The following is a 55,362-nucleotide window of genomic DNA, read 5'->3' on the forward strand; positions in this document are numbered from 1 at the left end:
TTCGACGTCCCGTTCCTGGCCGTCCAACGGCAACCGGTCCAGGGCGGAGAGCAGGGCGGCACCGTCGGTGGCGCCGGCCGTGAGTTCCTCGGGTACGTAGAGGACCTCGGTCGCCACCACCGGGGCGTCCGGTGACCGGGGCGCCACGCCCTCGGTCGACTGCCCCCGGGTGCGGCGTACCGCCGGGCCGTGGTCCCAGCCGGGGGCGAACAGTCTGGCCACCTGGCTGGGCCAGGGGCTCCGCTCGCTGCCCTCGATCCGCCAGGAGGCGTCCTGGGGCCCGGGCCACTGGGCCTGCGGGGAGCCGACGTCCACCCGCACCCGGGGCGGGGCGACGGTGGTGCCCACTCCACGGCGGCGTTGCAGTCGGCCCTCCAACTCCAGTTGCTCCAGGGCCTGTCGGAGGGTGGCCCGGGCGACGCCGAACCGGGCGGCGAGTTCCCGCTCGTTGGGGAGGATCTCGCCGACGGTGAACTCCTCGTCCAGTGCCTGGAGGAGAACGGTCTTCAGATGCCAGTACTTGGGCTCCGGGAGGGCAGCCGCCTGTGTCGTCGCCACCTTGCCTCCACGCACACTCGGTGGGTACGGCCATCGCCGTGGGCTTATTTCTCAAACCTTGTTAAGGAATAGCAGTGACCCTAGGACGCCCCACGAAATTGGTCAAGACCAAGGACCGGGATCCAGTGGTGCCCGCACGCCACGGACACGGGTGAGGAAGGAGAGAACGCGGTGGTGGTACGGCTGCCGCCGGCTGGTCGCGGCCCCTACGTCAGGGGGGTCAGGTGCGCCAGCCGTTCCGGGTTCCGCATGATGTAGACGGTGCGTACCAGCCCGTCCTCGACCTCCAGCTGGAACACCGAGTCCGGCCGGCCCTCGGAGAGGATGACCACGCCGGGGGCACCGTTGACCTCCCGTAGCAGGACCGTGGGGTCGGGCAGCGGGTTGGTTCCGACGGCGGCGAGGAACCGGGCGACCTTGTCGGCGGAGTGCAGCACGCGACGCGGCGCCTTGGCCTTGCCCCCGCTGTCCCCGACCAGACGGGCGTCCGGGGCGAGTACGGCCAGCAGCCCCTGGAGGTCACCGTTGACCGTCGCGGCCAGGAAGCGTTCGGTCAGTTCGCGCCGTTCCCCGGGGTCGGCGTCGAAGCGGGGCCGGTGCTCGTCCACGTGGGCGCGCGCCCTGCGGGCGAGCTGCCGTACGGCGGACTCGCTGCGCTCCAGGATCTCGGCGATCTCCGCGTAGGGGTAGGCGAAGGCCTCCCTCAGGACGAACACCGCCCGCTCCAGGGGCGACAGCGACTCCAGGACGACCAGTACGGCCACCGACACCGACTCGGCGAGGGTGATCCGCTCGGCGGTGTCCGGTACCGGCTCCCCCAGCAGGTCGGTCTCCAGGGGGTCCGGGAGCCAGGGGCCGACGTAGGTCTCCCGGCGGTACTGCGCCTGGTCGAGCCGGTCCAGGGCGAGGCGGGTGGTGATCCGCACCAGGTAGGCGGCCGGTTCACGGACCTGGTCACGGTCCACGCCGTGCCAGCGGATCCACGCCTCCTGCACCACGTCCTCGGCGTCCATCACCCGGCCGAGCATCCGGTAGGCGACCCCCTGGAGCATGGGGCGGTGACGCTCGAAGATGTCGGTCGCCCGCTGATCGGAGTCGCTGTGCGCTACCACGTGACCCATCCTCGCACCCGTGTCCGGGAGCGCGAGGCGAGGGTGGGCCCGGGCCCACTCCGCGCCGCCCTCGTGTCGGAGGCCGCCGGGGCTTGCCAGCGGGCGTCACGGCTCTAACGTAACGGGCAGGTGTGGCACGGAACTTCACGGCCGGCATCCGGCGTCTGAGGGTGCGGGTCGTGGTGCGCCGGCCCGCACCCTCCAACGCCCGATGGCCGCACCGTCGTACCGCTCGCACCCACGGAGGTCCTGGATGAGTCACGGCACCCCCCACTCCGAACCGTCGGACGGCGGCGTCCTGCGCCGTACCGTGCTGCGGGGCTCGCTGCTCGGCGGTGCCGCCGTGGCCATGCCGACGCTCTCGGGCGCCGCGCCCGCGCAGGCCCGTGCGGGCCGGCCGGAGGCCCGCTGGGGGGTGCAGGTCGGAGACGTGACCGCCTCCTCCGGGCTGGTGTGGGTGCGCTCGGACCGGACCGCGCGGATGGTGGTGGAGACCTCCGCCACCGAGTCGTTCCGCGACCCCCGCCGCTGGGTCGGGCCGGTGGTGGGCCCGGGTACGGACTTCACCGGGCGTACCGCGCTGCGGGGGCTGCCCTCGGGCGAGCAGGTCCACTACCGGGTGACCCTGCACGACCCGCGCGACCCCCGCCGCTCCTCCCGTCCGGTCGAGGGCACCTTCCGCACCGCCCCCAGTGGGCGGCGCGAGAGCCTGCGGTTCCTGTGGTCCGGTGACCTGGCGGGACAGGGCTGGGGCATCAACCCGGACCGGGGCGGCTACACCATCTTCCGGGAGATGCGCTCCCTGAACCCGGACTTCTTCCTGCACAGCGGGGACACCATCTACGCCGACTCCCCGCTGTCGGCGACCGTGGAGCTGCCGGACGGGTCGACCTGGCGGAACATCACCGTCGAGGAGAAGGCCAAGGTGGCCGAGACCCTGGCCGAGTTCCGGGGCAACTTCCGGTACAACCTGATCGACGACCACCTCCGCGCGTTCAACGCCCAGGTGCCGATCGTGGCCCAGTGGGACGACCACGAGGTGCTCAACAACTGGTACCCGGGCGAGATCCTGGACGACGAGCGGTACACCGAGAAGAACGTCAGCACCCTGGCCGCCCGGGCCCGCAGGGCGTTCAGCGAGTACTTCCCGGTGGACACCCTGCCCCCGGGGGACGAGGACGGGCGGGTGTACCGGGTGGTGCGGCACGGTCCCCTGCTGGACGTGTTCGTGCTGGACATGCGGCAGTACCGCAACCGCAACTCCCCCGGCACCCAGCCCAAGGACCCGCAGGGCATCCTGGGCGAGCGGCAACTGCGCTGGCTCAAGCGGGAGTTGTCCCGTTCCCAGGCGGTGTGGAAGGTGATCGCCTCGGACATGCCGATCGGCCTGGTGGTGCCGGACGGCGACACCGACGTGGAGGCGGTGGCCCAGGGCGACCCCGGTGCCCCGCTGGGCCGGGAACTACAGATCGCCGAGTTGCTGCGGCACATCAAGCACCGCCGGATCACCGGCACCCTGTGGCTGACCACCGACGTGCACTACACCTCGGCCCAGCACTACTCCCCCGAACGGGCCGGCTTCAAGGACTTCGCACCGTTCTGGGAGTTCATCTCCGGGCCGATGATGGCCGGCGGCTTCCCGGCGCTCAAGATGGACGGCACCTTCGGCCCGACCCAGCCCTTCGTCAAGGCGCCCACCGAGGCCAACACCCCGCCCGAGGACGGCAACCAGTACTTCGGTCAGATCGACATCGACGGTGACAGCGGGGAGCTGACCGTACGGCTGCGGGCCGAGGGCGGCGAGGTGCTGTTCACCCGCGTACTGAAGCCGGGCAGGGTGGGTCAGCTGGCCGGCTGACCCCGGCGTAGCCGCTCGTGATGTGAGTTCCCCCCGGGCGCCGTACCGTCGCAGCTATGACCGCACAGCACACGGGCCCCTCCCCCGGCGGGGCGGGCACCGAAGAGGTGGACGTCGTGGTCCTGGGCATGGGGCCCGGGGGCGAGCAGGTCGCCGGTTCGCTGGCCGAGGCCGGCTGGGACGTGGTCGGGGTGGAGGCCGAACTGGTCGGGGGCGAGTGCCCGTACTGGGCGTGCGTGCCCAGCAAGATGATGATCCGGGCCGGCAACGCGCTGGCCGAGGCCCATCGGGTGGGGCAGCTGGCCGGAACGGCGCGGGTGTACTCCGACTGGGAGCCGGTGGCCACCCGTATCCGCGAGGAGGCGACCACCGACTGGGACGACCAGATCGCCGCCGACCGGTTCCGTGGCAAGGGCGGGCGTCTGCTGCGCGGCCGTGGCCGGCTGGTCGGGCCCGGCCGGGTACGGGTGGGCGAGCGGACCCTGGCCGCCCGGCACGGGGTGGTGCTGGCCACCGGTACCGAGCCGGCCGTCCCCCCGGTCCCCGGACTGCGGGACACCCCGTACTGGACCAACCGGCAGGCGGTGTCGGCCACCACTCCCCCCGGTTCCCTGCTGGTCCTGGGCGGAGGGGCGATCGGGGTGGAACTGGCCCAGGCCTTCGCCCGGTTCGGCACCTCCACCACCGTGGTGGAGTCCGCCCCTAGCCTGCTGCCGGCGGAGGAGCCGGAGGTGGGGGCGGTACTGGAGGAGGTGCTCCGGGAGGAGCGGATCGAGGTCCGTACCGGGTCCAGGGCGGTCGGGGTGGAGCATGACGGCAAGGCCTTCGCGCTCACCCTGGACAACGGTGAACGGCTGGTCGCCGACCGGCTGTTGGTGGCCACCGGTCGACGGGCGCGGCTGGCGGACGTCGGCCTGGAGACCGTGGGCCTGGACCCCGAGACCCGGTTGCTGGAGACCGACGGGCGGATGCGCGCCGGGGACGGGCTGTGGGCGGTGGGCGACGTCACCGAGCACGGCGGCTTCACCCACATGGCGCTCTACCAGGCCGACATCGCGGTACGCACCCTGCTGGGCCAGGACGGCCCGCCGGCCGACTACCGGGCCGCGCCCCGGGTGACCTTCTGCGACCCGGAGGTGGGCGCGGTGGGCCTGACCGAGAGGCAGGCCCGGGACCGGGGGCTGGACGTACGTACCGGCAGCGCCGACCTGCCCAGCGTGGCCCGGGGCTGGATCCACCGGACCGGCAACGAGGGGCTGATCAAACTGGTCGCGGACGCCGACCGGGGGCTGCTGGTGGGCGCCACCAGCATGGGCCCGATGGGAGGCGAGGTGCTGTACGGGCTGGCGGTCGCGGTACGGGCCGAGCTGCCCGTCGAACTGCTCCGTGACCTGCCCTTCGCCTATCCGACCTTCCACCGGGGCGTCGAGGACGCGTTGGACGACCTGGTGTCGTCCGGGTGAGCGAACCACTGACCTACCCCGAGACCGGGGCCACCCTCACCGGCGAACTCCCGCCCGGCTACCGCTGGTTGAGGGTACGACTCCCGGTGGGCGAGGGAGATCGGACGCTGCGGGAGGCGGGCCGCGCCGTACTGGAGTGGCGGATGCACCGCGCCATGGGCGTGACCATCGAGGCCGACCGACCACAGGCCGAACCGGGATGTGTGGTGCGGGTCGGGGTGCCCCTGCTGGGCCTGCGCGTCCACGGACGCTGCCAGGTGGTGTGGTGGCTGCGGGAACCGGAACGCGTCGGTTTCGGCTACGGCACCCTGCCCGGCCACCCCGAGCACGGCGAGGAGGCCTTCGTGGTGAGCCGCTCACCGGACGGCCGGGTGTGGCTGACGGTCACCGCGTTCTCCCGGCCCGCCCTGTGGTGGACCCGGTGGGCGGGCCCCCTGGTGCCCCTGTACCAGCGGCTCTACGCCCGACGGTGCGGGCGGGCCCTGCGACGGCTGGTGGGCTGAGCCGGTGCGCCGGTGCGCTTACCCGGCCTTTCCCGCCGCCTCAGGTCACCAGCCGAGGAGGGCACGTGATCACGTGGGCGGGACACGCCCCCGCTGACAACAGCGCCCCGGGCGGGGGCGGTGCGCTGCCGGCCGGGGAAATCCGGTGGCCGCCCGCCCCGCGCCTTCCGTACCTTCGCCGACATGGTCGACGCCTGCTTCGGTGATCCCCACCTCGCCCCCCTCTACGACCCGTTGGACCCGGACCGGGGAGACCTGGACGCCTATCTGCGGCTGGCCCGCGCGTCCGGTGCGGAAAGGGTCCTGGACATCGGCTGCGGCACCGGGGTGTTCGCCCTGCTCCTCGCCGAACGGGACGTCGAGGTCGTGGGCCTCGACCCCGCCCGGGCCTCCCTGGAGGTCGCCCGCGCCAAGCCGGGAGCCGACCGGGTGCGCTGGATCCACGGCGACGCCATCGCCCTGCCGCCGGTGGAGGTCGACCTGGCGACCATGACCGGGAACGTCGCCCAGGCCGTCGTCGACCCGACGGCCTGGCACGAGACGCTACGAGGAGCCCACCGGGCGCTGGCCCCCGGTGGGCTCCTGGTCTTCGAGACCCGTGACCCGGCCCGGCGCGCCTGGGAGGAGTGGAACCGCGCGGCCACCCACCGGGTGACCGAGGTGTCCGGCGTCGGCCCGGTGGAGACCTGGCTGGAACTGGTGGAGGTCGCGGGGCCGTTGGTGACCTTCCGGGGTACCTACGTCTTCCCCTCCGACGGGCGGACGCTCACCTCCGAGTCGACCCTGCGCTTCCGGCAGCGGCGGGAGGTGGAGGAGGACCTTCTCGCCCACGGCTACGTGGTGGAGGAGGTCCGCGAGGCCCCCGACCGGCCCGGGAAGGAGTTCGTCTTCCTGGCACGGCGACCGTGAGCCGGGGAGACGCGCCCCCCGGAGACGCGGGGCACGGGGCCGCGTACGGACAAAGCGGTACCAGCACCCCAAGACGGTTTAACTCCTCCGACACAGGAAGTTCGTGATGGGGCAACGCTGATCGTCGACAGTGGGGCCATGAGCGCGATCCGTACCCGTCACCGTCCGACCGTCGCCCAGACGCTGGGTGCCCTTTCGGTGGTGTTCGGCGCCCTGTCCGGCGCGGCACTGCTGGCCCACCTGTGGTGGCCGGCGCTGCTGTGCGCGGTGGCACTGGCGCTGACGCTGGCGATGGCCAGCTGGCGCCGGGGCATGGCGACGACGGACGAGCCGAACCCGGGAGCGACCGCACCACGGCGGGAGACGCCTCCGGCCGAGCGGCAGCCGGCCGCGGCGGAACCCGTGCTGTGGCGGACGCGCACCACGGTGCGGGACCAGCCGGGCTCGCTGGCGGCGCTGTGCGGGGCGCTGGCCGACCAGCGGATCGACGTACTGTCGCTCCAGACCCACCCGCTCGGTGACCACACGGTCGACGAGTTCGTACTCCGCGCCCCGGCGGCCCTCGGCACCGAGGAGCTTCGCGCCCTGGTACGACGGGCCGGTGGCCGGGACACCTGGCTGGAGCGGGCCGACACCCACGATCTGGTCGACACCCCGGTACGGGTGCTGGAGCTGGCCACCCGCACGGCGGCCGACGGCGCCGAACTGCCCCTGGCGCTACGGCGGTTGCTGGGCCGCTGCACGGTGCGTTCCCTGCCGGACGCGCGGCTGCCCCGGGAGGCGGAACACGGGCAGCTCGGCACCACCGAGCTGCGGCTGCCCGACCCGGCCGGTGGGGTGCTGTTGCTCAGCCGCCCCCAACTCCCGTTCACCCCCACCGAGTTCGCCCGCGCCCGTGGCCTGGTGGAACTCGACGGGCGACTGCGCCAGGCGCGGTCCGCCGCCCCGACCGGTACGCGTCGGGTCACGGACTCCCGGGGGCGGCCACTGACCCTGCGCAGGGCCGACCTCCGGGACCTGGCGGCGGTACGCGCCCTCCACCAGCGGTGCTCCCCCGAGACCCTGCGGCTGCGGTACCACGGGCCGATGGTCGACAGCCAGAGCGCCGACCGGCTGCTGACCCACCTGCTGTCCCCCCGGTTCGGCCGCACCCTCGCCGCCGAGACCCCCGAGGGCCAACTGGTCGCACTGGGGCACCTGTTGTGGGACGGGACCGAGACCGAGGTGGCGCTCCTGGTCGCGGACCACTGGCAGCGTCGGGGAGTGGGCGGTGCCCTCCTGGAACAGTTGGTGGAACTGGCCACCGAGACCGGGTGCGAGACCGTCTACGCGGTCACCCAGGCGTCCAACTCGGGCATGATCGCGACCATGCGGGGGCTGGGCCTGGCCCTGGACTACCAGGTCGAGGAGGGCACCGTGGTGGTCACCGCGCGGCTGTCCCGACTGCCGGCGTCGCGGCCCGTTCCCGTGGACGGCCGCTGAGCGCGGCGTCCAGGTCGGACCACAGGTCCTCCACGTCCTCCAGGCCCACCGACATCCTCAGCAGCCGGTCGCTGATGCCACCGGACCGCCGGTCCCGCTCGTCCACGATGCGGTGGCTGATGGACCCGGGGTGCTGGATCAGGCTGTCCACGCTGCCGAGGCTGACCGCCGGGGTGATCAGCCGTACCGAGGCGATCACCTCGTGGGGGTCGTCCACCACCTCGAAGGCGACCATGGCACCGCCCAGCCGGGGGTAGTGCACCCGCCGGACGCGGGGGTCCTCGCCCAGCCGACGGGCCAGCTCGGCGGCGGTCGCGGACTGCGCCCGTACCCGTACCGGCAGGGTGGACAGGCCGCGCAGCAGCAGGTAGCCGGCCAGCGGGTGCAGTACGCCGCCGGTGGCGAACCGGATCTGGCGCAGTTGCCGGGCGGTGGCCTCGTCGCAGGCGATCACCCCGCCCAGTACGTCGCCGTGTCCCCCGAGGTACTTGGTGGCGCTGTGCAGCACCACCCGGGCACCCGACTCCAGGGGGCGCTGGAGCACCGGGGTGGCGAAGGTGTTGTCGGCCAGCAGCGGAACGGTGCCGCAGGAGTGGGCCAGCGCCCTCAGGTCCAGCTCGGCCAGGGTCGGGTTGGCCGGCGACTCCACCATCACCAGCCCGGTGTCCGGGCGGATGGCCTCCTCGATGCCTGCCGGGTCCACCCAGGTGACCTCGGTGCCCAGCAGTCCGCTGTTCAGCAGATGGTCGCTGCACCCGTACAACGGCCGGACCGCCACCACGTGCCGCAGCCCCGCCGAGGCGCGGACCAGCAGCATCGCGGAGAGGGCGGCCATCCCGCTGGCGAAGGCCACGGCGGCCTCGGCCCCCTCCAGCCGGGCGAGCGCCTCCTCGAAGCGGGCCACGGTCGGGTTGTCCAGCCGTCCGTACACCGGCGGGCCGCTCAACCGGGCGCCGGTGGCGGCGAACTCGTCCAGCCGGGCCGCCTCCGCGCGGCTGTCGGCACTGGGATAGGTGGTGGACAGGTCAAGCGGGGTGGCGTGCACGCCCAGGGCCGCGAGGTCCTCACGGCCGGCGTGGACGGCCTCGGTCGCCAGGGCACGTGGCGGGGTCACCGCCGAGGGTGTGGTCTCCATGACCACGATGCTGAACAGTGCGCGGGCCAAAGGGGAGAAACCCCGTGTTACGTTCGCCGCATGATGGAGACGCCCGCTCTGGATTCGGTGGATCTGGAGATCCTGCGGCTTCTGCAGAACGACGCCCGGATGACGTACCGGGAGCTGGCCACGGCGGTGGGCGTCGCCCCGTCCACCTGTCTGGACCGGGTGGGCCGGCTGCGGAGGTCGGGGATCATCCTGGGCCACCAACTGCGCCTGGACCCGGCCCGGTTGGGGCGGGCGTTGGAGGCGCTGCTGCTGGTGCAGGTGCGCCCCCACCGGCGGGAGCTGATCGGCCCGTTCGTGGAACGTATCCGGGCGCTGCCGGAGTCCCGGGCGCTGTTCCACCTCACCGGCCCGGACGACTACCTGGTCCACGTGGCGGTCGCGGGTACCGCCGACCTCCAGCGGCTGGTGCTGGACGAGTTCACCTCCCGGCGGGAGGTGGCCCGGGTGGAGACCCGGCTGATCTTCCAGGAGTGGTCCTGCGGTCCGTTGTTGCCGCCAGGGTGAAAGCGCGTGACGCGGCGGGGCAACACGGTGGAGGATGACCACATGTCCGACCCCAAGAGCAACGCTCTCCCCCGACAGGTGGCCGACAGCTATGTGGACGAGCTGGTCGAGCAGGATCCCCTGACCGGCACGTACCTCGGTCTGCCGGAGAGCTACGACAAGTTGAGCGACGTGTCTCCCGAAGGGCGTGCCGCCCTCGCGGAGTTGAACCGACGCACCCTCCGCCGGCTGGAGGAGTCCGAACGGCTCCCCGGTGCGGAGGCCACCCAGGAACGCCGCTGTGCGCGGCTGTTGCGGGAGCGGCTCCAGGCGGAACTGGACGTGTTCGACGCGCAGGAGCACCTGCGGGAGGTCAGCAACCTCCACTCCCCCGTGCACTCCATCCGGGACTCCTTCACCCTGCTCCCCACCGACAGCGCCGAGGACTGGGCGGTGATCGCCCGCCGGCTGGACCGGGTGCCCGAGGCCCTGTCCCAGTACCGCGCCAGCCTGGAACTGGGCCTGGCCCGCGACCTGCCGGCCGGCCCCCGGCAGGTGACCACCGTGCTGGGCCAGTTCGACGAGTGGCTGGGGGCGGGAGGGTCCGGCAAGGGCTGGTTCGAGGACTTCGTCCAGCCCGCCGAGTCCGCCGCCCCGGACAGCCCGGCGCTGGCCCAGGACCTGCGCCGGGCTGCGGGTGGCGCCTCCCAGGCGATCGCCGAACTCCGTGACTGGATGCGCGCGGAGTACGCGCCCCGGGTGGCCGACGCCCCGGACCCGGTGGGCCGCGAGCGGTACGCCCGCTTCGCCCGCTACTGGAACGGCACCTCCATGGACCTGGAGGAGGCCTACGCGTACGGCTGGTCGGAGTTCCACCGGCTGATCGCCGAGATGCGCCTGGAGGGCGAGCGCATCCTTCCCGGCGCCGCCAACCCCTGGGAGGTGCTGGCGCACCTGGACACCCACGGCAAGGCGGTCGAGGGCGTCGAGGAGGTGCGGGTCTGGTTGCAGGAACTGATGGACGAGGCCATCAGCTCCCTGGACGGCACCCACTTCGACCTGGCGGACCGGGTCAAGCGGGTGGAGTCGATGATCGCCCCGCCCGGCAGCGCCGCCGCCCCCTACTACACCCAGCCCTCGCTGGACTTCTCCCGCCCGGGCCGCACCTGGCTGCCGACCATGGGCGAGACCCGCTTCCCGATCTACGACCTGGTGACCACCTGGTACCACGAGGGCGTTCCCGGCCATCACCTCCAGCTGGCGCAGTGGACCCACGTCGCCGACCAGCTGTCCCGCTACCAGACCTCCGTCGGCGGCATCAGCGCCAACCTGGAGGGCTGGGCGCTGTACGCCGAGCGACTGATGGACGAGCTGGGCTTCCTCGGCGACCCGGAACTGCGGCTGGGCTACCTGGACGCCCAGATGATGCGCGCGGTCCGGGTCATCGTGGACATCGGGATGCACCTGGAACTGGCCATCCCGGACGGGTCCCCCTTCCACCCCGGTGAGCGGTGGACTCCCCAGCTGGCGCAGCGGTTCTTCGGAATGCACAGCGGCCGGCCGGCGGAGTTCGTGGAGAGCGAGATGGTCCGCTACCTCGGGATGCCCGGGCAGGCCATCGGCTACAAGCTCGGCGAGCGCGCCTGGCTCACCGGCCGGGCCGCCGCGCAGCGGGCGCACGGCGCCGACTTCGACGCCAAGGCCTGGCACATGGCCGCCCTCTCCCAGGGATCGCTGGGGCTGGACGACCTGGTCGAGGAACTGTCGGCGCTGTGACGGTTCCCCTTCTGCTGTGCCCCGTGGATCCGCTCTCCCCTCGGAGGGCGGATCCACGGTTCGCCGTCGAGGCCCGGCTGGCGCGTGAACTCGGTTGGAACGTCGGCCTGTTGGACCACGACGCGTTGCTGGCCGGCGAGGGGCGGCGCGCCCTGCCCCGGCTGCCGGCCGGGGAACACCTCGCCTGGTACCGGGGCTGGATGGTTCCCGCGCCCCGTTACCAGGAGCTGTCCGCCCTGCTGGCCGACCGGGGCGTCCGGTTGCACACCGACGGGGAGTGCTACCGCCGGGCCCACGAACTCCCCGGCTGGTACGGCACCTTCCAGGACCTCACCCCGGCCTCGGTGTGGAGCGAGGGCACCGTGCCGGAGGGGGCCGGACTGGCCGCGCTGGCCCGCGAGTTGGGCGCTGGGCCGGGCCTGGTCAAGGACTACGTGAAGTCCCGCAAGCACGAGTGGGACGAGGCCTGCTACCTCCCCGACCTGACCGACCCCGCGCAGGTCGCCCGGGTGGTCGGCCGGTTCGTGGAGCTTCAGGAGGAGTTCCTGACCGGCGGTGTGGTGCTGCGGGCCTTCGAGGAGTTCTCCGCCGAGGTCGGCGAGGCCCGGGTGTGGTGGGTGGCCGGGGAACCGGTGCTGGTCACCGCCCACCCCGACACCCCCGCACTGGAGCCGGCACCCGGACTCGCGCCGGTGCGGTACGCCGTGAAGGCGCTGGGCTGCCCCTTCGTCACCACCGACCTCGCGTGGCGACGCGACGGGGTGTGGCGGGTGGTGGAGGTGGGGGACGGACAGGTCAGCGACCTGCCCCGGGACGAGGACCAGAACCCCTCCCCCGAGGACCTCCGTCCCCTGTTCGAGGCGCTCGCCCAGCACACCCGTTCCCTCGCCCCGGCCGAGGAACGGGACGAGGAGCCGGCCTGAGGGAGGTCGTCCGGCTCACGGGGAGGCGTACGTGTCGGGTTCACCCCGGGGCCCGGCGCACCCGTGGTTTGTCGCCGCAGCGATTACGGTCACCGCTGCGCCGCATCGGGGTTCGCGCCGTGCCCTGTCGGCGTACGCCACCAGAGCGCGGCCACTGGCCTCCCCGGATCGGAACGGCACCCTGGTGGGTGGTGGCGCCGTGTCACGTCACCGTGAACTGCCGGGCACGGGTGCGGAGTTCGTTTGCTGTGGCGGTCCGGGACGTCGTGGGCGACGAGGGCCGGACGGCCACGGTCCCGTGCGGCAGACCGCGGAAACCCGGTATCGGGGACGCGGTCGGCCCCTGGTCGGTCACCCCGGGGGACGGTGGGTACGGAGCATCCGCGTCCCTGAGCTGGGAGATGTCCCCACGCGGCCCCGCTCTGAGCCCGCGTCCCCCTGGCCTTTCCCACCGCCTCAGCCATCCACGGGCGAGCCAAGCCACCCACCCGAGTAGAGCCGCGAGACCGCGAGGTCAGGACAACGCCCTGCCATGGGCCGGAACCCGGAGTGTCCGGTGTCTCTTTGGCGACATGAAGACCCGTGCCATCCCCCGGAGAACCAGCCCCCTGCCGCTCCTGACCAGCGCCCCCCACGATCTCCTCCGAGCGGCAGCCCTACGGGGCGACAACAGCCCGTACCCGACCCCCGCCACAACGCCTCCGCCCCGCCCCGAGCGGGCCCACCAGCCCCCGCGAAGCAGGCACACCGGCCGGCCGTTGACCGTAGGGGCAGGTCCCCTCAGACGGGCCGAGCGTCCAAGGCACCGGACCCCACGGCACCGGGAAGGCCACGAGTTCGGGACAGCGGAACCCACCCGGGGGCGACCGTACAGGCACCGGCCAGCGGCCCGTCCGCACACGGCCCGGCACCGCGTCAGTCCAGGACCAGAGGCGCCGTACTCCAGCGGAACCAGGCGGTGTGCCCCTCTATGTGCAGCAGGAACTCGGGCCGTTGACCGTCCGGGGCGATCAGGGTGACCTCGTCCCGGAGGCGTTGGTACGCCTCCACCCAGACGCCCGTACCGTCCTCCCCCTCCTCCAGCAGGGACAGTTCGGCCTCGAAGAGGGAACGCACCTCCTCGAAGCCCGCGTCCGGGGTGAACCGGCCCACCAGCCAGGGGAAGTCGACCTCCCGCACCTCGATCTCGCCCAGCGGGCGGGTGCCCCGCACCAGCCGCCACACCTCACCGGTCGAACGCATCGCGCCACCTCCTTCTCGCGACATCCAGAAGCGTCGCAGGAGGGTCTGACAGTCGCCGGCCGCCGCCTCACGGCTACGAGGAGCGAACCCCGGACCGCCCCGGGGCCGGCACCGGATCGGTGGCCAGACGGGCGTGCGTCTCCACGTCGTACCGCGCCTCGCCGTAACGCAGCTTGCGGCGTTGCAGCCCCTCGACGGCGTACCCGGCGCGCAGAGCGACCCGGCAGGAAGCGGGGTTGTCCACCCGGTGGCCCAGCTCCAGCCGGTACAAGGCGGCCTCGGTGAAGGCGAGTTCGGACAGCGCGGCACAGGCCCTGCTGGCCACCGCCCGACCACGGGCCTGGCCCCGCGTCCAGTAGGACACCCACCCACAGTCGTGTCGGCGGTCGATGGCGCTGACGGCCACACAGCCCAGGACCTCGTCCTGGGCGTCGGTCACCGCGTAGGAGTAGGCGGTGTCGCTCTCCCACTGGAGGATCCTGCGGGTCAGCCAACCGGCGGCCGAGGCCGCGTCGTTGACCGGCTGGTCGGCCTGCCACTCCATCAGGGGTTCGGCGAAGACCTCCCGCACGGTGTCCCGGTCGGCGGGAGTCCACCGCCGCAGCCTGAGCCCACAGGGAAGTTCCACCCGGGCGGGCATCGACCGCTCCTCCTCTGGCGGTGGTCGTCCCGACGCCCGTGCACCCGACGGGTCGGGGTCAGGCCGGTGTGGGGAAGTCATGATGGCGCACCCTCGATCCGCTGCGTGACTTGGTGACCTCCAGCTGCGCGGGGATGCGCTGGCGGAGGTCCGGTACGTGGCTGACGATGCCCACACTGCGGTCCTGGGACCGCAGTGCGTCCAGGACGTCCAGCACCTCGTCCAGGGTCTGTTCGTCGAGGCTGCCGAAGCCCTCGTCGATGAACAGCGTCTCCAACCGGGCCCCGCCCGCCTCCTCGCACACCACGTCGGCCAGTCCCAGGGCCAGGGCGAGGGCGGCGAAGAAGGTCTCGCCTCCGGACAGGGTGGCGGTGTCCCGCTGCTGGCCGGTCCAGGAGTCGATCACGTGGAGCCCCAGCCCGGACCGGGCCCCGCGCTGGGAACGTTGGTCGGAGTGGACCAGGGTGTACCGGCCGCCCGACATGTGCTGGAGGCGCTGGCTGGCCACCGAGGCCACCTGTTCCAGCCGGGCGGCCAGCACATAGGTCTCCAGTCGCATCCGCCTGGCGTTCTGCGCGGAGGTTCCGGCCGTCAGGCCGGCCAGCCGGGCCACGAGGTCGTACTCCTCCCGCAACGGCCCCAACTCCCGTACGGCGGCGTGGACTTCGCGCCCCAGACGCACCAGCTGGTCCAGGGTGCCGCGTGCGGTCTCCTCCCGTACGGCGGCCTCCCGCACCGCCTCGGTGGCCCGCTCGGTCTCGGCGTGGGCCTCCTCCACACGAGCCGGGGGGCGTTCGCTGGCCTCCACCAGGGTGGGGTCGGCCAGTTCTGCGGTCGCGGCGGCGTGGTGGGCCCGCCACTCCTCGACGGTCCGGGCCAGTTCCGCCTCGGCCTCCGGGTCCAGCAACGCCTCCCGCGCCTCGCCGGGATCGGCGAACCCGGCCTGGAAGGTGGCGTCGGTCAGCTCGGCGTCCGCCGCCTGCGCCCGGCCCCGACTGGCCTCCTCCTCCCGGGCGGCCGTCACCGCGCGGGCGAGCGCGGTCACCTGGCGCTCGGTCTCGGCCACCGCCTTGGCCACGTCCTCGGCGCCGTCCCGAAGGCGGTCCACCTCCTGACGGGTGGTGTCCCGCTCGGCGAGAAGGGTCTGCCGCCGGGACGCCCGCTCGGTGGCCCGGGTGCGGGCCTGGGTGAGCAGGGTGAGGCGGCGACCGTGCTCCCCCTCGGCCTCCTCCAGCTCCCGTCGCAGCGCGGGAACGGTGGACGCCCGCTCGCGAGCCTCGCTCTGGCGGCGTTCCAGGGTGCGACAGGTGGCCTCCAGATCCTCGGGGGGCTCCTCCCCGGCGACCTCCCGCGCGCGGGCCAACGCCTCTGTGAGGGCGTGGAGTTCGCGTTCGGTGGCCTCCCTCTCCGCCTGGGCCCGCTGGTGGACACCGAGCGCCTCCTCCTCGGCGGGGCCGTCCACGTGGTGGGCGGGCGTCGGGGCCGGGCGCGGGTGCTCCGGGGAACCGCAGACCGCGCAGGGCTCCCCGGGACGCAGCGACTCGGCGAGACTGGCGGCCACCCCGGCGAGCCTGCGCTCCCTCAGCTCCAGCCAGTGTTCCCTGGCGTCGGCCTCCCGTTGCCGACGCTCCCACAGCTGCCGTTCCCCGGTCTCCTGTTCCTGGGTCAGTTCCTCCCGTCGCAGGGCGGCGCCGTGCCGGGCGCGCTCCTGGGTGAGTCGGGCGGCGAGCTGCTCGGCCTCGGTGGCGGCCCACTGGGCTTCCTCCAGTCGACCGTGCAGCCGGGCGCGGTGCTCGTCCCAGTCCGCGAGCCAGTCCTCGGCCGCGACCCGGGTGGCCTCGTCGTCGGTGTCCTCCTGGTCCAACCGGTCCAGGTGGGCGCGCAGTTGGTCCAGCTGGCGTTCCGCCCGGTCCGCGGCCTCCAGGGCGGTCAGCCGTGCCCGGGCGTGCTCCTCCCGTTCCACCAGCGTCGCCCAGGGGGCGTCCGCGTCGGGCCCGGACAGGGCCGCCCTGGCCCGGCGCTCGGCCTCGACGGCCCGGCCGTGTTCCTCGCGGGCGGCCTTCCCCATCCGCAGGGCGGGTGCGAGGCGTCGCGCCGCCTGGGCGCGCTCCCAGCGGGCGCGCAACCGCAGTTGGCGTTCCTGGTCGGCGAGGAGCGCGGCGAGCCGTTCCCCGGCCCGGGCGTGGCGGGTCTGGCGCTGGTGGAGGTCGCGCTGCTCCTCCCAGTGGGCCAAGGCGCGGGTGCGCCGCCGCTGGGCGTGGTGGACCGCGGCGGTGCGTACCGCGAGGCGTTCGCGGGCCTCGACCCTGGCGAGGGCGGCCCGCTCCAGCACGGTGTCGGCGAGGCTGGCGTCCGGCTCCGCCTCCGTGGCGGCCCGCTGGTCCGGCAGCCCGGTCGGGGTGTCCGGGGCGGGCCAGTCGGCGCCGAGGTCAGCGGCGGCCTGGCGGACGCGGTGCAGCAGGGCCCGCAGGGTGTCGTCCAGGCCGTGCACCCGTTGGCGGGACTCGGTACGCAGCTCGGCCAGCCGGCGTTCGACCATCCCGAAGCGTCCGGTGTCGAACAGTTTCCCCAGCAGGGTCGCCCGGTCCTCGGCGCTGGCCCGGAGGAAGCGGGCGAACTCGCCCTGGGGCAGCAGCACCACCTGGCAGAACTGGTCGCGGCTCATGCCGAGGAGTTGGCCCAGTTCCTCGCCGACCTCCTGGTGGGACCGGCTCAGGGGCCGCCAGGACTGTTCAGTGGGGTCCCATTCGCTGAGGGTCGTACGGGCCCGGGCCACGGTGACGCCCTCGCCCTTGCGCTTGGGTCGAGGCTGCTCGGGCTGGCGCTCGAGCCGCAGTCGGCGGCCCCGCAGGGTCACCTCCAGGGTGACCTGGGTGAGCAGGTCGGTCGGGGCGTGGTCGCTGCGCAGGGTGCGCTGTCCCTGGCCGCGCCGGGGGCCGGGCACCTCGCCGTACAGCGCGTAGCACACGGCGTCCAGCACCGAGGTCTTGCCGGCGCCGGTGGCTCCGTGCAGCAGGTACAGCCCGGCCGAGGCGAGGCGGTCGAAGTCGACCCGCTGGGTGTCGGCGAACGGTCCGAAGGCGGTGACGGTGAGCTGGTGCAGCCTCAACTGACGGCCTCCGCGTGGTCGTTGTGCACCCGTACGTCCTCCAGGGCACGCCGCAGCAGGACGCGCTCACGCTCGCTGGCGCCCCGCCCGTCCCGGACGTGGGCGACGAAGTCCTCGGCGACCTCCTGGTCGTCCCGGCCGGTGAGCCGGTGGGCGTACCCCCCGGTCTCGGGCAGCTCGGAGCGGTCGGGGTCGAACAGCAGGCTGACCAGGTGGGGGAGCCGGCGACGGAGGCGGGCCATGGGGTCCTCGGGCCGGTGCGGGTCGGTGAGGGTGGCCTCCACCCAGGAGTCCCGGTGGCTCTCCAGCGCGGGGTCGGACAGCAGGTCGTCCATGCGTCCCCGGACCCGGGCCAGCGGGCGCGGCACCGGGCAGTCCAGCCGTCGGGCGTCCACCTCTCCCCCGGCGTCGAGGTCGACCAGCCACATGCTCTTGCGGTGGTCGGTCTCGGAGAAGCTGTACGCCAGGGGGGAACCGGAGTACCGCACCCGGTCGCTGAGCCGCTGGCAGCCGTGCAGGTGGCCGAGGGCGACGTAGTCGACGTCGTCGAAGGTGGACAGCGGCACCGCGCTGACCCCGCCCACGCTGATGTCCCGTTCGCTGTCGCTGCCCTGTCCGCCGACCACGAAGGCGTGGGCGAGCACCACCGAGCGGGTGCCCCGGGGCCGCTCGGCGAGGTCGGCGCGCACCCGGTCCATGGCGGCGCCGAGGACCTCGGTGTGCCGGGCCCGTTCGGCGCCCAACTCCTGGTGGGCGAGGGAGGGTTCGAGGTAGGGCAGGCCGTAGCAGGCGACGGGGCCGTGGGAGTCGCGCAGCACCACGGGGGTGCCGCAGCCCTGGGGGTCGGTGCGCAGGTGGACGCCGGCCCGGTCCAACAGGCCGGCGCCGACGCCGAGTCGGTGCGCGGAGTCGTGGTTGCCGGAGATCATCACCGTGGGTACGCCGAGGTCGGCGAGCTGGTGCAGCGCCCGGTCGAACAGGCGCACCGCCGGTAGCGGGGGGACGGCCCGGTCGTAGACGTCGCCGGCGACCAGCACCGCGTCCACCTGGTGTTCGCGCACCTGAGCCACCAGGTGGTCGAGGAACTCCCCTTGGGCGTCCAGCAGCGGGACCCGGTGGAAGGAGCGGCCCAGGTGCCAGTCGGAGGTGTGCAGCAGGCGCATCAGCGCTCACCGCCCCGGCGTGGTCGGCCTCCGGGGTGGCTCGCGGGCTCGGTGTCCGGGCCGGGACACTGTGGTGGTGACATGATCCGCACTCTAGGCGGCGGGTGTGACAACGGAGTTGGGTTCGGTCGAAAGGGCCGTCCGTCCCGGTCGGGCGGGGGTGTTCACCGGGTTCCGAACCGTTCCTCGCCGAGTTCCCAGCGGGCCTGTCCCGAGGTGGCGTTGGCGAGCCAGTCCTCGAAGGCGTCGATCTCGCCCACGGGCAGGCCGACCTGAATGGCCACCCGGTCCGCGTAGGTGACCTGGAGTACCGAACGTCCGGTGGCCCTGAGGTCGTTCTCCAGCCGGCCGGCCCGCTGGTGGTCCACCGTGACGGTGACCAGCCGCACCCGGTGGTGGGTGAGGGTGCGGGCCCGGTCCAGGGTCTCGCCCACGGCGCCGCCGTAGGCGCGGATCAGGCCTCCGGCGCCCAGCTTGGTGCCGCCGAAGTACCGCACCACCACGGCGGCCACGTAGCGCAGTTCGCGGCGGAGCAGCATGGCCAGCATCGGGTTGCCGGCGGTACCGGAGGGTTCGCCGTCGTCGCTGGCCTTCTGTACGTCGGCGTCGGCGCCCAGGACGTAGGCGTAGCAGTGGTGGCTGGCGGTCGGGTGGGCCGCGCGGAGCCGCTCCAGCAGGGCCAAGGCCTCCGCCTCGGTGGCCACCGGGGCGGTCACGCACAGGAAGCGGGAACGGTTGACCTCGGTCTCGTGCCACTGTTCCCGTTCGAGGGTGAGATAGCTGTCCGGCATCCGGCCAGCCTAAGGCTCCGCCGCGCGGGCCCGGGCCGGGGGAATGCGGGGCCGGTGTGCCCGGTTGTACGGCGCATGAACGCGGATGACAGTGCGGTACGTCGCATCCTGCTGGACTCGGGAGACACCTGGGCGGTGGTCGGGCTGTCCACCAACCGGGAACGGGCCGCCCACGGGGTGGCCGAGGTGCTGCGACGGTTCGGGAAGCGGGTGATCCCGGTCCATCCCCGGGCCGAGGCGGTGGCCGGCGAGCGGGGCTACGCCCGGCTGTCGGACATCCCCGAACCGGTGGACGTGGTGGACGTGTTCGTCCATTCCGAGCTGGCCGGGAAGATCGCCGACGAGGCGGTGGAGATCGGTGCGCGGGCGGTCTGGTTCCAGCTGGGCGTGATCGACCAGGAGGCCTTCCGCCGGGTGCGCGCAGCCGGGATGGAGATGGTCATGGACCGCTGCCCGGCCATCGAGATCCCCCGTCTGTGACCGCACCGAGGACGAGGACGCCGACGGTGGGGTCGCCCCGGCCGGCCCGCCCCGAGGACGCCGCCGAACTCGTACGGCTGCGCCGGCTGATGTTCGCCGCCATGACCGGGCGGGACGAGCCGGGCCCCTGGGAGGCGGACGCCGAACGGCTGGCACGGGAGCGACTGGCGTCCGGCGACCAGGGGTTCGGGGCCTTCGTGGTGGACGGCACGGACCCCGGACCGCGCCGTCTGGCGGCCTGCGCGGTGGGGACGGTCGAGGAACGGCTGCCCGCGCCCGGGCACCCGTCGGGTCGGTTCGGCTTCGTGTTCAACGTGTGCACCGACCCCGGCTACCGGGGGCTCGGGCTGGCCCGTAGCACCACGGTGGCCCTGCTGGAGTGGTTCCGGGAACGCGGGGTGAGCCGGGTGGACCTGCACGCCACACCCGAGGCCGAGGCGCTGTACCGGAAGCTGGGGTTCGGCGAGCACTCGCTGCCGCTCTCCCTGGACGTGCGGAGGTTCCCGGAAGGCTGAACCGGGTGGGCCGTCAGCGGCCCAGTCCCTCCACCAGCCGGGCGCCGGGCAGGTGGGCGAGGGCCTCGCCGGGCAGGATCAGCTTGCCGCGTCGGGCACCGCTTCCCACCAGGACCCAGGGCAGTTCGACCAGCGCGGGTTCCACCAACAGGGGCCAGGACGCGGGGAGTCCGAGCGGGGTGATCCCGCCGTACTCCATGCCGGTCTCGTCCACGGCCAGGTCCATGGGGGCGAACGAGGCCTTGCGGGCGCCCAGTTCACGGCGCACCACGCCGTTGACGTCGACCTTCCGGGCCGAGCCGACGAGGGTGGCGGCGAGGGTACGTTGACCGCCCTGCTTGGCGGCGACGACCACGCAGTTGGCGGAGGTCTCCAGGAGTTCGGCGCCGTAGGTCTCCACGAAGGCGGCGGTGTCGGCCCGGTCCGGGTCGGTGTCGACGTGGACGACCCGCTCCACCGGGGTGGGTGCCGACCACTGGCGGAGGGCGGCGGCCACCGGTGCGGGGAGGTGCTCCAGACGGTCGACGGCCGGGGCCGCCCGCTCGAAGTGTCCGAGGGGTGCGCGCATGGGGCCGAGGGTATCGCCGGCGCGGGCGCGGTTCCGTTCAGCGGGGGGCGGGCACCGAGACGGCCATGGTCAACTCCACCGGTTCGGCGCCGTCGTTGCGGTATCCGTGCGGCACGTCGGAGGCGAAGGTCGCCGAGGTGCCCCGGGGTACCTGGTGCCTGACCCCGTCGACCAGCAGGGTCAGGTCCCCGGAGCGGACGTGGACCAGTTCGGTGGTGCCGGTGGGGTGGGGGTCGGAGTCACTCGCCTCCCCGGGCATCAGCAACCAGTTCCACAGCTCCAGGGGTCCGGGCGCCTCGGTGCCGGCCAGCAGGGTGCTGTGGCTTCCTGCCTCGGTGGACCACAGGCGTACGGCCTGCTCCTCGGGGATCAGCCGCACCTGGGGGCTCTGGTCGTAGTCGAGCAGGGTGGTGATGCTCACGCCGAGGGCGTCCGCGACCTTGACCACGGTGCCGACGCTGGGGTTGGTGCGGGCTTGTTCGATCTGGATCAGCATTCCCCGGCTGACGCCGGCCCGTGCGGCCAGGGCGTCCAGGGTGTATCCCCGTTCCAGTCGCCAGCGCTTGAGGTTCCGCGCCAGGGACTGGGTGAGTGCGTCGAGGTCGGTCACGAGCCGTCCAATATTTTTGACATCAGAGTTCACATTGGAGTACTACGGTGTACTGGACTCCGCGTACACCGTATTGCACCCGAGGTGACTCATGACCGCTGCCCTGGCACTGGCCACCAGCCTGCTGTGGGGACTGGCCGACTTCGGCGGCGGGCTGCTCACCCGACGCCGGTCCGCGCTCACCGTGGTCGTCGTCTCCCAGGCGCTGGCCGCGGTGGTACTGGGCGTGGTGGTCGTCGCCCTCGGCGCCTGGAGCGAGATCGGACCCCAGCTGTGGTTCGCGGTGGCCGCCGGCACCGTCGGCCCGGTCGCCCTGCTCTGCTTCTACCGCGCCCTGGCCATGGGCCCCATGGGCGTGGTCTCCCCCCTGGCCTCGGTGGGCGCGGTGGCGGTCCCGGTCGGCGCCGGCCTCGCCCTGGGCGAACGCCCGGGCTGGGTGCAGGTGCTGGGCATCGCGGTGGCCGTGACCGGGGTGGTGCTGGCCAGCGGCCCCGGGATGCGCGGCGCCCCGGTACACCAGCGCACCATCGTCCTCACCCTGATCTCCGCCTTCGGCTTCGGCGCCGTGATGGCCCTGATCGAGCACGCCTCGACCACCACCGCCGGACTGTTCCTCGCCCTGTTCGTCCAACGCCTGTGCAACGTCGCGGTGGGCGGTGCCGCGCGCTGGGCGGAGACCCGGCGTGCCGCCCCGGAGGAGTCCCCGGAGGAACGCGGCACCCTGGTACGGGCACTGCCCGCCCTGGCCTTCGTGGGACTGGCCGACGTGGCCGCCAACGGCACCTACATGGTCGCCGCCCAGCGGGGCCCGGTGACCGTGGCCGCCGTACTGGCCTCGCTGTATCCGGTGGTGACCGCGCTGGCGGCACGCGGAATGCTGGGGGAACGCCTGCGGGGCCTCCAGACGGCCGGGGCCGGACTGGCCCTGCTGGGCTCGGTGTTGCTGGCCTCGGGCTGAGCGCCGGGAGTTCCGGGCGCCGGCTCAGCCGCCCCGCGACCCCGACGCCGCCTCGGAGGCGGGCGGCTCCGGTTCGGTCCGCCCCGCCGCCAACAGGGCCAGCAACTCCTGGGCGGTCATCCCCTCCGGTATGGGCTCCGGCGCCGGCCCCCGCAGCGGCGGCTCCCAGCCCCGCTCGGGGTGCCAGGTGCGCACCACCCTCGCCGGGGCGCCGGCCACCACCGCGTGGTCGGGCACCTCGCCCCGGACCACCGAACCGGCGGCCACCACCACGTTGCGCCCCAGCCGGGCACCGGGCAGGACCACGGAGCCGGCGCCCAGCCAGCTGCCGGCGCCGATCTCCACCGGCTCCGAGCGGGGCCACTGGCGGCCGACGGGCTGCTCGGGGTCGTCGTAGGAGTGGTTGGTGGAGGTGACGTAGACATAGGGGCCGCAGAAGACGTCGTCGCCCACCGACACCGGGGCGTCGGCGATGACGTGGCTGCCCCGGCCCAGCACCACCCCGTTACCCAGGCGCAGCACGGTGTCCGGCCCGAGGTCCAGGTCGGGCGCCATCCCCGCGGTGAGGGTGACCTCCTGGCCGATCACGCAGTGGTCGCCGATCTCCATCCAGGCGGTGCCGAACAGGGTGCCCTGCGGGAAGGCCAGCCTGGTACCGGTCCCCAGCCGTCGGAAACGGTAGGGGCCGGGGCGTTCGGGGGTCAGTGCCGCCACCTCCCGAACGGTCCGCCACCACCGGTGGACCAGCCGGGAGCCGAGACGGTTCAGGGCAGCGGACAGCTTGGGCACCCGCTCACCGTAGACGGGCCCGGGGCGCCCCTGACCGGCGACCGGATGTGATCTGCGCCCCAGCCCTCGCGTACGGTACGGCGGTCGGCGTCGGCATCGACGGAGACGAGCGAGGACGAGGGGAGCGCACCGGTGGCGGAGCGACAGCAGGTGACCATGTCCGTGGCGGGCCGCAGCCCGAGCCTGGAGGCGGACGTCTTCACGGCGCCCACCTCGGCGGTGCTGGGGGACGTCACCCTCCGGGAGAGGGTCAGCGTCTGGTACGGGGCCGTACTGCGCGGTGACTGCGACTCCATCGAGCTGGGCGCGGGCACCAACATCCAGGACAACTGCACGGTGCACGCCGACCCCGGTACCCCGGTGTCGGTGGGCGAGGGCGTCTCGGTGGGCCACAACGCGGTCCTGCACGGCTGCACCGTGGAGGACGACGTGCTGGTCGGCATGGGGGCCACGGTGCTCAACGGGGCGCACATCGGGGCCGGTTCGCTGATCGCCGCCCAGGCGCTGGTCCCGCAGGGGATGAGGGTGCCGCCCGGCTCCCTGGTGGCCGGCGTCCCGGCGAAGGTGCGCCGGGAGCTGACCGAGGAGGAGCGGGAGGGCATCCGCGCCAACGCGGCGATGTACGTGGAGCTGGCCGCCCAGCACCGGGCCGCGCTGGAGGAGGCGGAGTGACCGCCCGGGGCGGCGGGCCGGCTGGGGCCGCCGCCCCGAGGCAGCGCGGACGACGGGGGTTCAGCCGTGTGGCCGCAGGGTCCACACCACGGTCATCTCGCCGGTCTCGGCGCCGTCCTCCCGGGTGAGCGACACCCGTACCGGGAACTCCGGGCGCCCACCGGCGTCCAGTTCGGCGACCACCTCCGCTACCGGGCGGCCCAGTTCGGCGGTGGCGGTCACCACCCCCTTGGCCAGCTTCTTGTAGCCGATCTCGGCACGTACGGCCAACGGCACGGCGCGCTCCAGCTGTTCGCCGAAGGCGGCCAGCACGATGGCGCCGCTGGCGGACTCGGCGAGGGTGAACATGGCGCCGGCGTGGGGGCCGCCGACATGGTTGTGGTACGCCTCCTGGTCGGGGAGCGTGAAGACCGCGCGCTCGGCGGTGATCTCTCCCGGTTCCAGGTTCAGGGTGCGCACCATCGGGACGGTGGCGGCGAGGAGTTCGCCCACGGAGGAAGTCTTTTCAGCTGACACGCCCCCGACGCTACCACCGAGTAACCGCCAGGAGAACGGTGCTCCCACCCCCTCCCGGCCTCGGTTGAGGCTACGAAGGGCGGACTGCCGTTCCCCCCTCGACAGCGGGCATTTACTCTTGCTTGGCATGTGGCCAGGACAGCAGCAGCCCGGGGACGGGCACTACGGGTACCCGCAGCAACCCGGGGGCCAGCCCCCACAACAACCCCCGCAACCGGGGCAACAGGGCCAGTACCCCGGGCAGCCGGGACAGCCCCAGCAACCCGGCCAGCCAGGTCAGCCGGGGCAGCAGCCGAACCCGTACCAACAGCCCAACCCCTACCAGCAGCCGGGCGGGCAGTACCCACAGCAGCCCCAGCAGCCGGGCCAGGGACCGTACGGACAGCCCGGCCCCAACCCCTACCAGCAGCCGGGCGGGCAGCAGCAACAGAACCCGTACCAGCAGCCCGGCGGGCAGAACCCCTACGGTCAGCCCGGCCAGAACCCGTACCAGCAGGGCCCGTTCGACCCCTCGACGGCCCCCGGCGCCCCGCACCCTCCCGGTGGCGGCGGCAAGTCCAGGAAGCCGCTGGCCATCCTGCTGTCCGTGGCGCTGCTGGCCGTGGTGGCGATCACCGGCGCCTACTTCTACTCCAAGGACGACGGTTCCAAGGACGACGAGGCCAAGCCCAAGAAGAAGGCCTCGGCCAGTCCCTCCCCCTCGGAGGAGGACGACCCCACCGACAACCCGCGTGAGGGTGCCGAGGACCAGAAGGCGGTCGTACCCGGCTGGCAGCCGGTGACCAACCCCAAGTGGTACTCCGTCTTCGACGTGCCCAAGACCAAGGACTGGGAGATCGCCCCGTCGGACACGATCGTGGGCTTCACCGACAAGAAGGGCAAACCCTTCCCCGGCGCCGGCATGTCCGCACCCGCCTACTTCAAGAAGGGCTGGTGCAAGGACAGTCAGACCCGGGTCACCGTCGGGACCAAGGGCGCGCAGGGCTCCAGGAACACCAAGGAGGCCGCCAAGATCGCGGCGGAGAACTTCGCCATCGCCGGCTGGGACGAGGAGCAGAAGGGCAAGCTCGGCAAGACCAAGGTCAGGGCCTTCAAGAACACCCACGGCATCAAGGGGCACGCCGCCCAGGTCACGTTGCGGGACGCCCCCGCCAAGGGCAAGTGCGGTGTGCCGGACGCCAAGGTGACCACCATCTCGTGGATCAACTCCAACGACGACCTGGCCATCTGGGTCTTCATGGCCGACGACAAGGTCAAGAAGAGCGACCAGGTGTCCGACGGCGATCTCAAGAAGATGATGGCCAGCCTGCGTTCGCTGCCCAAGGAGGACTGACGGCGGGCCTCCCCGGCACCGGACGGGGACGGCTCGGATAACCGTTTGTCCCCCGGGTGATCTCCCGGGGAGACTCTGCTCGCCCACCCGCGCCCCCGAGGAAACGGCCCACTCGTGCTACCGAAGCTCTCCCTGGCCCGACGCACCGGAGGTGGGCGCAACTTCAAGCTGTTGACGGCCGCCGCCGTGATCACCGGCCTGGGTAACGCCGGGGCACTGATCGCGGCGGCGTTCGCCGTACTGGAGTCCGGCGGCGGCAGCAGCGAGGTCGGTCTGGTCGCCGCCTGCCGCACCGTCCCGCTGGTGGTCTTCCTGCTGATCGGCGGCGCGGTGGCCGACCGGATTCCCCGGCACCGGGTGATGGTGGTCGCCAACACCGCCAACTTCCTCTCCCAGGGGCTGTTCGCCCTCCTGGTGATCAACGGTGACGCCCGGGTGTGGCAGATGGCGGCGCTCGCGGCCGTCGGCGGCACCTGCCACGCCTTCTTCGCGCCGGCGGCCGAGGGCATGGTGATGGCCACCGTCGACCAGGAGCACTCCAGCACCGCCTTCGCCTGGTTCCGCATGGGCGTCAACGGGGCCCAGATCGGCGGCGCCGCCCTCGGCGGAGCCATGGTGGCGGCCGTCGGCCCCGGATGGGTGCTGGCCGTGGACGCCGGCGCCTTCGCGGTGGCCGCGCTGCTGCGCGCCTTCCTGGACGTGCGGGGCATCCCCGAACGGGCGGCCCGGGAAGGGCTGTGGGCCGACCTCCGGGACGGCTGGCGCGAGGTGGTCGGCCGACCCTGGCTGTGGTCCATCGTGGCCCAGTTCGCCGTGGTCAACGCGGTGGTGGCGGTGGCCGAGGCGGTGTACGGACCCCAGGTCGCCGACGACCACCTGGGGGGCGCCCGCCCCTGGGGCCTGGCCCTGGGCGCCTTCGGGATCGGCACCGTGCTCGGGGGGCTGCTGATGACCCGCTGGCGCCCCAGCCGCTTCCTGCTGGTGGGCGTGCTCGCGGTGTTCCCCCTGGCGCTGCCCTCGGCCGCGCTCGCGGTGCCGGTGGGGGTGCCGGTACTGGTCGCGGTGATGCTGCTGTCCGGGATGACGGTGGAGGTCTTCGGGGTGGCCTGGATGACCGCGCTGCACCAGGAGATCCCCGAGGAGAAGTTCTCCCGGGTCTCCTCCTACGACTGGCTCGGCTCGGTGGCGCTGGTGCCGGTGGCCACCGGGCTGGCCGGCCCGACCGAGCACTGGTTGGGCCGGGAGACCGCGCTGTGGTGTTCGGCCGCCCTGATCGTGGTCCTCACCGCCGCCGTACTGCTGGTCCCCGACGTGCGGAGGCTGCGCCGCCGGGAGCACGGCGGGGCCGCCTCGGGTCAGCCGACGCCGAAGGAGCCGGACGGGGGCAGGGGCGAGACCACCCCGGTGCTCTGACGCACCACGGGTGCCCCCTGGTAGCGGCGGCGCAGTCGGGGGCCGTCCTCCACCCGGGCCGGGAACGGGTCGGTGGCCACCCGGCGGGCCAGTTCGGTCACCGGTAGCGGACCGTCCCCGGCCACGACGACCAGGTTGCCGAAGCGCCGGCCCCGGAGTACCGACGGCTCGGCCACCAGGCACAGCCGCTCGAACACCGTGGCCAGGGTGGCCAGTTGGGACCGCAGGAAGTCGAAGGGAGCGGAGTCGGCGAGGTTGACCGCGTACAGGCCACCGGGGCGCAGGCAACGGGCGACCTCCCGGGCGTGGTCGCGGGTGGTCAGGTGGGCGGGCACCGTGGACCCTCCGAACACGTCGGCGACCACCACGTCGTACTCCCCCTCGGGCGCCCCGGCGACCGCCCGGCCGGCGTCCTCGGCCTCCAGCGTGATCCCCGCGTCCTCGGGCAACGGCAGGTGTGCGCGCACCAGCTCCACCAGCCGGTGGTCGGCGTCCACCACCCGCTGGACGCTGCCGGGGCGGGTGGCGGCGACGTACCGGGCCAGGGTGCAGCCGCCTCCGCCCAGGTGCAGCGCCGACAACGTGCCCCGGGCCGCCGGGGCCAGGTCCATCAGGTGGCCGAGCCTGCGCAGGTACTCGAACTCCAGGTGCTCCGGGTCGTCCAGGTCGACGTAGGACTGTGGGGCCTCGTCCACGGTGAGCAGCCAGGCCCTCGGCCGGTCCACGTCGGGCAGCAGCCGGGCCAGGCCGTGGTCGACCTCGCGTAGTACGGGGTGGGGTTCGGACACCCGCCCATTGTGCTGCCCCTCCCACCGGCGACCTCACGGGGGCCGGGAGAGCAAGTTCACACCCGCCCGACGTCGGCGTGGGGCGGCCCACCCGGAGGCGGCGGGCCGGTCGACGGCCGGCCGGGGCGGGCCCCCGGCGTGACGGCCGTCGCCGCCAACCGGCGACGGTGTCCGCTACGCTCCCCCAGATGTCCGTACCCGCGTCGCCACCCCGGCCCGCCACACAGGTCGCCCAGGCACTGCTCTCGCCCTGGGCGCGGCTGGCCCTGCTGGTGCTGCTGCTGGCCTCGGTGGCCACCGGGATGCTGGTGTACGAGCCGTACCGCTGGCTGTCGGACGGGATGCCCGGGGGTGTGCCCGGGGAGTCGGCCGCCGCCCTGTTCGCCCTGGCCTACGGGGTGTGCGCGGTGGGCCTGGTGCCCCGTCCGGTACTCAACCTGGCGGCCGGAGTGCTGTTCGGCGCCACCGCCGGAACCGTGGCCGCGCTGGGCGGCACCGTTCTGGGGGCGGCGCTGAGTTTCGCCCTGGTACGGCTGTTGGGGCAGGACGCGCTCCGCCCGCTGCTGCGCGGACGGTGGCTGACCCGGATCGACCGCCAGCTGAGCGGCCACGGTTTCCGCTCCATGCTGGTGCTGCGGCTGGTGCCCGGGGTGCCCTTCGCCGCCTCCAACTACGCGGCGGCGGTGTCCCGGATGCCCTGGCTCCCCTTCGTCCTCGCCACCGCCCTGGGTTCCCTGCCCAACACCGCCGCCTACGCGGTCGCCGGCAGCAGCGCGACCGACCCGATGTCACCGGTCTTCCTGGGCGCCTTCGCCTGTGTCGCCCTGCCGGCACTGGCCGTCGCGGTGGTGGCCTGGCGCCGACGGGCACGGTTGCGGTCCGGCCCACCGGACCGGCCGGTGGAGGCCCGCGAGCCGGTCGGGGTGTGAACCGCGCGGAAGGCGGCTTCCGGCCGCGCGGGGCTACGGTGCGGGACAGCGGGGCGAGTGAAGGGGCGACCTTGGGACACAGCGAACGCGACGCGCTCCGTCGTGAGCTGGACGGGCCGCTCCAGACCGAGATCCTCGACCTGGTGGTCAAGGAGGTACGGGACACCGTGCCCACGTACCAGTCGCTGCACTCCTCCCAGATGGCCGAGGTACGCGGCGTGGTGCGCTGGGTCGGACAGCGGCTGATGGACCTGTGGGTGCACGACAGCAGCCTCACCAGCGCGGACCTGGAACGCGCCCGCGCCATCGGACGGGCCCGTGCGGCCGACGGCCGGTCCCTGGAGGCGATCATGCGCGCGTACCGGGTGGGTGCCGCCCGGTTCAACCAACTGCTGGCCGAACGGGCCGGCTCCCGGCTCTCCCCACAGGACGTGTTCGCCCTGCACCGGGTCTGGTTCCAGGAACTGGACGTGCTCACCGAGGCACTGTCCGGGGGCCATATCGACGCCGCGCTACGGCTGGACAGCGACCGTGACCGGGCACGCCGGGGTTTTCTGGACGACCTGTTGGGCGAACGGCAGGCCTCGCCGGCCACCATCACCGACCGGGCGCGGGCACTGGGGCTGACCCTGCCCCGGGCCGGGGTGCTGCTGGTGGCCCACCCACGGCAGCCGGCCACCCCGGGGGCGGCACCCACACCGGTGGCGGAGGGGCGTTCGGCCTCGGTGGCCGTGGGGCTGGAGTTGCTGACCGCGCTGGACGCGGTGGAGTCCCCGGACGGGGACGCGCTGTTGACGACCCGTGCCGGGCAGGCGGTGCTGCTGCTGGACCGGGAGCGGGCACCCCGGCTGGGCCCGCTGCTGGCGCGCCACGACTGGCGCGGCGCCCTGGTGGAGGTGACGGGGGTGGACGCGCTGGCCGCCACCTACCAGTTGGCGCGGGACGCCCTCGGCGCCGCCCCGGACCGTGCCTTCGACGCGCACGGGGTGCTGCACACGGCCTCGGCCGGAGTGGTCGCCCTGCTCAACGGCTGCGCCTCGGCCAGTCCGGCGCAGGTGCGGCGTACGGTGCTGGGCCCGCTGCTGACGCGGGAGCACGCGCATCTGGCGCACACCCTGGCCGCCTACCTGCGGACCGGCTCGGCGACCACGGCCGCCGAGGAGCTGCATCTGCATCCGCAGACCCTGCGCTACCGGATGCGCAGGGTGAGGGAGTTGACCGGCCTGGACCTACGGGACCCCTGGCAGCGGCTGATGGTGGAGGTGGCTCACACCATCCGCCCCTGAAGGGGGCCCTGCCTACGTAGCCACGTAGCCACGTGGCCACGCGCCCTCTTCGGGTGGGTGACCTGGCTCGCCCGTGGGTGGCTGAGGAGGCGGGAAAGCGTGAGCTGACCCGCGGGGCGGTGCGGAGCCGCGTCGGGACATCCCCTGAACGGGGCCGTGCCCGTGGCCCAACGGCCCACGGCTGCCCGGCGGTTGCCCCGCCGGAACGCGGCACACCGGGACCCCTGCCCACCGCGACCGGATACGCCCCCGCCGCCCCCGCCACATCACCCGGCCGGTCGTTGGCGGTGCGGACCGGACAACGTGAAGACGTGGCCCCGACCACGCACCCCGTTCGAGCCGCCGCCTCGACCCACCCCGACGCTGATCAGTCGGCCAAGAGGAACCGGACGAACGTGGACCAACCCACGGCCCAGCACGAAGCCACGCCCCCACCGGAAGGGCACGGCCGGGGCACGGTCACACCCCGCAGACGCCCGTACCACCCCCACCACACCGCCCCGGCCAGCCGTTGGCGGCGCCGGCCGGACACAGGGAAGCGGGGTCCCGACCACGCCGCCCGGCGGCACGTGGATGAACGAACCCCCGGGCCACACGGCGGTGTTGAGGGCGGCGGACTTGTCGTCCCCGGGCGGGATCACCGTGGCGAAGTGCTCCCGGAAGAGGTCCGGGTACTCACGCAGTGCGGTGTCGGTGTCCAGGAACAGGACCCCGTTCGAGCCGCCGCCTCGACCCACCCCACGGCTGGGCAAGCGACGGGAAGGCCCGGGCGAGCATGGACCAACCCGCGCCCCCACCGGATGGGCAGGGTACGGCCCAAGGCACGCCGTCCGGGCGGGCGGACGCCGGTGGGGAGGGGCTCGGGGAGGCGACGTGCCCTCATGGACGGGTGGGGCGGGCCCCGTCATCTTGTCGCTGTAGTCTGCTGGCCGTCCGCGATCGCCGGGGTTCCCAGGCGGTCGGGGACGTGTCTGGGGTGTCCGGGACCTCTCCCACCCACCACGTCTGACGGCCCGGCCGTCAGCATGATCGTCGACAGGACGGATTGACCCTTCATGTCTTGGTTCGAGTCCTTCATCCTCGGCCTGGTGCAGGGGCTGACGGAGTTTCTGCCGATCTCCTCCAGCGCCCACCTGCGGCTGACGGCGGCGTTCGCCGGCTGGAAGGACCCGGGGGCCGCGTTCACCGCTGTCACCCAGATCGGTACCGAGGCGGCGGTGTTGATCTACTTCCGCAAGGACATCGCGCGGATCATCACCGCCTGGTCCCGTTCCCTGGTCGACTCCTCCCGGCGGGGGGACCACGACGCCAAGATGGGGTGGCTGGTGATCGTGGGATCGATCCCGATCGGGGTGCTGGGGCTGGCGTTCAAGGACCAGATCGAGGGCCCGTTCCGCAACCTCCAACTGATCGCGGCCACCCTGATCGTGCTGGGCGTGATCCTGGGGATCGCGGACCGGCTCGCCGCCCGGGACACCCAGGGGGGACGGCACCGCGCGGCCCGGCCGCGCAAGTCGCTGGAGGAACTGAACGTACGGGACGGGCTGTTGTTCGGGCTGGCGCAGGCGATGGCCCTGGTGCCGGGGGTCTCCCGTTCCGGGGCCACCATCAGCGGCGGCCTGTTCATGGGGTACTCCCGGGAGGCGGCGGCCCGTTACTCGTTCCTGCTGGCCATCCCGGCCGTACTGGCCTCCGGGCTGTTCGAGTTGAAGGACATCGGCGAGGGGCACGTCTCCTGGGGGCCGACGATCTTCGCCACCGTGCTGGCGTTCGTGGTGGCCTACGCGGTCATCGCCTGGTTCATGCGCTTCATCACCACCCGCAGCTTCATGCCCTTCGTGATCTACCGCGTGGTGCTGGGCGTGGTGATCCTGGTGCTGGTGTACGCCGGGGTGCTGGACCCGCACGCCGGTGAGTCCGTGGGGTGAGCCGGCCCGGACGGCTGAGGGACCGCCCGCGACCGGTCAGCGTGCCTCCCGCAACCCCTGCTGGCCGGCGCCCCGGCTGAGCACCGCCTCCCGGACCCGGGAGTGCACCTGGGGGAAGCGGTCCTTGGTGGCCCGTACGACCCGGAAGGGTGGGCCGGTGTCGGAGTGGCTGACCAGGTACTCCGCCCGGCGCACGGTCCAGCGCCCGCCCCGCTCCCCGGGTGGGGCGAAGGTGAAGCGGGCCATGGAGCCCTCGTTGCCCCGGTACATCTCGGGGACGAAGCTGGCGACCTGGTCCCCGAGCCCGTAGACCACCCAGGTGCCGTTGACCTTCTCGTACGGCTGGGGCACGTGGTTGTGGGTGCCGACCACCAGGTCCACGTCCGGGCGGCCGTCGGTGCGGGAGGCGGTCAACCGCCGCGCCAGCTCGCGCTGTTGGGCGTCCGGGCGCTGCTGCCACTCGGTGCCCCAGTGCGGGCTGACCACCACCACGTCAGCGCCGGCACGGCGGGCGGCCCGGGCGTCGGCGATCACCCGGTCCGCCTTCAGCTTCCGCACCATCCAGGGCTTGCCCTCGGGGGTGGGAACGCCGTTGGTGCCGTAGGTGTAGGACAGGTGGGCCACCCGGGGCCCGTCCTTGCCGACCTTCACCACCGCGGGGCGGGTGGCCTCCCGCCGGTTCCGTGCGGTCCCGGTGTGGGCCACCCCGGCCCGGTCCAGGGCGTCCAGGGTGCGGCCCACCCCCTTGGGGCCGGCGTCCAGGGAGTGGTTGGAGGCGGTGGAGCAGCTGTCGTAGCCGGTGTCGGCCAGCGCCCCGGCCAGCTGGGGCGGCGACTTGAACATCGGGTAGCCGGTGAAGTGGTCCCCCGGGGCTCCGTAGGGGGTCTCCATGTGGCACAGCGCCACGTCCGCCCGGGAGATCACCGGCTTGACGCCCGAGAACATCGGCCGGAAGTCGTGGCCCCCGTCCCCGCCGTCCCGCCGCGCCTGCTCCATGATCGAGGGGTACGGGATGATGTCGCCGGTGGCCACCAGGGTGAACGGCCGTTGGCTCGTCGCCCGCCCCTGGGTGCGTCCGCCCTCACCCGTACCCTCCCGCCCGGAGTCCGAGGAGTCCTGGGAGCACCCTCCGAGTGCCCCCAGCAGCAGTACGCCCACCACCGTCGTGGTGGTCCACCGTGTGCCGGCCATGCCCTGCCTCCCGTCCACACCGCCCTGGCGTGCCGTTGGTCGCGCCGATCCGTCGGAGGCGTTCCCGGTGGGCGCCGCCCTCGGTCGGGGGCCGGGGCGGACGTGCCCCGCCAGGCCCAGCGGGTCAGCCGGCAGGAGTGGAGGTGACCCACCAGCCGGACGTGAGCGCGGGCGGGACCGGCGGGGCCGTCGTAGGGCGGGTGAACCGCCGCCGCTCTCGGGTGGCCGGTGCGGGGGCGCCGTGGTAGCGGGCGGTGCCCGCGCGTGGGGAGGATGCTGGAGGGGTGACCCCGGTGAACGCCCGACGATGAGCCAGCAGCTGGCGGCGGTGCTCCTCGCGGTGGGCTCCGCGTACCTGTACGCGGTGGGCGCCATCCTCCAAGAACAGGTGGCGGCCACCACGCCCGCCGTGCGCTGGGCGGTGGCCAGGCGCCCCCGCTGGTGGGTGGCCGTCGGGCTCAACGGTTCGGGTGCCGGCCTCCACGTACTCGCCCTGGCGCTGGGTTCCCTCACCGTGGTGCAGCCCCTGGGGGCGCTGACCCTGGTGTTCGTCCTGCCGATGGCCGCGCTGCTGGTGCGCCGACCGGTCAGCCCGGCCGGCTGGCGGGGTTCGCTGCTGGTGTCGGTGGGGCTGGCCGGTCTGCTCGCCCTGACCGACGCCGGTGTCGGGCGGGCTCCCCGGCCGGGCGAGCAACTGCTGGTGGGGGCACTGATGTTGGCCACGGTCGGCCCGCTGCTCCTGCTGGCCCTGTGGGGCCGGGCCCGGGTGTGGCTGCGCAGCGTGTGTCTGGCCGCCACGGCGGGGGTGGCGTACGGGGCGGCCTCGGTGTGGGTGAAGGTGGTGGTCGAGGGTGACCCACTGCCCCTGGCCTGGACGGTACTGGTTCCGGCGGCCCTGGTGGGGCTGCTGGCCGTGCTGGGGCTGGCCGCCTCCCAGACCGCCTACCGTGGCGCGGGGCTGGCCGCGCCCCTGGCCACCGCCACCGTGGTCAACCCGCTGTTCGCCGCCACCGTGGGGGCCTGGCTGCTGGGCGAGGGCTTCCGGTTGGGGCGCTGGGGCGTGCTGCTGGCGCTGCTGTGTGGTGCGGTCACCTCCTGGGGGCTGGTGTACCTGACCCGGGACGTCAGCCGTCGGCGACCGGTCGTCCGGCCGTCCGCCTCGCGGCGCACCCCTCGTCGCACCGCCCAACTGTGAGCCTCCGCCACCCCGCGAGGGCCGGCCGGCCCCTGGGTATCCTGCGGAACTGTCCCGACCGGGGCGGACCGCCGTGGAACCGCGTCGGAGCCCGGCCGGGCCGCACGACGGACCGAACGGCGGGCGCGGGCGATCCTCGCGCCGGACCAGGACCGCCACACCGACCACCACGCTCTGTAAGGGACGGCCCGGATGACTCAGCGCGAGACCCGCAACGCGACCGGCACCAACGGCACCGTGAGCGAGGTGTACGTGGTGGACGCCGTACGCACCCCGGTGGGCCGCTACGGGGGCGCCCTCGCCACCGTGCGCCCGGACGACCTGGCCGCCCACGTGGTGCGGGCCCTGGTGGACCGGGCCGGAGGCCTGGACCCGGAGCGGGTGGACGACGTGCTGATCGGCAACACCAACGGCGCCGGCGAGGAGAACCGCAACGTGGGGCGGATGGCGGTGCTGCTGTCCGGGCTGCCGACCTCGGTACCGGGGGCGACCGTCAACCGGCTGTGCGCCTCCGGGATGGAGGCGGTGGTGCAGGCCAGCCGGGCCCTGGCGCTGGGGGACGCCTCGGTGGTGATCGCCGGCGGCGTGGAGTCGATGAGCCGCGCCCCGTGGGTGACGCCCAAGCCGGAGCGGGCCTACCCGGCGCAGGCGCCGAGCATGTACTCGACCACCCTGGGCTGGCGGATGGTCAACCCGTCGATGCCCCCGGAGTGGACGGTGTCGCTGGGTGAGGGGGCCGAACTGATCGCCGACCGGCACGGCATCGGCCGGGAGGCACAGGACGCCTTCGCCGCCGACAGCCACCGCAAGGCCGCCCGGGCCTGGGCCGAGGGCGCCTACGAGGCCGAGGTGGTGCCCTACCCGGAGGTGGAGCTGCCCCGGGACGAGTCGATCCGGGACGGGTCCACGCCCGAGGCGCTGGCCCGGCTCAAGCCGGCGTTCCGCGAGGAGGGCGGTACGGTCACCGCCGGGAACTCCTCGCCCCTCAACGACGGGGCCGCCGCGCTGCTGCTGATGAACGAGGAGGGGCTGCGCGCCTCGGGCGCCGAGCCCCTGGCCCGTATCCGGGCGAACGCGGTGACCGCGCTGGAACCCCCCATGTACGGGCTGGGGCCGGTGGACGCCGTGGAACGGGTGATGAAGCGGGCCGGCCGTTCCCTGTCCGAGGTCGACGTGGTGGAGCTGAACGAGGCCTTCGCGGCGCAGTCCCTGGGCTGTCTGGCCCACTGGCCGGACCTGGACCCCGCCCGGGTCAACCCCCGGGGCGGTGCCCTGGCCATCGGTCACCCCCTGGGCGCCTCGGGGGCCCGCCTCGTCGGCGCGGTGGCCCACCAACTGGCCGCCCGTGGCGGGGGGTTGGGCCTGGCCACGCTGTGCATCGGGGTGGGCCAGGGCCAGGCGCTGGTGCTGGAACGCTGACCGGCCGTCCGGGCGGCGGCAGGCGCGCCGCCCGGACACCGGAGGGGTGGGCCGGGCTCAGTGGCCCCGGTCGATCCACTCCTGGAGGTGCGGTGCCTCGGCCCCGATGCTGGTGGAGTCCCCGTGGCCGGTCCGTACCTCGGTCTCGGGGGGCAGGGTCAGCAGCCGGGTGCGGATGGACTCCACGATGGTGCCGAAGTCCGAGAAGGAGCGGCCGGTGGCGCCCGGCCCACCCTGGAAGAGGGTGTCGCCGGAGAACAGCACCCCCAACTCCGGGGCGTACAGGCAGACCGCGCCCGGGGCGTGCCCGGGGGTGTGCAGCACGGTCAGCTCGATCCCGGCGACCGGGATCGACTGGCCGTCGCCCAGTTCACCGTCCGGCTCGCGGTCCGGGTGGGTGAGCCGCCAGAGCGGCAGGTCCTCGGGGTGCAGCAGGATCGGAGCACCGTACCGCCGGGCCAGCTCGGGTGCGGCGTCCACGTGGTCGTCGTGGGCGTGGGTGCACACGATGGCCAGCAGCCGGCGGTCGCCGAGCACCCGGGCGATGGCGTCGGCGTCGTGGGCGGCGTCGACCACCACGGCCTCACTGTCGTCGCCGACGATCCAGACGTTGTTGTCCACCTCCCAGGTCCCGCCGTCCAGGCTGAAGGTGCCGGAGGTGACCAGGTGCTCGATACGGGCCGCCCCGGAGTCGCGGTCCGGCGTCGCCGAGTTCGCCGCCATCACAGCATCACCACCGAGCGCAGTACCTCGCCACGGCCCATCCGCGCGAAGGCCTCCTCGACGTCGTCCAGGGTGATCGTCTCGCTGACGAAGGCCCCCAGGTCGATACGGCCCTGCTGGTGCAGGTCGACCAGCATCGGGAAGTCACGGGAGGGCAGGCAGTCGCCGTACCAGGAGGACTTCAGCGAACCGCCCCGGCCGAAGACGTCCAGCAGCGGCAGTTCCAGCCGCATCTCGGGGGTGGGTACCCCGACCAGCACCACGGTGCCGGCCAGGTCCCGGGCGTAGAAGGCCTGTTGGTAGGTCTCGGGCCGGCCCACCGCCTCGATCACCACGTCGGCGCCGAAGCCGTCGGTCAGCTCCCGGATCGCCTCCACCGGGTCGCGGTCGGAGGAGTTGACGGTGTGGGTGGCCCCCAGTCCCCGGGCCCACTCCAGCTTGCGGTCGTCGATGTCCACCGCGATCACCCGGGCCGCTCCGGCGAGGGCGGCGCCCATCACCGAGGCGCAGCCGACACCGCCGCAGCCGATCACGGCGACGCTGTCGCCCCGGCCGACCTGCCCGGTGTTGATCGCGGCGCCCACGCCGGCCATCACCCCGCAGCCCAGCAGCCCGGCGGCGGCCGGGGACACCTCGGGGTCGACCTTGGTGCACTGACCGGCCGCGACCAGCGTCTTCTCGGCGAAGGCGCCGATGCCCAGGGCGGGCGACAGCGGGGTGCCGTCCTCCAGGGTCATGGGCTGCCGCGCGTTGTGGGTGTCGAAGCAGTACCAGGGCCGGCCACGGGAACAGGCACGGCACTGGCCGCACACCGCACGCCAGTTGAGGATCACGGTGTCGCCGGGGGCGACCTCGGTGACCCCCTCCCCCACGGACTCGACCACCCCGGCCGCCTCGTGGCCCAGCAGGAACGGGAACTCGTCGTTGATGCCGCCCTGCTTGTAGTGCAGGTCGGTGTGGCAGACCCCGCAGGCCCGTACCTGGACGACGGCCTCGCCGGGGCCCGGGTCGGGGATCGTGATGGTCTCCACTCGTACCGGCTCGTCCCGCCCGGGCGAGATCACCCCGCGTACCCGCTGTGCCATGTTGCGTCCTCTCCACTGTGCCTCTCGGCTCCCGTGACCGGGTGCCTCACAGTGGAGCTTGCCAAACACGGCGCTCCGGGTCATCCCAGCGCGCCGGCTGGGGAGTTGGGCCGGCTCAGGCCGACTTGCGGGGGCGCTTGGCGGTCTTCTTCGCCGTGGTCTTCGCAGCCGTCTTCGCAGCCGTCTTCGCTGCGGTCTTCCTGGTGCCCGAGCGCGAGGTGGTGGTCTTCTTCCCCGCATCCGACCCGTTGGCCTTGGCGGCGGTCTTCTTGCTGGCCGTCCGCTTGCCGGTGGTCGTCTTCGCGGTCTTCCGCCCGTCGGCCTTCTTCCGGGTCGTACCGGTGCGCTTCTCGGTCTCCTTGGTGGGCAGCTGGTGCACCTCGGCCTCGCCGGTCTCCTCGGCCTCCTCCCCCTCGGAGCGGGAGCGCCGGGCGGCCTGTACGGAGTTCTCCAGCACCGCCATCAGGTCCACCACCTGGCCCGAGGGCGCCTCTCCCCCACCCGCCATCTCGGGGGTGCGGCCCTCCAGCTTGGCGGTCACCAGCTGCTCCACGGCCTCGCGGTACTCGTCCTTCAGCTCGCTGATGTCCATGTCCCCCAGGGTGTCCATCAGGGTGTCGGCCAGGTCGAGTTCGGCCTTCCGTGGGGCCGCGCTCTCCTGCGGGGCCAGCCCCTGCGCGGAGCGGATCTCGTCCGGCCACAGCATGGTGTGCAGGGCGAGCACGTCCTCGTACACACGCAGCATCGCCAGGGTCTCCCGGCCTCGCATGGCGAGTTTGGCGATGGCGACCTTGTCCGAGCGCTGAAGCGCCTCGCGCAGCAGTACGTACGGCTTGGCGGCACCCTGGCCGTCGGCGGCGAGGTAGTAGGAGCGGTCGAGCTGGATGGGGTCGACCCGCTCGGAGGGGACGAAGGCCAGCAGCTCGACCGTCTTGGTGGTGGGCAGCGGCAGGGAGGCCAGGTCGTCCTCGTCGATCTGCACGGCGGTGCCGTCGCCGAGCCGGTACGCCTTGGCGATCTCCGAGCTGGAAACCTCCCGCTCCTCCAGTTCGCAGAACTTCCGGTAGCGGATGCGTCCGCCGTCCTCGGCGTGCACCTGCGAGAAGGAGACGCTGTGGCTCTCGGTGGCCCCCATGACCTTGATGGGGATGGTGACCAGCCCGAAGGAAATAGACCCTTTCCAGATAGATCGCATCGTTCATCCCTTCTGTGGGACTCTCAGGGTATGCCGCTCACCGTCGTCGAGGGTCGGCGTCTCACGCTCAGCAACCTGGAGAAGGTGCTGTATCCCCGGGCCGGCTTCACCAAGGGCGAGGCCCTGCACTACTACGCCCGGGTGGCCGGCGCCCTGCTCCCCCACCTGCAGGGCAGGCCGCTGTCCTTCGTGCGGTACCCGGACGGGGTCGAGGGCCAGCGCTTCTTCGCCAAGCAGATCCCGCCCGGAACCCCCGAGTGGGTGAGGACCTGCGAGGTCCGGCACAGCGACGGCAGCACCAGCCAGCGGGTGATGATCCAGGACCTGGCCAGCCTGATTTGGGCCGCCAACCTCGCCGCCCTGGAACTCCACACCCCACAGTGGCTGGCCGGCGCCCAGGCGCAGGCGGACCGCCTGGTACTGGACCTGGACCCCGGAGCACCGGCCACCCTGGTGGACTGCTGCGCGGTCGCGGTGTGGCTGCGCGAGAGGCTGGCCGAGGACGGGCTGCGCTGCCACGCCAAGACCTCCGGGGCCAAGGGGCTCCACCTGCTGGTACCCCTGCGCCCCACCCCCTCCCGTACCGTCTCCGACTACGCCCGGTCACTCGCCCGGCGAGCCGAGCGGGCCCTGCCCGACCTCGCCCTCCACCAGATGGCCCGACGACTGCGCGCGGGCCGGGTGTTCATCGACCACAGCCAGAACTCGCAGGCCAAGACCACGGCCGCCCCCTACACCCTGCGCGCCCAGCCCACCCCGACCGTCTCCACCCCGGTGACCTGGGAGGAGGTGGAGAGCTGCCAGGACCCCGAGGAGCTGACGTTCACCGCCGGGGATCTGCCCGGACGGCTGGAGCGGTACGGCGACCTGCTGGGCCCCCTGCTCAACGCGTCCCGGGCCAGCTCGCTGCCCTGACCCGGGACGCCGCCCACGCGCCGACCTCCGCCCTGCGACGACGGGACACCCGACCTAGCCTGGGCCCGAAACACGCGGATCGTCCCCAATCCGAGGAGGGGCCCGATGGCCTCGGTCACCGTCGCCGACCAGCTGGTCAGGGTGCTGGAGCAGTCCGGCGTCCGGCACGTCTACGGGGTGGTGGGCGACAGCCTCAACCCCCTGGTGGACGCCATCAGACGCTCCGACGGAGCACTGCGCTGGGTCCACGTGCACAACGAGGAGGCCGCCGCCTTCGCCGCCGCGGCCGAGGCCCAGCTCACCGACCGGCTGGCGGTCTGCGCCGGTTCCTGCGGCCCGGGCAACACCCACCTGGTGCAGGGGCTGTACGACGCCCACCGCAGTGGGGCGCCGGTGCTGGCCATCGCCTCCCACATCCCCTCCGCCCAGATCGGTACCGGCTTCTTCCAGGAGACCCACCCCGAGCGGCTGCTCCAGGAGGCGTCCGGTTACTGCGAGTTGGTCTCCCAGCCGGAGCAGATGCCCCGGCTGGCGAGGATCGCGGTGCAGCACGCGGTGGCCGAACCCGGGGTGGCGGTGCTGGTGCTCCCCGGCGACGTGGCCGCTCGTACCGCGCCCCACCCCACCGGGGAGGGCCGGCTCTCACCCGCCGACGGCGTCCTCACCCCCACCCCCGAGGCGGTGGAGGAGCTGGCCCGGCGCCTCAACGAGGCCTCCCGGGTGACGCTGTTCTGCGGGGCCGGGGTACGCGGCGCGCACGCCGAGGTGATGGAACTCGCCGACACCCTGTGCGCCCCGGTCGGGCACACCCTGCGCGGCAAGGAGTGGATCCAGTTCGACAACCCCTACGACGTCGGCATGGTGGGCCTGTTGGGATACGGCGCCTGCTACGAGGCGCTGCACGAGGCGGACCTGGTGCTGATGCTGGGCACCGACTTCCCCTACGACTCGTTCCTCCCCCAGGCCCGTACCGTCCAGGTGGACCGTGACGCGCGGCGACTGGGCAAGCGCACCCCGCTGGAACAGGCGGTGCACGGGGACGTGAAGGCCACCCTGGAGGCGGTACGGGGACTGCTGCGCCCCAGGTCGGACCGTAAGTTCCTGGACTCCATGCTGCGGAAGCACGAACGCGCCCTGACCACGGCCGTGGACGCCTACACCCGTGACGTGGAGCGCCATGTGCCGCTCCACCCCGAGTACGTGGCAAGCCAGTTGGACGAGATCGCCCCCGGGAACGCGGTGTTCACCGTGGACACCGGGATGAACAACGTCTGGGCCGCCCGCTACCTCACCCCCGGCGGGGGCCGCCGGGTCATCGGCTCCTTCACCCACGGCACCATGGCCAACGCCCTGCCCCACGCCATCGGCGCCCAGTTCGCCGACCCCGACCGGCCGGTGATCGCCCTGTCCGGGGACGGCGGTCTGGCCATGCTGCTCGGCGAACTGGTCACCGTGCGGCAGCACCAACTGCCGGTGAAGATCGTGCTGTTCAACAACGCCTCACTGGGCATGGTCAAGCTGGAGATGATGGTGGACGGCCTCCCCTCGTACCAGACCGACCACCCCCCGGTGGACTTCCACGCCCTCGCCCGCGCCCTGGACATCCCCAGTTGGCGGGTGGAGCGGCCCCAGGACGTGGCCAAGACCCTGCGGGAGGGGCTGGCCTCCCCCGGACCCGCGCTGCTGGAGTTCCGCACCGACTCCGACGCCCTGTCCATCCCCTCGCACTTCACCTTCGACCAGGTCAAGGGCTTCGCCCTGGCCGCCGGACGCACGGTGGTGGCCGGCGGGGTGGGCAGTATGCTCAAGCTCGCCCGCGCCAACCTGCGGAACATCCCCCGCCCCTGACCACCCGTCAGCAGCAGGTCCCCCGGTCGACGGACGGACCGGGACAGCGGGCCGGCCGCACCCGCTGACCCCGACTGCCGCCGTCGGCCGTGCCGTTGACCCGGGGCTGCGTGCGGCGCCTCAGCTCGCCGCGTACTCGTGGGGAGGCGGAGCGTCCTCGGGCGAAGGGGGCGGACTCCAGTCCGCGATGCCGTCCAGCCCCCGCAGCCCCACCTCCGGGGAGAGCCGACTGATCAGGGCCACCCCTCCGTCCCGCAGCGCGCACAGGGCGGGCGAGGAGCAGACGGCCCACCGTCCCGCACGTACCGCCCTGCGCACCACGGCGGTGGTGCGGGGCAGCCGGTCCCGGGAGTACGCCGCCAGGTCGCGGTCGGGGTCGAAGTGGGCGGGTCGGGCGTGGTGGGCGAGCACCACCCCGTCCTCGATGGCCTGGGCCCCGCCCTGGCTCAGGTGCGGGGGCATGGGGTGGACGCTGTCGCCGAGCAGGGCGACCCGTCCCCGGTGGTAGGCGGGCAGCGGACGGTCGGCCTCGTGGATGTCGGTGCGCAGGATGTCCCGGGGCCGGACCGTGGATATCAGCTCCGGTATGGGGGCGTGCCAACTTCCGAAGTGCCGCAGCAGTTCGGCCCGTTCGCCGTACCGCGCCCGCCGTCCGGCGCGGGCGTGGGCCGCCCCGTAGGCGTACAGGCGGCCGTCCCGCAGGGGCACCGTCCCCCAGAGCGCTCCCCGGCCCCAGGTCTCCTGGGCCGCCACGCAGCCGGCGGGGGCGTCCACCAGCATCCGCCAGGAGGTGAGCCCCACGTAGCGGGGTGGGGGATGGTCGGGGAACAGCGTCCGCCGGGTGGCCGAGTGCACCCCGTCCGCCGCGACCACCAGGTCGGCGGTCCACTCGCGGGTGGGCACCTGACGGTGACGGTGCCCCCGCCCCTCGCAGGGGATGCTGCGCAGCCGGGCGGGCCGGTCGGCGTCCCCGGGGTCCAGTACGCGGACCGAGGTGCCCAGGCGCAACGCGGTGGGCGGCAGCAGCGAGGCGAGCAGCTTCAGCAGTTCGTAGCTGGGGGTGAGCACCAGGGGGCCACCGAAGCGTTCCTCGCTGCCGTCGGTGAGGGTGTGGTAGAGCCAGCGGCCGGAGGGGGTGCGGACACCGCCCTCGGCCAGCCAGGAGGACAGGGTACGGACCGCCTCGCCGAGGCCCAGCACGCCCAGCGCGCGCTGGGCGTTGGGGGCTAGCGCGTGGGCCGTTCCCACGGGCTCCAATTGGTCCGATCGTTCGAACACCGTTACCGACCAACCGCGCTGTGCCAGGGCCGCGGCGGCGGTCAGTCCACCCATTCCGGCGCCGATGACCAGGGCTGTTGCCTGTCTCATGGGCTCTCCCACCACTCGCCTTTGGTTTTCCTACGGTCGTAGTAGACCGTACTACGCCCGTAGTACCGGCGGTACAGTTCTGGTATGGCTTCCTCAGGTACGCCGTGGGGCGGCGACGAGCGCGCCGCGCTGATCGCGGACACCGCGATCATGCTGCTGGCCAACCACGGACTGGACGCGGTGACCCCTCAGACGGTGGACAAGGAGGCCGGACTTCCCCAGGGCACCACCGCCGGGTACGCCCCCGGCAGGTACGACCTGCTGAAGTCGACGGTGAGCAGACTGGCCACCCGGGAGGCCATGGCGCTGACCCCACCCGGGGGCACCGGCCCCCCGGAGACCCTGGACGGGCTGGTGGAGGCCACCGCCCAGGCACTGCGGCACCTGCTGACCAAGGAACGCGAACTGGCCCTCGCGCGGTACGAGTTGGCCCTGGAGGCCACCCGCGAACCCGAGCTGAGGGCCAGCTACGACCAGGCCGGAGCCTTCTCCTTCCGCGAACCGCTGATCGCCCAGCTGAGCCAGGCCGGGTCCCCCGACCCCGAGCGGCACGCCCAGTCCACGCTGGCCTGGATCGAGGGTGTGCTGTTCACCTGCATCGCCGGCACCCACCACGCGGTGCCGCCCTCGCTGGACGAGCTGCGCTCCAGTTGCCACGAGCTGCTGGCCGGAATGCTCTACGTGGCCCACTGACCCCTCCCGCACGGGTGGTTCAGGAGGCGGGGTCGAGTCTCCTCGCCAGCTGTTCGATGGCGGCGCGGACGTTCTCCCCGTGGGCGTCCGCCGGAAGGTGGGCGCAGCGCCCGCGTGCGCGACCCAACTGCCGCCGGGCCTCGAAGGGGACGTCCAGTGCCAGGTAGATCGAGGCCAGGCTCAGGTGGAGCGAGGGGTAGAGCGAACGGATCGCCAACAGCCGCGCCTCGTCCTCGGCGGTCCGCACCTCCTGGTCCAGCGACAGGTCGGCGGCCTCCAACGCCCTGAGGGCCCAGTGGAGTTGGTCGGCCGGCTCGTCCTGGGTGCCGACCAGGTAGTGGGCGATGGTGCAGCGGTGCAGCAGGTCTCCCCGGGGTTCCTCGGTCTCCTTCCAGAGGGAGGCCAGCCGGCTTCTGGCCTCCTCCCGGTCACCGCCCCGGTGGAGGATCACCGCCTGGGCGATACGGGTGGTGAGGTCGTGCGGCGTGGGGGGCTGCTGGCTCATCTGCTCCTCTTCGGTGGTGACCCGGTCCACGCCGTGAGCCGGCGCCCCGGCGGCCGAGGGGCCGTCGGGGCTCACGTACCCGCTGGCGGGCGTGGACGCGGGGACCCTCGTGGGGTGAGCGAGCCGACGACCACCGCGTTCTTCGGGGTCGGGCCCGCTCACTGATCCACCTGATCCAAGCGACGCACCCTAGCCCCGGAGACCGCGCCCAGGGGGGAGCGCCCCGGGTCGCGGTCCCACCGTCACCGACTCGGGTCAGGCGGAAGCGCCCAGGTCGGGCAACCGCCAGTCGACCGGCTCATGGCCCTGGTTGGCGAGCGCCTTGTCGATCTGCCCGAACGGACGGGAGCCGAGGAACTTCTTGGCGGACAGCGGTGAGGGGTGGGCGCCCTGCACCACGGTGTGCCGTTCGGTGTCGATCAGGGGGAGCTTCTTCTTGGCGTAGTTGCCCCACAGCACGAACACGGCGGGCTGCTCGCGGTCGCTGACGGCCCTGATCACCGCGTCGGTGAACTGCTCCCAGCCCTGTCCCTTGTGGGAGTTGGCCTCCTTGGCCCGGACCGTGAGCACCGCGTTGAGCAGCAGCACGCCCTGTCGGGCCCAGGGCATCAGGTAGCCGTTGTCCGGGACCGGGTGGCCGAGTTCGGCGTGCATCTCCTTGAAGATGTTGCGCAGCGACGGAGGGGTGCGTACCCCGGGGCGCACCGAGAAGCACAGCCCGTGTCCCTGCCCCTCCCCGTGGTACGGGTCCTGGCCGAGGACCAGCACCTTGACGTCCTCGAACGCGGTGGCCTCGAAGGCGGCGAAGGCCTCTTCCCGGGGCGGGTAGACCGGCCCCCGCTCGCGCTCCTGCTCGACGAAGCGCAGGAGGTCGGAGAAGTAGGGCTTCCGACACTCCTCACCGAGAACCTCGCGCCAGGACGCGGGCAGCATGTCCGTCACGTGGACAACCTCCAACTGGTGGATGAGAGTACGCGCCGAACGTACCGGTCAGCACTGACAGTCGGGGTCGCCGAACCGTACCGTCACCAGCTGGACTTGGTGTACAGCTCCCACATACGCATGATCGTGGCGCTGTCCACGCTGAAGTCCATGCCCGCCACCTCGGGGTGCGAGGCGGTGTAGATCTTGCCCTGCCACAGCGGCAGCACCCGGGCGTCCTGGGCCAGGAGCTTCTGGGCCTCGCCGAAGGAGTCGGCGGCGCTGGCGCGGTTGGTCTCGCGACGCGACCGGGGCAGCAGGTCGTCCAGGATCTTGGTCTGCTGGTTCGGGATGCTCAGGACGTTGCCGGTGCCCACGAACGGGGTGATGTAGTTGTCGGCGTCCGGGAAGTCCGGCTGCCAACCACGCCCGAACACCGCGTACTTGCCGTTGCTGTAGCCGGCCTGGAACTCGTCCCAGGGCTTGCCCTTGACGGTGACGTCGAACAGGCCCGAGCCGTTCAGCTGGCGCTTGATCTCCTGGAACTCCTCGGCGGTGGTGGCGCCGTACCGGTCCGTGGTGTACCAGAGGGTCAGCTTGACCTTCTGGTCGATGCCGGCGGACCGCAGGATGCTCTTGGCCTTGGCGGTGTCGGGGTCCTTGTACAGGTCGAAGAAGGGGCTGGTGTGCCCCGGGATGCCGCTGGGGACCATCGAGTACAGCGGCTCGGCGGTGTGCTGGTAGACGTTCCGCACCAGGGCCTTGCGGTCGATCATCTGGGCGATGGCCTTGCGGACCGCCGGGTTGGAGACGGACGAGGACTTGGTGTTGAAGGCCAGGTAGCGGATCTCCGAACCGTCGTTCTCGGTCAGGTCCACGCTGTCGCCCCGGGTGCTCTCCTTCTGGAGGGTCTGGATCTGGTGCGGGGTGAGCCCCCGGTAGATCACGTCGAGCTGCTTGTCACGGAAGGCCTTCATCAGCGCGCCGGACTTCTGGAAGTACCGGATGGTCACGCCCTCGTTGCGGACCTTGGCGGCGCCCTTGTAGTCCTCGTTCTTCTCCAGCTCGGCTTCCTTGCCCTTGCGGTACGCCTTGAGCTTGTACGGCCCCGAGCCGACGATCTCGTAGCCGGGCCGCAGCTGCTTCTTCGGGTACGCCTTCGGGGAGACCAGCGAGGCGGCCGGGGTGGACAGCAGGAAGGGGAAGGTCGCGTCGGCCTTCTTGAGGCGGAACACGACCGTGTTGTCGCCCTTGGTCTCCACCTTCCGTATCACCGCGAGCAGGGGGGCCGGCCCCAGCTTCTCGTGGACCGAGCGCAGCCGGTCGAAGGAGTGCTTCACCGCGCGGGCGTCCATCCGCTCACCGTCGGAGAAGGTGATGTCGGTGCGGAGGTCGCACTGGTACACCTTGTAGTCGGCGTCCTTGAAGACGCAGCGCTTGGCGGCGTCCGGCTCCGGGGTGCTCTTGGAGATCGGGATCTGCATCAGGGTCTGGAAGATGTTCCGGTACAGCGCCCACGACCCGTCCCAGGCGCCCGCGGGGTCCAGCACGCTCGGCGCCTCCGTGGTGCCCACCACGAGGGTCTCCTTCTTGTCGTCGCTCCCACCCGTGAGCAGGCCACAGCCCGCGAGCAGGGTCGACGCCAGCACGGCTGCCGTGATCTTCAAAGACCCGTACCGGTTGAACACGAACGCGCTCCTCAGTCGGCGAGCCACCACCGCTCGGCGTGGTGGGAAAGGGAAGAGTCCCTTTCGGCCAGTTCACTTGAGCTCTCCGCACCCGCACGACTACCTGTCGCCCTGGGGAACCGCAGGCTGGAGGCGGGGTAACACTACCTCAGGGGTTCCTCAAAGAGGATGGCCCACCCAACGGCTTTGTCTCACTCTTACGGGCCAGTTCGGACGGTCGGAGAACAGCCCGGCAACGCTGCGGTACGCCTCCGCCACGAAAGCCCCAACTCCCCTGGTACGCCCGCCCGTTGGGCCCCCGCCCGGGAGGCGGGGGCCGGACGGTCAGACTCCGGCGTTGAGGAAGAGACCACCGTCGACCACCAGGGTCTGCCCGGTGATCCAGGCCGCCTCCTCGGACACCAGGAAGGCGGCGGCTCCCCCGATGTCGGCCGGCTCCCCGAGCCGGCCGAGAGGGTAGGAGGCGGCGGCCTCCTCCTCCCGCCCCTCGTACAGGGGCCGGGCGAACTTGGTCCGCACCACCGCCGGCGCCAGGGCGTTCACCCGCACCCCGGGGGCGAACTCGTGGGCCAGCTGCTGGGTGAGGTTGATCATCGCGGCCTTGCTCACCCCGTAGGCGCCCACCATCGGGGAGGCGGAGACCCCGGCGACCGAGGCGACGTTCACGATGGCGCCGCCGTGCTCGCGCTGCCAGGCCCCCCAGGTGCGCTGGGCGAAGCCCAGGGCGGACAGGACGTTGGTCTCGAAGACCTTGCGGGCCACGTCGAGGTCCAGCTCGGCGAGCGAACCGAACACCGGGTTGGTACCGGCGTTGTTCACCAGGTAGTCGACCCGGCCGAACTCCTCGACGGTACGGCGTACCGCCTCGGCCTGGTGCGCCTCGTCATGCGCCTTGCCGGCCACACCGATGGCCCGGCCCCTGCCCCCGAGGTGTTCGACGGCCTCGCTGAGCGCCTCCTCGTTGCGCGCGGTCACACACAAGCGGTGCCCCTTCGCGGCGAGGGTCTCGGCGATCCCGAGTCCGATGCCCCGGCTCGCCCCGGTGACCAGGGCCACCCGTCCGCTGTCGGCGGGGGGCTGGTCCGCTCGTGCCGTGTCGCTGGTCATCCGTGACTCCCTGTCGTCAGTTGAGCGGGCCACCGGCCACGTACAGCACCTGGCCGGAGACGAAGCCGGCGTCCGGGGAGGCGAAGAAGGCCACGGCGTTGGCGATGTCCTCGGGGCGGCCCACCCGCTGTACGGGGATCTGGCTGGCCGCGGCGGCCTGGAACTCCTCGAAGCCCATGCCGACCCGCTCGGCGGTCTGCGCGGTCATGTCGGTGACGACGAAGCCGGGCGCCACCGAGTTGGCGGTGATCCCGAACTTGCCCAGTTCCTTGGCCAGGGTCTTGGTGAAGCCCTGGAGACCGGCCTTGGCGGCGGCGTAGTTGGCCTGGCCGCGGTTGCCCAGGGCCGAGGAGGAGGAGAGGTTGACCACCCGCCCGTAGCCGGCGTCCACCATGTGCTTCTGGCAGGCCCGGGTCATCAGGAAGCTGCCCCGGAGGTGGACGTTCAGCACGGTGTCCCAGTCGCCCTCGCTCATCTTGAACAGCAGGTTGTCGCGGAGCACACCGGCGTTGTTCACCAGCACGGTGGGAGCGCCCAGTTCGGCGACCACCCGCTCCACGGCGGCCTCCACCTGGGCGCTGTCGGAGACGTCGGCGCCCACGGCGAGGGCGGTGCCGCCGGCGTCCTTGACCGCCTGGACGGTGGACTGACAGGCGGCCTCGTCCAGGTCGATCACGGCGACCTTGTTGCCGTCGGCGGCGAGCCGGAGGGCGGTGGCGGCGCCGATTCCCCGAGCGCCCCCGGTGACGACTGCTACGCGCTGTTCGGTGGTGGACATGCTGGCCTTCTCCTCGCCCTAGATGAGCAACCGCTTAGTTCCTGGAACAGGGGTGACGCTAGAAGCCAGGGCACCGGGTGTCAACGCCGACCAGCCCGGTACGAGCCGGGCGAACGCCCGGGTCGCACCGGCCGCCGGGGGCCCGGCCACGACGTGACGCCGGCGGGGCCCCGCACCCTCGGGCCACCTCAGCCGTAGCGCCCCACCCGCTCCGGGCGCAGGGCCTCGGCCACGGCGTCGGCCAACTCCCCCACCTCCGACAACGCGAGATCGGAGACGGTGATCCGCACCCCGGGCGGGCTGTCGGACCGGAAGCGGGCCCCGGGGGCCACCCCCCAGCCGGCCGTCATCAACCGGGTCACCACCGCGGTCTCGTCCGGCACCCGCACCCACACGTTCATCCCGCCGCGCCCCCACGCCCGCACGTCCCGCTCCCCCAGGGCCCGCAGCAGAGCCTCGCGCCGCGCACCGTAGGAGCGGGCCACCGCCTCCTGGTCCACCGCGCCGGTACGCCACAGGTGCAGCACGGCCCACTGGAGCAGGTGGCTCACCCAGCCCGGCCCCAGGCACTGCCGTCCGCGCACCCGGTCCAGGGTGACCTGGTCGCCGGCCAGCACCGCCACCCTCAGGTCCGGCCCCAGCACCTTGGCCGTGGACCGCAGCAGCGCCCAGTGCCGGGTGACCCCGACCAGGGGGTGGTACGGCTCGTCCACGATGCCGTGACCGTGGTCGTCCTCGATCAGCAGGGTGTCGGGGTGCTCGCCCAGCAGTCGGCGCAGTCGTTCGGCCCGCGTCGCGGACAGGCCGGCCCCGGTGGGGTTCTGCGCCCGGGCGGTGACCACCCAGGCCCGTACCCCTTCGGCGAGGGCACGCTCCGCCTCCTCGGGGAGCGGCCCCTCGTCGTCCACCGCCACCGGTACGGCCCGCAGCCCCAGCGCGGGCACCAGGTCCAGCAGGCTCCCCCAGCCGGGGTCCTCCACGGCCACCGCGTCCCCGGGACGCAGGTGGGCGGCGCACACCCGCTCGACGCCGTCCAGCGAACCGGAGGTGACGGCCAGGGAGTCCGCGCGTACCCCGTCGGCGGTCAGGGCCCGCCGGACATGGTCGGCGAACTCGGGCTCGACCGGGTCGTCCCCGTACCGCACGGGGCGGCGGGCGTGGGCGCGGCCGGCCTCGGCCAGCGCCTCGGCGAGCGGGGGCAGCAGCGCCGGGTCGGGGTTGCCGCTGGACAGGTCGCGGACGCCCTCGGGCAGCTTGGCCCACATCGCCTCGCGGGCGACGCTGGCCGGCCGTTCCCGTACCCGGGTGCCGCGACGGCCGGCGGTGTGCACCACGCCCCGTTCCCTCAGGGTGCGGTAGGCGGCGGCCACCGTGTTGGGGTTGACGTCCAGGGCGGTCGCCAACTCCCTCAGCGGGGGCAGGAGTTGGCCGGGGCGGAGGCTCCCCTCGGCGAGGGCGGTCTCCACGCTGGCCGCGATCTCCGTGGCACGGCGACCCGTGATGGGATATTCTTCTAGCACAAACAACACTATGCACTAGTGCAATACGAGGAGCAAGAGACGAGGTAGCCGATGACCGCTCCGCCCGCCTCCGCCAACCCCCCGGCCGACGGCCGCTATCCGGCCACCGAGCGCACCACCCCCACCCGCGCCCCGCAGCGCGCCCACTACGACCGCGACCTGATCCACGCGATCCTCGACCAGGGCTACCTGTGCCACCTCGGCTTCGTCCGGGACGGCGCCCCGGTGGTGCTCCCCACCCTCTACACCCGCGTGGAGGAGCGGCTGTACGTCCACGGATCCAGCGGCTCGCGCCCGCTGAGGGCCGCCGACCAGGCCCCGGAGGGGATGCCGGTCTGCCTCACCGTCACCCACGTCGACGGCCTGGTGCTGGCCAAGTCCGCCTTCCACCACTCGTTGAACTACCGCTCGGTGGTGGCGCACGGAAGGGCACGGGTGGTCACCGACCCCGAGGAGGCACGCCACGCCCTGGACGCACTGGTCGACCAGGTGGTGGCCGGCCGTTCCTCGGACAGCCGGCCCGCCAACCGCAAGGAGCTGGCCGCCACCACGGTGCTGCGGCTCGACCTGGACGAGGTCTCGGCGAAGGTACGCGAGGGCGGCCCCAGCGACGACCCGGAGGACGAGGAGCTGCCCCACTGGAGCGGAGTGGTGCCGACCACCAGCGGCTACGGCGCCCCGGTGCCGGCCGACCCGGAGGGAGCGGGGGCCGAACCCCCGTCGTACCTCAGGGCGTTGACCGGTCGTTGAGGTCCGCCAGGTTCCCCGACGTCGGGAGGTCGCCGTCCGACCGGGGCTCGTCGGGGGTCCGGCCTCCCTGCGCCACGGGCTGGGCCGGCGCCTCCCTGGGGGTGGCCCGCTGGGCGATCAGCGCGCCCAGCAACACCACGGCCCCGCCCAGCAGTTGGACCGCCGACAGGTGTTCGTCCAGCAGCACCCACGCCAGTACGGTCGCCAGCACCGCCTCCAGGCAGGCCACCACCCCGGCCACGGCGGGGCTCAGTCGGCGTACCGCCACCACCCCGGTCAGGTAGGCGACCACCGTGGCCACCAGCACCATCCAGCCGGCCGGCACGACCAGCGGCACCCGCGCGCCAGCCAGTTGACCGTCCCCGGCGAGCAGGGCCCAGTCCATCTCCCAGGGGCGGGCCACCACGGTCAGCAAGAGCGCGCCGACAGCCAGGCCGTAGGCGACCACTCCCAGCGGGTCGGGGGCCGACTCGCCGTCCGCGCCGTGGTCGGACAGCACGAAGTAGCCGACCTGGCAGCAGGCCGCCCCCAGGGCGAGCAGCAACCCCAGGGGGTCCACGCTCAGGCCCGCCCACACCTCGACCACACAGCTCAGACCGCCCACCGCCAGCACCACGCCCACGGCGGCGGACCGGCTGACCGGTCGGCGTTGCACATAGCGCACCCAGCCCAGCACCAGGGCCGGTGCCAGGTACTCGATCAGCAGGGCGACGCCCACCGGGATACGGGAGATGGCCCCGAAGTAGCAGGCCTGCACACCGGCCACGGCCAGCAGACCGAAGCCGGCGACCAGCGCCGGGCGCCGTCGCAGCAGTACACGGTGACGCCACAGCAGGGGGGAGAGCACCGCGGCGGCGCCGGCCACCCGCAGCCAGGTCACCTGGAGCGGTTCCAGGCCGGCGATGATCAGGGGCTTCGCGGCCGGGCCGGCCCCTCCGAAGGCGAACGCGGAGAGCAGGGCCAGTTGGAGCGCGGAGGTCCGGCCCCGGGCGGAGCGGGTGACGCTGGGCATCGCTTCATGATGCCAACGCCGTACAGGCGTGTCATCCCAGAACACCCCTGTCACCGCCCGGGGAGAGGCAACTCACCCCCCAAGAGGGGCGTCGGCCTCAGCAGGCGCGCTCGCCCATCCGCCCGGTCTCCCCCATCGGATCCAGACCGGCCGACCGCAGCACCTCCACCGCCCGGCACTCGGGGTCGGCGAGCAGCGCGGCCATCAGGTCCCGCCCCGTGGCGTACTCCGCCCGACGTAGACGGGCCCGCACCAGCGCCCCGTTCAGGGCGGCAGCCGCCTTGGGCGACCAGCCGCTCACCCCGCCCCACCAGGTCTCGGCCTGCGCCTCCGGGCCCTCGGCCCGGGTCTGCCAGACCAGCCCGTAGCCGATGCTGCGCTGCACCAGGTAGCCCAACAGCCGCCCCAGCCGCGCCGGTTCGTCGCCGCTGAGCGACTCACGGGTGCCCTGGTCGCTCTCCAGCAGGCTGTGCAGCAGGTGCGCGGTGTCGATCTGCGGGTCCGCTCCCCGCGCCGCACGGCGCCGGGCACCGAGTACGGCGGCGGCCAGCTCGGGACTGAGGGAGGGCAGCGCGGGCGACGGGCGGCCCTCCGCTTCCTGGACAAGGCTTCGCACGTCCACCACCTCACCATTTCCCCGCACTACCGGGCATCCCCGGCATGGCGGATCAGTGGTCCCACTCTGGTCGTTCACGCCCACCCTGTCCTCCTCCCAGAGGACGACACCCACCCGGGATCTCCCCCGAGCCCGACCCCACCCTCCACAGCCGCCGCCGGCCCCGCACGGCCCGCCCTACGATGCGCCCATGAGAGCCCGCATCGTCGACGCGTTCACCGACCGCCCCTTCACCGGCAACCCCGCCGCCGTACTGCTGTGGGAGGCCGGCCCCTTCCCCGGGGACGACCAACTGCGGCTGCTGGCACAGGAGTTCAACCTCTCCGAGACCGCGTTCGCCCACCCGCTGCCCGAGGACGACGAGGCCGACTGGGCGCTGCGCTGGTTCACCCCGGTCACCGAGGTCCGGCTGTGCGGGCACGCGACCCTGGCCACCGCCCACGTGCTGGCCAGCGAGTCCCGGGCACGGGGCACCGTACGGTTCCGCACCCTCAGTGGGGTGCTGTCGGCCCGGATCGCCGAGGACGGGGCGCTGACCCTGGACTTCCCCACCGCTCCGCTCACCGAGGTGGCCGCCCCCGCCCAGGTCGCCGAGGCGCTGGGGGCCGAGGTCACCGCTGCCTGGGACACCGGCCCCCAGGTGGGCGACCTGCTGGTGGAGTTGGCCGACGAGGCCACGGTCCGGGGGCTCACCCCCGACCTGGGCGCGCTGGCACGGCTCGACCACCGAGGGGTGATCGTCACCGCGCGGGCCGGCGAGACGGAGGACTGCGACTACGTGTCCCGCTTCTTCGGGCCGGCCGTCGGGGTGCCCGAGGACCCGGTGACCGGCAGCGCCCACACCGCGCTGGCCCCCCTGTGGTCCGGGCGGCTGGAACGGCCCCGACTGGTCGGACGGCAACTGTCGGCCCGGGGCGGCACGGTGGTCACCACCCTGGACGGCGACCGCACCCTGCTCACCGGCCGGGCGGTCACGGTGCTGGACGGGCGGCTGCTGGCCCTGCCGTAGGTCCGTCCACGGCGGGCCGCGCCGCCGGCACGAGCGGGCGGGCGGCAATTCGGTGGCGCGGGGCGCGGAGATCGGTGAGGCTCGTACGCATGGTCTCAGTACTGCAGAACGTGGCGATCGACTGTACGGACGCCTACCGGCTGGCCCGCTTCTGGAGCGAGGTGACCGGACGCCCGACGCACCCCGATGACGAACCGGGTGTGACGGAGGCCCTGGTGCTGTTGGCGGAGGGGCCGGTGTTGCACTTCAACCAGGTCCCCGAGGCCAAGACGACCAAGAACCGCCTCCACCTGTGTCTACGCCCGGAGACCTCACGTGACCAGGAGGTGGAACGGCTGCTGGGGCTCGGCGCCACCTTCGTCGCCGACCACCGCAACCCCGACGGGTCGGGCTGGGCCATCCTGGCCGACCCCGAGGGAAACGAGTTCTGCGTACTGCGCAGCGAGTCCGACCGGGCCGCCACGGGTTCCTGACGCCGCGTGCCGGGCCCCCGGGTCCGGCACGGGCTCAGGCGGTGGGGAGCCAGTCGACCCGACCGGCCAGCAGGGCGTAGCCGACGAAGGCCACGATGTCGATCAGCGCGTGGGCGACGACCAGCGGGCCGATCCTGCCCCAACGCCGGTACAGCCAGACGAAGATCACGCCCATCGCCATGTTCCCCAGCATCCCCCCGATGCCCTGGTACAGGTGGTACGAGCCGCGCAGCACGGCGCTGGCCGCCAGCGCGGCCCAGGGCGCCCAGCCGAGCTGGTCCAGTCTCCGCAGCAGGTAGCCGACCACGATCACCTCCTCCACCAGGGAGTTCTGCACGGCGGAGGCGATCAGTACCGGGATCTTCCACCACACCTCGGGCAGCGACTCCGGTACGACGGTGAGGTTGGCGCCGGCCGCCCGGGCGCCCAGGTACAACAGCAGCCCGCTGCCCCCGATGCCGGCGGCCACCGCCACGCCCCGCCCCAGGTCGAAACGGGGGCGGGTGCGGTCCAGGCCCAGGCACCGCAGTCCCGGCGCGCCCTCGCGCACCAGCAGGTAGGCCACCAGCACCACCGGCACCAGGGCGGTGCCCACCCCGAACAGTTGCCAGGCCAGGTCCAACCAGGGCCGGTCCGGCGCCCGGGAGGTGTTCAACCGGGCCGCCTGGTCCGACAGCCCACCGGGAGCGGTGACCGCGCCCAGGAAGCTGATCAGCGAGGAGACCGCGCTGGCCCCGAGCGACAGGCCCAGCACCACCCAGGTCTCCACACCCAACAACCGCGGTGACAGGGCGAGTTGGGGCTCCACGGTGCCCTTGTCCCGTTCAGGTGGCCGCACTTGTCCTCCAGCTCCTCCGGTCACGACGGCCGCCCACCGGTCGGGGCGGCCCTCGTGCCCGGGGCGCCGATACCATCACGTCCGCCCCGACCGGGTCCGCCCGCCCCGCCGGGCACGGGACGGGCCGCGTCCCCCGCACCACCGGGGTCCGGTCCACGATCACCGTCCCGGGTGGACGCCGTCCTGGTGCCCCAGCTTGCCGGACGCCGGGGCACACCCCTCAGCCCGGGGTCCCGCCCGGGCGGTCACCGGAGTTCGGCTCAGGACGGGCGGTCACCGGAGCACGGCCGAGGACGGCCCGGGGCTCAGAGGCCGACCGGCCAGGTGTGCACCGGCTCGCCGGTACGCAGCAACTCGCAGTACCTGCGGGTCATCGCCGACAGCGCCTTCTCCCGGTCCAGGCCGCCCGCCCGGGCCTCGTGGAAGGCCGCCGCCTGCCAGGAGGCCCCGTTCACCCGGCGCCGGCACCGCTCCTCGATCACCGACAGGTACCGGTCCCGGTCGGCCGGCTCCACCCCCCACGAGTCCAGCCCCGAGGCGGCGAGCGGCAA

Annotated in this window: 54 protein-coding genes and 1 pseudogene (2 of these 55 cut by a window edge); 25 read left to right on the forward strand and 30 right to left on the reverse strand. The window is 73.2% G+C overall.

What is annotated here, in order from left to right:
* A protein-coding gene (locus tag ABZT14_RS22660; RefSeq protein WP_356305648.1) for a GntR family transcriptional regulator crosses the window boundary here: on the reverse strand, positions 1-558 show its 5' portion. 183 nt of this gene lie to the left of the window's left edge; the window shows 558 of its 741 coding nt (coding positions 1-558); its start codon is at positions 556-558; the stop codon falls past the left edge of the window.
* A gap of 206 nt (positions 559-764) precedes the next feature.
* Positions 765-1,679 carry an RNA polymerase sigma-70 factor gene (locus ABZT14_RS22665; protein ID WP_356305650.1) on the reverse strand — a complete coding sequence of 305 codons (915 nt, stop codon included), beginning with the start codon at positions 1,677-1,679 and terminating at the stop codon, positions 765-767.
* Positions 1,680-1,923: 244 nt separating this feature from the next.
* Between ABZT14_RS22665 and ABZT14_RS22670 the strand changes: the two genes are divergently transcribed.
* From ABZT14_RS22670 to ABZT14_RS22690, 5 genes are all read left to right on the forward strand, one after another.
* Entirely contained in the window at positions 1,924-3,528 is a 1,605-nt protein-coding gene (locus tag ABZT14_RS22670; RefSeq protein ID WP_356305652.1) for an alkaline phosphatase D family protein, read from the forward strand.
* A 56-nt stretch (positions 3,529-3,584) separates the two neighbouring features.
* Positions 3,585-4,991: an NAD(P)/FAD-dependent oxidoreductase gene (locus tag ABZT14_RS22675; protein WP_356305654.1), complete on the forward strand. Its 1,407-nt coding sequence runs from the start codon at positions 3,585-3,587 to the stop codon at positions 4,989-4,991.
* Positions 4,988-5,494: a DUF1990 domain-containing protein gene (locus ABZT14_RS22680; RefSeq protein WP_356305656.1), complete on the forward strand. Its 507-nt coding sequence runs from the start codon at positions 4,988-4,990 to the stop codon at positions 5,492-5,494. The genes ABZT14_RS22675 and ABZT14_RS22680 overlap by 4 nt, the downstream gene beginning before the upstream one ends.
* A 183-nt stretch (positions 5,495-5,677) precedes the next feature.
* The gene (locus tag ABZT14_RS22685; protein ID WP_356305658.1) at positions 5,678-6,403 is read left to right on the forward strand and encodes a class I SAM-dependent methyltransferase; all 726 of its coding nucleotides are present in this window, start codon (positions 5,678-5,680) and stop codon (positions 6,401-6,403) included.
* 138 nt (positions 6,404-6,541) lie between these two features.
* Positions 6,542-7,885 (forward strand): GNAT family N-acetyltransferase, encoded by a 1,344-nt coding sequence (locus ABZT14_RS22690; RefSeq protein WP_356305660.1) that lies wholly within the window; start codon positions 6,542-6,544, stop codon positions 7,883-7,885.
* Here the strand turns inward: ABZT14_RS22690 and ABZT14_RS22695 are convergent.
* Positions 7,827-9,020 (reverse strand): aminotransferase class I/II-fold pyridoxal phosphate-dependent enzyme, encoded by a 1,194-nt coding sequence (locus ABZT14_RS22695; protein WP_356305662.1) that lies wholly within the window; start codon positions 9,018-9,020, stop codon positions 7,827-7,829. The two genes, ABZT14_RS22690 and ABZT14_RS22695, sit on opposite strands and share 59 nt — an antisense overlap.
* 60 nt (positions 9,021-9,080) lie before the next feature.
* Here ABZT14_RS22695 and ABZT14_RS22700 point away from each other — a divergent pair, with 60 nt between their 5' ends.
* From ABZT14_RS22700 to ABZT14_RS22710, 3 genes are read left to right on the forward strand one after another with little or no spacing between them, the layout of a single operon-like run.
* Positions 9,081-9,554: an Lrp/AsnC family transcriptional regulator gene (locus ABZT14_RS22700; protein ID WP_356305664.1), complete on the forward strand. Its 474-nt coding sequence runs from the start codon at positions 9,081-9,083 to the stop codon at positions 9,552-9,554.
* A gap of 42 nt (positions 9,555-9,596) precedes the next feature.
* On the forward strand, positions 9,597-11,309 hold the full coding sequence (locus ABZT14_RS22705) for a DUF885 domain-containing protein (protein ID WP_356305666.1): 1,713 nt from the start codon (positions 9,597-9,599) through the stop codon (positions 11,307-11,309).
* A complete protein-coding gene (locus ABZT14_RS22710) occupies positions 11,306-12,232 on the forward strand; it encodes an ATP-grasp domain-containing protein (protein ID WP_356305668.1) in 927 nt (308 codons plus the stop codon). Before ABZT14_RS22705 ends, ABZT14_RS22710 begins: the two co-directional genes overlap by 4 nt.
* A 915-nt stretch (positions 12,233-13,147) precedes the next feature.
* Here the strand turns inward: ABZT14_RS22710 and ABZT14_RS22715 are convergent.
* The 5 genes from ABZT14_RS22715 to ABZT14_RS22735 all read right to left on the reverse strand — a co-directional run bounded on the left by ABZT14_RS22715 (position 13,148) and on the right by ABZT14_RS22735 (position 19,177).
* Positions 13,148-13,474, reverse strand: coding sequence for a hypothetical protein (locus ABZT14_RS22715; protein ID WP_356305670.1), 327 nt, complete (start codon positions 13,472-13,474; stop codon positions 13,148-13,150).
* 73 nt (positions 13,475-13,547) lie between these two features.
* Positions 13,548-14,114: a GNAT family N-acetyltransferase gene (locus ABZT14_RS22720; RefSeq protein ID WP_356305672.1), complete on the reverse strand. Its 567-nt coding sequence runs from the start codon at positions 14,112-14,114 to the stop codon at positions 13,548-13,550.
* Between the two features lie 58 nt (positions 14,115-14,172).
* The gene (locus ABZT14_RS22725) at positions 14,173-17,223 is read right to left on the reverse strand and encodes an SMC family ATPase (protein WP_356305674.1); all 3,051 of its coding nucleotides are present in this window, start codon (positions 17,221-17,223) and stop codon (positions 14,173-14,175) included.
* Positions 17,220-18,386, reverse strand: a complete 1,167-nt coding sequence (locus tag ABZT14_RS22730; protein WP_356305676.1) for an exonuclease SbcCD subunit D — start codon at positions 18,384-18,386, stop codon at positions 17,220-17,222. Before ABZT14_RS22730 ends, ABZT14_RS22725 begins: the two co-directional genes overlap by 4 nt.
* 164 nt (positions 18,387-18,550) lie before the next feature.
* The gene (locus ABZT14_RS22735) at positions 18,551-19,177 is read right to left on the reverse strand and encodes a YigZ family protein (protein ID WP_356305678.1); all 627 of its coding nucleotides are present in this window, start codon (positions 19,175-19,177) and stop codon (positions 18,551-18,553) included.
* Positions 19,178-19,252: 75 nt separating this feature from the next.
* Here ABZT14_RS22735 and ABZT14_RS22740 point away from each other — a divergent pair, with 75 nt between their 5' ends.
* Both ABZT14_RS22740 and ABZT14_RS22745 read left to right on the forward strand, forming a co-directional pair.
* Positions 19,253-19,657: a CoA-binding protein gene (locus ABZT14_RS22740; protein WP_356305680.1), complete on the forward strand. Its 405-nt coding sequence runs from the start codon at positions 19,253-19,255 to the stop codon at positions 19,655-19,657.
* A 26-nt stretch (positions 19,658-19,683) separates the two neighbouring features.
* On the forward strand, positions 19,684-20,172 hold the full coding sequence (locus ABZT14_RS22745) for a GNAT family N-acetyltransferase (protein ID WP_356305682.1): 489 nt from the start codon (positions 19,684-19,686) through the stop codon (positions 20,170-20,172).
* Between the two features lie 13 nt (positions 20,173-20,185).
* Here the strand turns inward: ABZT14_RS22745 and ABZT14_RS22750 are convergent, their stop codons facing one another.
* Both ABZT14_RS22750 and ABZT14_RS22755 read right to left on the reverse strand, forming a co-directional pair.
* On the reverse strand, positions 20,186-20,740 hold the full coding sequence (locus tag ABZT14_RS22750) for a YbaK/EbsC family protein (protein ID WP_356305684.1): 555 nt from the start codon (positions 20,738-20,740) through the stop codon (positions 20,186-20,188).
* A 37-nt stretch (positions 20,741-20,777) separates the two neighbouring features.
* A complete protein-coding gene (locus ABZT14_RS22755; protein WP_356305686.1) occupies positions 20,778-21,350 on the reverse strand; it encodes an XRE family transcriptional regulator in 573 nt (190 codons plus the stop codon).
* Positions 21,351-21,441: 91 nt separating this feature from the next.
* Between ABZT14_RS22755 and ABZT14_RS22760 the strand changes: the two genes are divergently transcribed.
* Entirely contained in the window at positions 21,442-22,308 is an 867-nt protein-coding gene (locus tag ABZT14_RS22760; protein ID WP_356305688.1) for a DMT family transporter, read from the forward strand.
* A 24-nt stretch (positions 22,309-22,332) separates the two neighbouring features.
* Here ABZT14_RS22760 and ABZT14_RS22765 read toward each other — a convergent pair whose 3' ends face one another.
* Positions 22,333-23,097, reverse strand: a complete 765-nt coding sequence (locus ABZT14_RS22765) for an acyltransferase (protein ID WP_356305690.1) — start codon at positions 23,095-23,097, stop codon at positions 22,333-22,335.
* Between the two features lie 132 nt (positions 23,098-23,229).
* Between ABZT14_RS22765 and ABZT14_RS22770 the strand changes: the two genes are divergently transcribed.
* The gene (locus tag ABZT14_RS22770) at positions 23,230-23,769 is read left to right on the forward strand and encodes a gamma carbonic anhydrase family protein (protein ID WP_356305692.1); all 540 of its coding nucleotides are present in this window, start codon (positions 23,230-23,232) and stop codon (positions 23,767-23,769) included.
* Positions 23,770-23,829: 60 nt separating this feature from the next.
* On the opposite strand, the gene ABZT14_RS22775 is transcribed toward ABZT14_RS22770, so the two are convergent.
* Positions 23,830-24,285, reverse strand: a complete 456-nt coding sequence (locus ABZT14_RS22775) for a DUF4442 domain-containing protein (RefSeq protein WP_356305694.1) — start codon at positions 24,283-24,285, stop codon at positions 23,830-23,832.
* Between the two features lie 112 nt (positions 24,286-24,397).
* The gene (locus ABZT14_RS22780) at positions 24,398-24,820 is read right to left on the reverse strand and encodes a hypothetical protein (protein WP_356305696.1); all 423 of its coding nucleotides are present in this window, start codon (positions 24,818-24,820) and stop codon (positions 24,398-24,400) included.
* Positions 24,821-24,871: 51 nt separating this feature from the next.
* On the opposite strand from ABZT14_RS22780, the gene ABZT14_RS22785 reads away from it, so the two are divergent.
* Positions 24,872-25,618: a hypothetical protein gene (locus ABZT14_RS22785; RefSeq protein ID WP_356305698.1), complete on the forward strand. Its 747-nt coding sequence runs from the start codon at positions 24,872-24,874 to the stop codon at positions 25,616-25,618.
* Positions 25,619-25,732: 114 nt separating this feature from the next.
* Entirely contained in the window at positions 25,733-27,031 is a 1,299-nt protein-coding gene (locus ABZT14_RS22790; RefSeq protein ID WP_356305700.1) for an MFS transporter, read from the forward strand.
* On the opposite strand, the gene ABZT14_RS22795 is transcribed toward ABZT14_RS22790, so the two are convergent.
* Positions 26,974-27,819: a fused MFS/spermidine synthase gene (locus tag ABZT14_RS22795; protein ID WP_356305702.1), complete on the reverse strand. Its 846-nt coding sequence runs from the start codon at positions 27,817-27,819 to the stop codon at positions 26,974-26,976. The two genes, ABZT14_RS22790 and ABZT14_RS22795, sit on opposite strands and share 58 nt — an antisense overlap.
* A gap of 188 nt (positions 27,820-28,007) precedes the next feature.
* On the opposite strand from ABZT14_RS22795, the gene ABZT14_RS22800 reads away from it, so the two are divergent.
* Positions 28,008-28,748, forward strand: coding sequence for a TVP38/TMEM64 family protein (locus ABZT14_RS22800; RefSeq protein WP_356305704.1), 741 nt, complete (start codon positions 28,008-28,010; stop codon positions 28,746-28,748).
* Between the two features lie 71 nt (positions 28,749-28,819).
* On the forward strand, positions 28,820-30,034 hold the full coding sequence (locus ABZT14_RS22805) for a helix-turn-helix domain-containing protein (protein ID WP_356305706.1): 1,215 nt from the start codon (positions 28,820-28,822) through the stop codon (positions 30,032-30,034).
* A 563-nt stretch (positions 30,035-30,597) separates the two neighbouring features.
* On the opposite strand, the pseudogene ABZT14_RS22810 reads toward ABZT14_RS22805, so the two are convergent.
* Positions 30,598-30,747, reverse strand: a pseudogene (locus tag ABZT14_RS22810) (Fe-S cluster assembly protein SufB); the annotation flags it as partial.
* 342 nt (positions 30,748-31,089) lie between these two features.
* Between ABZT14_RS22810 and ABZT14_RS22815 the strand changes: the two are divergent.
* A complete protein-coding gene (locus ABZT14_RS22815; protein WP_356305708.1) occupies positions 31,090-31,962 on the forward strand; it encodes an undecaprenyl-diphosphate phosphatase in 873 nt (290 codons plus the stop codon).
* Between the two features lie 36 nt (positions 31,963-31,998).
* Here ABZT14_RS22815 and ABZT14_RS22820 read toward each other — a convergent pair whose 3' ends face one another.
* Complete coding sequence (locus tag ABZT14_RS22820) at positions 31,999-33,153, reverse strand: CapA family protein (RefSeq protein WP_356305710.1); 1,155 nt, start codon at positions 33,151-33,153, stop codon at positions 31,999-32,001.
* Between the two features lie 307 nt (positions 33,154-33,460).
* Between ABZT14_RS22820 and ABZT14_RS22825 the strand changes: the two genes are divergently transcribed.
* Together ABZT14_RS22825 and ABZT14_RS22830 are read left to right on the forward strand one after the other, a co-directional pair.
* Positions 33,461-34,348, forward strand: a complete 888-nt coding sequence (locus tag ABZT14_RS22825) for a DMT family transporter (protein WP_356305712.1) — start codon at positions 33,461-33,463, stop codon at positions 34,346-34,348.
* 192 nt (positions 34,349-34,540) lie between these two features.
* Positions 34,541-35,767: a thiolase family protein gene (locus tag ABZT14_RS22830; protein ID WP_356305714.1), complete on the forward strand. Its 1,227-nt coding sequence runs from the start codon at positions 34,541-34,543 to the stop codon at positions 35,765-35,767.
* A gap of 57 nt (positions 35,768-35,824) precedes the next feature.
* On the opposite strand, the gene ABZT14_RS22835 is transcribed toward ABZT14_RS22830, so the two are convergent.
* From ABZT14_RS22835 to ABZT14_RS22845, 3 genes are all read right to left on the reverse strand, one after another.
* A complete protein-coding gene (locus ABZT14_RS22835) occupies positions 35,825-36,490 on the reverse strand; it encodes an MBL fold metallo-hydrolase (protein ID WP_356305716.1) in 666 nt (221 codons plus the stop codon).
* Positions 36,490-37,575, reverse strand: a complete 1,086-nt coding sequence (locus ABZT14_RS22840; RefSeq protein ID WP_356305718.1) for an S-(hydroxymethyl)mycothiol dehydrogenase — start codon at positions 37,573-37,575, stop codon at positions 36,490-36,492. The genes ABZT14_RS22835 and ABZT14_RS22840 overlap by 1 nt, the downstream gene beginning before the upstream one ends.
* 115 nt (positions 37,576-37,690) lie before the next feature.
* Positions 37,691-38,770: a Ku protein gene (locus ABZT14_RS22845; RefSeq protein ID WP_356305720.1), complete on the reverse strand. Its 1,080-nt coding sequence runs from the start codon at positions 38,768-38,770 to the stop codon at positions 37,691-37,693.
* 30 nt (positions 38,771-38,800) lie between these two features.
* On the opposite strand from ABZT14_RS22845, the gene ligD reads away from it, so the two are divergent.
* Positions 38,801-39,685: a non-homologous end-joining DNA ligase gene (ligD, locus tag ABZT14_RS22850; protein ID WP_356305722.1), complete on the forward strand. Its 885-nt coding sequence runs from the start codon at positions 38,801-38,803 to the stop codon at positions 39,683-39,685.
* A gap of 105 nt (positions 39,686-39,790) precedes the next feature.
* Entirely contained in the window at positions 39,791-41,533 is a 1,743-nt protein-coding gene (locus tag ABZT14_RS22855) for a pyruvate dehydrogenase (protein WP_356305724.1), read from the forward strand.
* 120 nt (positions 41,534-41,653) lie between these two features.
* On the opposite strand, the gene ABZT14_RS22860 is transcribed toward ABZT14_RS22855, so the two are convergent.
* Positions 41,654-42,901, reverse strand: coding sequence for an FAD-dependent oxidoreductase (locus ABZT14_RS22860; RefSeq protein WP_356305726.1), 1,248 nt, complete (start codon positions 42,899-42,901; stop codon positions 41,654-41,656).
* An 84-nt stretch (positions 42,902-42,985) separates the two neighbouring features.
* Here ABZT14_RS22860 and ABZT14_RS22865 point away from each other — a divergent pair, with 84 nt between their 5' ends.
* The gene (locus tag ABZT14_RS22865; protein ID WP_356305728.1) at positions 42,986-43,594 is read left to right on the forward strand and encodes a TetR/AcrR family transcriptional regulator; all 609 of its coding nucleotides are present in this window, start codon (positions 42,986-42,988) and stop codon (positions 43,592-43,594) included.
* A gap of 19 nt (positions 43,595-43,613) precedes the next feature.
* On the opposite strand, the gene ABZT14_RS22870 is transcribed toward ABZT14_RS22865, so the two are convergent.
* From ABZT14_RS22870 to ABZT14_RS22895, 6 genes are all read right to left on the reverse strand, one after another.
* Positions 43,614-44,099, reverse strand: a complete 486-nt coding sequence (locus tag ABZT14_RS22870) for a hypothetical protein (protein WP_356305730.1) — start codon at positions 44,097-44,099, stop codon at positions 43,614-43,616.
* A gap of 255 nt (positions 44,100-44,354) precedes the next feature.
* The gene (ung, locus tag ABZT14_RS22875) at positions 44,355-45,041 is read right to left on the reverse strand and encodes a uracil-DNA glycosylase (protein WP_356305732.1); all 687 of its coding nucleotides are present in this window, start codon (positions 45,039-45,041) and stop codon (positions 44,355-44,357) included.
* Positions 45,042-45,124: 83 nt separating this feature from the next.
* Entirely contained in the window at positions 45,125-46,708 is a 1,584-nt protein-coding gene (locus tag ABZT14_RS22880) for an ABC transporter substrate-binding protein (protein ID WP_356305734.1), read from the reverse strand.
* Positions 46,709-47,032: 324 nt separating this feature from the next.
* Entirely contained in the window at positions 47,033-47,815 is a 783-nt protein-coding gene (locus ABZT14_RS22885; RefSeq protein WP_356305736.1) for an SDR family oxidoreductase, read from the reverse strand.
* A gap of 16 nt (positions 47,816-47,831) precedes the next feature.
* Complete coding sequence (gene fabG / locus ABZT14_RS22890; protein ID WP_356305738.1) at positions 47,832-48,593, reverse strand: 3-oxoacyl-ACP reductase FabG; 762 nt, start codon at positions 48,591-48,593, stop codon at positions 47,832-47,834.
* Positions 48,594-48,781: 188 nt separating this feature from the next.
* Positions 48,782-50,113, reverse strand: coding sequence for an aminotransferase class I/II-fold pyridoxal phosphate-dependent enzyme (locus tag ABZT14_RS22895; RefSeq protein ID WP_356305740.1), 1,332 nt, complete (start codon positions 50,111-50,113; stop codon positions 48,782-48,784).
* A gap of 51 nt (positions 50,114-50,164) precedes the next feature.
* Between ABZT14_RS22895 and ABZT14_RS22900 the strand changes: the two genes are divergently transcribed.
* Positions 50,165-50,863, forward strand: a complete 699-nt coding sequence (locus ABZT14_RS22900) for a pyridoxamine 5'-phosphate oxidase family protein (protein WP_356305742.1) — start codon at positions 50,165-50,167, stop codon at positions 50,861-50,863.
* On the opposite strand, the gene ABZT14_RS22905 is transcribed toward ABZT14_RS22900, so the two are convergent.
* Positions 50,841-51,875 (reverse strand): EamA family transporter, encoded by a 1,035-nt coding sequence (locus ABZT14_RS22905; RefSeq protein WP_356305744.1) that lies wholly within the window; start codon positions 51,873-51,875, stop codon positions 50,841-50,843. The genes ABZT14_RS22900 and ABZT14_RS22905 overlap by 23 nt on opposite strands.
* Before the next feature lie 97 nt (positions 51,876-51,972).
* The gene (locus tag ABZT14_RS22910) at positions 51,973-52,491 is read right to left on the reverse strand and encodes a Clp protease N-terminal domain-containing protein (protein WP_356305746.1); all 519 of its coding nucleotides are present in this window, start codon (positions 52,489-52,491) and stop codon (positions 51,973-51,975) included.
* A 190-nt stretch (positions 52,492-52,681) separates the two neighbouring features.
* Here ABZT14_RS22910 and ABZT14_RS22915 point away from each other — a divergent pair, with 190 nt between their 5' ends.
* Positions 52,682-53,500 carry a PhzF family phenazine biosynthesis protein gene (locus ABZT14_RS22915; protein ID WP_356305748.1) on the forward strand — a complete coding sequence of 273 codons (819 nt, stop codon included), beginning with the start codon at positions 52,682-52,684 and terminating at the stop codon, positions 53,498-53,500.
* An 89-nt stretch (positions 53,501-53,589) separates the two neighbouring features.
* Positions 53,590-53,973 (forward strand): VOC family protein, encoded by a 384-nt coding sequence (locus ABZT14_RS22920; RefSeq protein WP_356305750.1) that lies wholly within the window; start codon positions 53,590-53,592, stop codon positions 53,971-53,973.
* Positions 53,974-54,007: 34 nt separating this feature from the next.
* Here the strand turns inward: ABZT14_RS22920 and ABZT14_RS22925 are convergent, their stop codons facing one another.
* Both ABZT14_RS22925 and ABZT14_RS22930 read right to left on the reverse strand, forming a co-directional pair.
* A complete protein-coding gene (locus ABZT14_RS22925; protein ID WP_356305752.1) occupies positions 54,008-54,811 on the reverse strand; it encodes a type II CAAX endopeptidase family protein in 804 nt (267 codons plus the stop codon).
* A gap of 305 nt (positions 54,812-55,116) precedes the next feature.
* Positions 55,117-55,362, reverse strand: the final stretch of a protein-coding gene (locus tag ABZT14_RS22930) for a glutamate--cysteine ligase (protein WP_356305754.1). The gene runs 1,251 nt beyond the window's last position; the window shows 246 of its 1,497 coding nt (coding positions 1,252-1,497); its start codon lies beyond the right edge, outside the window; the stop codon is at positions 55,117-55,119.

Source organism: Streptomyces sp. NPDC005438 (assembly GCF_040606315.1).
Taxonomy (GTDB): Bacteria; Actinomycetota; Actinomycetes; order Streptomycetales; family Streptomycetaceae; genus Streptomyces.

What these genes read in the sequence shown, in the direction of transcription:
- ABZT14_RS22665 (WP_356305650.1), bottom strand. Translation starts at nt 1,679, where the DNA reads ATGGGTCACGTGGTAGCGCACAGCGACTCCGATCAGCGGGCGACCGAC.
- ABZT14_RS22670 (WP_356305652.1), top strand. Translation starts at nt 1,924, where the DNA reads ATGAGTCACGGCACCCCCCACTCCGAACCGTCGGACGGCGGCGTCCTG.
- ABZT14_RS22675 (WP_356305654.1), top strand. Translation starts at nt 3,585, where the DNA reads ATGACCGCACAGCACACGGGCCCCTCCCCCGGCGGGGCGGGCACCGAA.
- ABZT14_RS22685 (WP_356305658.1), top strand. Translation starts at nt 5,678, where the DNA reads ATGGTCGACGCCTGCTTCGGTGATCCCCACCTCGCCCCCCTCTACGAC.
- ABZT14_RS22690 (WP_356305660.1), top strand. Translation starts at nt 6,542, where the DNA reads ATGAGCGCGATCCGTACCCGTCACCGTCCGACCGTCGCCCAGACGCTG.
- ABZT14_RS22695 (WP_356305662.1), bottom strand. Translation starts at nt 9,020, where the DNA reads ATGGAGACCACACCCTCGGCGGTGACCCCGCCACGTGCCCTGGCGACC.
- ABZT14_RS22700 (WP_356305664.1), top strand. Translation starts at nt 9,081, where the DNA reads ATGATGGAGACGCCCGCTCTGGATTCGGTGGATCTGGAGATCCTGCGG.
- ABZT14_RS22705 (WP_356305666.1), top strand. Translation starts at nt 9,597, where the DNA reads ATGTCCGACCCCAAGAGCAACGCTCTCCCCCGACAGGTGGCCGACAGC.
- ABZT14_RS22715 (WP_356305670.1), bottom strand. Translation starts at nt 13,474, where the DNA reads ATGCGTTCGACCGGTGAGGTGTGGCGGCTGGTGCGGGGCACCCGCCCG.
- ABZT14_RS22720 (WP_356305672.1), bottom strand. Translation starts at nt 14,114, where the DNA reads ATGCCCGCCCGGGTGGAACTTCCCTGTGGGCTCAGGCTGCGGCGGTGG.
- ABZT14_RS22730 (WP_356305676.1), bottom strand. Translation starts at nt 18,386, where the DNA reads ATGCGCCTGCTGCACACCTCCGACTGGCACCTGGGCCGCTCCTTCCAC.
- ABZT14_RS22735 (WP_356305678.1), bottom strand. Translation starts at nt 19,177, where the DNA reads ATGCCGGACAGCTATCTCACCCTCGAACGGGAACAGTGGCACGAGACC.
- ABZT14_RS22740 (WP_356305680.1), top strand. Translation starts at nt 19,253, where the DNA reads ATGAACGCGGATGACAGTGCGGTACGTCGCATCCTGCTGGACTCGGGA.
- ABZT14_RS22750 (WP_356305684.1), bottom strand. Translation starts at nt 20,740, where the DNA reads ATGCGCGCACCCCTCGGACACTTCGAGCGGGCGGCCCCGGCCGTCGAC.
- ABZT14_RS22760 (WP_356305688.1), top strand. Translation starts at nt 21,442, where the DNA reads ATGACCGCTGCCCTGGCACTGGCCACCAGCCTGCTGTGGGGACTGGCC.
- ABZT14_RS22800 (WP_356305704.1), top strand. Translation starts at nt 28,008, where the DNA reads ATGTCCGTACCCGCGTCGCCACCCCGGCCCGCCACACAGGTCGCCCAG.
- ABZT14_RS22815 (WP_356305708.1), top strand. Translation starts at nt 31,090, where the DNA reads ATGTCTTGGTTCGAGTCCTTCATCCTCGGCCTGGTGCAGGGGCTGACG.
- ABZT14_RS22820 (WP_356305710.1), bottom strand. Translation starts at nt 33,153, where the DNA reads ATGGCCGGCACACGGTGGACCACCACGACGGTGGTGGGCGTACTGCTG.
- ABZT14_RS22825 (WP_356305712.1), top strand. Translation starts at nt 33,461, where the DNA reads ATGAGCCAGCAGCTGGCGGCGGTGCTCCTCGCGGTGGGCTCCGCGTAC.
- ABZT14_RS22830 (WP_356305714.1), top strand. Translation starts at nt 34,541, where the DNA reads ATGACTCAGCGCGAGACCCGCAACGCGACCGGCACCAACGGCACCGTG.
- ABZT14_RS22835 (WP_356305716.1), bottom strand. Translation starts at nt 36,490, where the DNA reads ATGGCGGCGAACTCGGCGACGCCGGACCGCGACTCCGGGGCGGCCCGT.
- ABZT14_RS22840 (WP_356305718.1), bottom strand. Translation starts at nt 37,575, where the DNA reads ATGGCACAGCGGGTACGCGGGGTGATCTCGCCCGGGCGGGACGAGCCG.
- ABZT14_RS22845 (WP_356305720.1), bottom strand. Translation starts at nt 38,770, where the DNA reads ATGCGATCTATCTGGAAAGGGTCTATTTCCTTCGGGCTGGTCACCATC.
- ligD (WP_356305722.1), top strand. Translation starts at nt 38,801, where the DNA reads ATGCCGCTCACCGTCGTCGAGGGTCGGCGTCTCACGCTCAGCAACCTG.
- ABZT14_RS22855 (WP_356305724.1), top strand. Translation starts at nt 39,791, where the DNA reads ATGGCCTCGGTCACCGTCGCCGACCAGCTGGTCAGGGTGCTGGAGCAG.
- ABZT14_RS22860 (WP_356305726.1), bottom strand. Translation starts at nt 42,901, where the DNA reads ATGAGACAGGCAACAGCCCTGGTCATCGGCGCCGGAATGGGTGGACTG.
- ABZT14_RS22865 (WP_356305728.1), top strand. Translation starts at nt 42,986, where the DNA reads ATGGCTTCCTCAGGTACGCCGTGGGGCGGCGACGAGCGCGCCGCGCTG.
- ABZT14_RS22870 (WP_356305730.1), bottom strand. Translation starts at nt 44,099, where the DNA reads ATGAGCCAGCAGCCCCCCACGCCGCACGACCTCACCACCCGTATCGCC.
- ABZT14_RS22885 (WP_356305736.1), bottom strand. Translation starts at nt 47,815, where the DNA reads ATGACCAGCGACACGGCACGAGCGGACCAGCCCCCCGCCGACAGCGGA.
- fabG (WP_356305738.1), bottom strand. Translation starts at nt 48,593, where the DNA reads ATGTCCACCACCGAACAGCGCGTAGCAGTCGTCACCGGGGGCGCTCGG.
- ABZT14_RS22900 (WP_356305742.1), top strand. Translation starts at nt 50,165, where the DNA reads ATGACCGCTCCGCCCGCCTCCGCCAACCCCCCGGCCGACGGCCGCTAT.
- ABZT14_RS22905 (WP_356305744.1), bottom strand. Translation starts at nt 51,875, where the DNA reads ATGCCCAGCGTCACCCGCTCCGCCCGGGGCCGGACCTCCGCGCTCCAA.
- ABZT14_RS22915 (WP_356305748.1), top strand. Translation starts at nt 52,682, where the DNA reads ATGAGAGCCCGCATCGTCGACGCGTTCACCGACCGCCCCTTCACCGGC.
- ABZT14_RS22920 (WP_356305750.1), top strand. Translation starts at nt 53,590, where the DNA reads ATGGTCTCAGTACTGCAGAACGTGGCGATCGACTGTACGGACGCCTAC.